Source organism: Pseudomonas sp. Irchel 3A5 (genome assembly GCF_900187575.1).
Classification (GTDB): Bacteria; Pseudomonadota; Gammaproteobacteria; order Pseudomonadales; family Pseudomonadaceae; genus Aquipseudomonas; species Aquipseudomonas folii.
On sequence record NZ_FYDU01000002.1, the window covers coordinates 346,030 to 400,895 of the forward strand.

At 57.4% G+C, this 54,866-nt stretch carries 57 protein-coding genes (2 of these 57 only partly in view); 26 read left to right on the forward strand and 31 right to left on the reverse strand.

All coding sequences use genetic code 11. The features are described 5' to 3' along the window. Positions 1-151 carry the 5' end (the start) of a choline-sulfatase gene (gene betC / locus CKW31_RS04130; protein WP_095093150.1) on the reverse strand. 1,355 nt of this gene lie to the left of the window's left edge, so the window shows 151 of its 1,506 coding nt (coding positions 1-151); it begins with the start codon at positions 149-151; the stop codon falls past the left edge of the window. A 114-nt stretch (positions 152-265) separates the two neighbouring features. Here betC and CKW31_RS04135 point away from each other — a divergent pair, with 114 nt between their 5' ends. The 3 genes from CKW31_RS04135 (at position 266) to CKW31_RS04145 (ending at position 3,023) form a co-directional block, all read left to right on the forward strand. Beyond that, positions 266-1,216: a LysR family transcriptional regulator gene (locus tag CKW31_RS04135; protein WP_095093151.1), complete on the forward strand. Its 951-nt coding sequence runs from the start codon at positions 266-268 to the stop codon at positions 1,214-1,216. Between the two features lie 389 nt (positions 1,217-1,605). After that, positions 1,606-2,553, forward strand: coding sequence for a hypothetical protein (locus CKW31_RS29455; RefSeq protein ID WP_141230111.1), 948 nt, complete (start codon positions 1,606-1,608; stop codon positions 2,551-2,553). A gap of 137 nt (positions 2,554-2,690) precedes the next feature. Next, positions 2,691-3,023, forward strand: a complete 333-nt coding sequence (locus tag CKW31_RS04145) for a DOPA 4,5-dioxygenase family protein (RefSeq protein ID WP_095093153.1) — start codon at positions 2,691-2,693, stop codon at positions 3,021-3,023. Positions 3,024-3,184: 161 nt separating this feature from the next. On the opposite strand, the gene CKW31_RS04150 is transcribed toward CKW31_RS04145, so the two are convergent. The 3 genes from CKW31_RS04150 to trpB all read right to left on the reverse strand — a co-directional run bounded on the left by CKW31_RS04150 (position 3,185) and on the right by trpB (position 5,856). Next, a complete protein-coding gene (locus CKW31_RS04150) occupies positions 3,185-3,694 on the reverse strand; it encodes an anti-virulence regulator CigR family protein (protein WP_095093154.1) in 510 nt (169 codons plus the stop codon). 123 nt (positions 3,695-3,817) lie between these two features. Further along, positions 3,818-4,630: a tryptophan synthase subunit alpha gene (gene trpA, locus CKW31_RS04155; protein WP_027901552.1), complete on the reverse strand. Its 813-nt coding sequence runs from the start codon at positions 4,628-4,630 to the stop codon at positions 3,818-3,820. Next, positions 4,627-5,856, reverse strand: coding sequence for a tryptophan synthase subunit beta (trpB, locus tag CKW31_RS04160; RefSeq protein ID WP_095093155.1), 1,230 nt, complete (start codon positions 5,854-5,856; stop codon positions 4,627-4,629). The genes trpA and trpB overlap by 4 nt, the downstream gene beginning before the upstream one ends. Before the next feature lie 124 nt (positions 5,857-5,980). Between trpB and CKW31_RS04165 the strand changes: the two genes are divergently transcribed. Then, on the forward strand, positions 5,981-6,880 hold the full coding sequence (locus tag CKW31_RS04165) for a LysR family transcriptional regulator (protein ID WP_095093156.1): 900 nt from the start codon (positions 5,981-5,983) through the stop codon (positions 6,878-6,880). 8 nt (positions 6,881-6,888) lie between these two features. On the opposite strand, the gene CKW31_RS04170 is transcribed toward CKW31_RS04165, so the two are convergent. Continuing rightward, the gene (locus CKW31_RS04170; protein WP_095093157.1) at positions 6,889-7,215 is read right to left on the reverse strand and encodes a YqjD family protein; all 327 of its coding nucleotides are present in this window, start codon (positions 7,213-7,215) and stop codon (positions 6,889-6,891) included. A 166-nt stretch (positions 7,216-7,381) separates the two neighbouring features. Here CKW31_RS04170 and CKW31_RS04175 point away from each other — a divergent pair, with 166 nt between their 5' ends. Next, positions 7,382-7,597, forward strand: a complete 216-nt coding sequence (locus CKW31_RS04175; protein WP_027901548.1) for a dodecin — start codon at positions 7,382-7,384, stop codon at positions 7,595-7,597. 149 nt (positions 7,598-7,746) lie between these two features. Continuing rightward, positions 7,747-7,971, forward strand: coding sequence for a DUF1161 domain-containing protein (locus CKW31_RS04180; protein ID WP_027901547.1), 225 nt, complete (start codon positions 7,747-7,749; stop codon positions 7,969-7,971). Positions 7,972-8,126: 155 nt separating this feature from the next. Here CKW31_RS04180 and CKW31_RS04185 read toward each other — a convergent pair whose 3' ends face one another. Next, positions 8,127-9,131 (reverse strand): LLM class flavin-dependent oxidoreductase, encoded by a 1,005-nt coding sequence (locus CKW31_RS04185; RefSeq protein WP_095093158.1) that lies wholly within the window; start codon positions 9,129-9,131, stop codon positions 8,127-8,129. Positions 9,132-9,377: 246 nt separating this feature from the next. On the opposite strand from CKW31_RS04185, the gene CKW31_RS04190 reads away from it, so the two are divergent. Then, complete coding sequence (locus CKW31_RS04190; protein WP_095093159.1) at positions 9,378-9,809, forward strand: OsmC family protein; 432 nt, start codon at positions 9,378-9,380, stop codon at positions 9,807-9,809. Between the two features lie 120 nt (positions 9,810-9,929). Here the strand turns inward: CKW31_RS04190 and CKW31_RS04195 are convergent, their stop codons facing one another. Continuing rightward, positions 9,930-10,589 (reverse strand): hypothetical protein, encoded by a 660-nt coding sequence (locus CKW31_RS04195; RefSeq protein WP_176469773.1) that lies wholly within the window; start codon positions 10,587-10,589, stop codon positions 9,930-9,932. Positions 10,590-10,760: 171 nt separating this feature from the next. On the opposite strand from CKW31_RS04195, the gene CKW31_RS04200 reads away from it, so the two are divergent. After that, on the forward strand, positions 10,761-10,994 hold the full coding sequence (locus tag CKW31_RS04200; protein WP_027901543.1) for a DUF1161 domain-containing protein: 234 nt from the start codon (positions 10,761-10,763) through the stop codon (positions 10,992-10,994). Positions 10,995-10,997: 3 nt separating this feature from the next. Here the strand turns inward: CKW31_RS04200 and CKW31_RS04205 are convergent, their stop codons facing one another. Next, positions 10,998-11,354, reverse strand: coding sequence for a hypothetical protein (locus CKW31_RS04205; RefSeq protein WP_176469783.1), 357 nt, complete (start codon positions 11,352-11,354; stop codon positions 10,998-11,000). Positions 11,355-11,504: 150 nt separating this feature from the next. Between CKW31_RS04205 and CKW31_RS04210 the strand changes: the two genes are divergently transcribed. Then, entirely contained in the window at positions 11,505-12,569 is a 1,065-nt protein-coding gene (locus tag CKW31_RS04210; protein ID WP_095093160.1) for an aminopeptidase, read from the forward strand. A gap of 131 nt (positions 12,570-12,700) precedes the next feature. On the opposite strand, the gene CKW31_RS04215 is transcribed toward CKW31_RS04210, so the two are convergent. From CKW31_RS04215 to dadA, 5 genes are all read right to left on the reverse strand, one after another. Beyond that, positions 12,701-13,123 (reverse strand): cytochrome c5 family protein, encoded by a 423-nt coding sequence (locus tag CKW31_RS04215; protein ID WP_095093161.1) that lies wholly within the window; start codon positions 13,121-13,123, stop codon positions 12,701-12,703. 171 nt (positions 13,124-13,294) lie between these two features. After that, a complete protein-coding gene (locus CKW31_RS04220; RefSeq protein WP_095093162.1) occupies positions 13,295-13,843 on the reverse strand; it encodes a cupin domain-containing protein in 549 nt (182 codons plus the stop codon). A gap of 271 nt (positions 13,844-14,114) precedes the next feature. Then, the gene (alr, locus tag CKW31_RS04225) at positions 14,115-15,185 is read right to left on the reverse strand and encodes an alanine racemase (protein WP_095093163.1); all 1,071 of its coding nucleotides are present in this window, start codon (positions 15,183-15,185) and stop codon (positions 14,115-14,117) included. A 124-nt stretch (positions 15,186-15,309) separates the two neighbouring features. After that, positions 15,310-15,663 carry a RidA family protein gene (locus tag CKW31_RS04230; protein WP_095093164.1) on the reverse strand — a complete coding sequence of 118 codons (354 nt, stop codon included), beginning with the start codon at positions 15,661-15,663 and terminating at the stop codon, positions 15,310-15,312. Next, on the reverse strand, positions 15,635-16,936 hold the full coding sequence (dadA, locus tag CKW31_RS04235) for a D-amino acid dehydrogenase (protein WP_095093165.1): 1,302 nt from the start codon (positions 16,934-16,936) through the stop codon (positions 15,635-15,637). The genes CKW31_RS04230 and dadA overlap by 29 nt, the downstream gene beginning before the upstream one ends. A 158-nt stretch (positions 16,937-17,094) precedes the next feature. Here dadA and CKW31_RS04240 point away from each other — a divergent pair, with 158 nt between their 5' ends. Next, a complete protein-coding gene (locus CKW31_RS04240; RefSeq protein WP_027901535.1) occupies positions 17,095-17,583 on the forward strand; it encodes an Lrp/AsnC ligand binding domain-containing protein in 489 nt (162 codons plus the stop codon). 176 nt (positions 17,584-17,759) lie between these two features. Here the strand turns inward: CKW31_RS04240 and CKW31_RS04245 are convergent, their stop codons facing one another. Then, positions 17,760-18,113: a YkgJ family cysteine cluster protein gene (locus tag CKW31_RS04245; RefSeq protein ID WP_095093166.1), complete on the reverse strand. Its 354-nt coding sequence runs from the start codon at positions 18,111-18,113 to the stop codon at positions 17,760-17,762. 144 nt (positions 18,114-18,257) lie between these two features. Between CKW31_RS04245 and CKW31_RS04250 the strand changes: the two genes are divergently transcribed. Further along, positions 18,258-19,571, forward strand: a complete 1,314-nt coding sequence (locus CKW31_RS04250; RefSeq protein ID WP_095093167.1) for an FAD-binding oxidoreductase — start codon at positions 18,258-18,260, stop codon at positions 19,569-19,571. 175 nt (positions 19,572-19,746) lie between these two features. Here CKW31_RS04250 and CKW31_RS04255 read toward each other — a convergent pair whose 3' ends face one another. Then, positions 19,747-19,980, reverse strand: a complete 234-nt coding sequence (locus CKW31_RS04255) for a DUF1127 domain-containing protein (RefSeq protein ID WP_095093168.1) — start codon at positions 19,978-19,980, stop codon at positions 19,747-19,749. A gap of 174 nt (positions 19,981-20,154) precedes the next feature. On the opposite strand from CKW31_RS04255, the gene CKW31_RS04260 reads away from it, so the two are divergent. Then, positions 20,155-21,573 carry a PLP-dependent aminotransferase family protein gene (locus CKW31_RS04260; RefSeq protein ID WP_095093169.1) on the forward strand — a complete coding sequence of 473 codons (1,419 nt, stop codon included), beginning with the start codon at positions 20,155-20,157 and terminating at the stop codon, positions 21,571-21,573. A gap of 95 nt (positions 21,574-21,668) precedes the next feature. Here the strand turns inward: CKW31_RS04260 and CKW31_RS04265 are convergent, their stop codons facing one another. Then, positions 21,669-21,902, reverse strand: coding sequence for a DUF1127 domain-containing protein (locus tag CKW31_RS04265; RefSeq protein WP_095093170.1), 234 nt, complete (start codon positions 21,900-21,902; stop codon positions 21,669-21,671). A gap of 272 nt (positions 21,903-22,174) precedes the next feature. Between CKW31_RS04265 and CKW31_RS04270 the strand changes: the two genes are divergently transcribed. Next, positions 22,175-23,761, forward strand: coding sequence for a phospholipase D family protein (locus CKW31_RS04270; protein ID WP_095093282.1), 1,587 nt, complete (start codon positions 22,175-22,177; stop codon positions 23,759-23,761). Here CKW31_RS04270 and CKW31_RS04275 read toward each other — a convergent pair. Both CKW31_RS04275 and CKW31_RS04280 read right to left on the reverse strand, forming a co-directional pair. Beyond that, entirely contained in the window at positions 23,758-24,906 is a 1,149-nt protein-coding gene (locus tag CKW31_RS04275; protein WP_095093171.1) for an MFS transporter, read from the reverse strand. The two genes, CKW31_RS04270 and CKW31_RS04275, sit on opposite strands and share 4 nt — an antisense overlap. Before the next feature lie 360 nt (positions 24,907-25,266). Continuing rightward, positions 25,267-26,760: an aldehyde dehydrogenase gene (locus tag CKW31_RS04280; RefSeq protein WP_095093172.1), complete on the reverse strand. Its 1,494-nt coding sequence runs from the start codon at positions 26,758-26,760 to the stop codon at positions 25,267-25,269. 261 nt (positions 26,761-27,021) lie between these two features. Here CKW31_RS04280 and CKW31_RS04285 point away from each other — a divergent pair, with 261 nt between their 5' ends. Continuing rightward, on the forward strand, positions 27,022-27,384 hold the full coding sequence (locus CKW31_RS04285) for a cupin domain-containing protein (protein WP_095093173.1): 363 nt from the start codon (positions 27,022-27,024) through the stop codon (positions 27,382-27,384). 64 nt (positions 27,385-27,448) lie between these two features. Here CKW31_RS04285 and rpmG read toward each other — a convergent pair whose 3' ends face one another. Both rpmG and rpmB read right to left on the reverse strand, forming a co-directional pair. Further along, positions 27,449-27,604, reverse strand: coding sequence for a 50S ribosomal protein L33 (gene rpmG, locus CKW31_RS04290; protein WP_007894709.1), 156 nt, complete (start codon positions 27,602-27,604; stop codon positions 27,449-27,451). Between the two features lie 11 nt (positions 27,605-27,615). Continuing rightward, positions 27,616-27,849 (reverse strand): 50S ribosomal protein L28, encoded by a 234-nt coding sequence (gene rpmB, locus CKW31_RS04295; RefSeq protein WP_007920377.1) that lies wholly within the window; start codon positions 27,847-27,849, stop codon positions 27,616-27,618. A gap of 363 nt (positions 27,850-28,212) precedes the next feature. Between rpmB and CKW31_RS04300 the strand changes: the two genes are divergently transcribed. Both CKW31_RS04300 and CKW31_RS04305 read left to right on the forward strand, forming a co-directional pair. Next, positions 28,213-29,802, forward strand: coding sequence for an ABC transporter substrate-binding protein (locus tag CKW31_RS04300; protein WP_095093174.1), 1,590 nt, complete (start codon positions 28,213-28,215; stop codon positions 29,800-29,802). A gap of 172 nt (positions 29,803-29,974) precedes the next feature. Next, positions 29,975-30,859 (forward strand): MBL fold metallo-hydrolase, encoded by an 885-nt coding sequence (locus CKW31_RS04305; RefSeq protein WP_095093175.1) that lies wholly within the window; start codon positions 29,975-29,977, stop codon positions 30,857-30,859. A gap of 599 nt (positions 30,860-31,458) precedes the next feature. Here the strand turns inward: CKW31_RS04305 and CKW31_RS04310 are convergent. From CKW31_RS04310 to CKW31_RS04320, 3 genes are all read right to left on the reverse strand, one after another. Beyond that, entirely contained in the window at positions 31,459-33,402 is a 1,944-nt protein-coding gene (locus CKW31_RS04310; protein WP_095093176.1) for an acetyl-CoA hydrolase/transferase C-terminal domain-containing protein, read from the reverse strand. A gap of 178 nt (positions 33,403-33,580) precedes the next feature. Beyond that, on the reverse strand, positions 33,581-34,231 hold the full coding sequence (locus CKW31_RS04315; RefSeq protein ID WP_095093177.1) for an HAD family hydrolase: 651 nt from the start codon (positions 34,229-34,231) through the stop codon (positions 33,581-33,583). 59 nt (positions 34,232-34,290) lie between these two features. Next, positions 34,291-34,839 (reverse strand): gamma carbonic anhydrase family protein, encoded by a 549-nt coding sequence (locus CKW31_RS04320; RefSeq protein WP_095093178.1) that lies wholly within the window; start codon positions 34,837-34,839, stop codon positions 34,291-34,293. A 54-nt stretch (positions 34,840-34,893) separates the two neighbouring features. Between CKW31_RS04320 and prlC the strand changes: the two genes are divergently transcribed. The 3 genes from prlC to CKW31_RS04335 all read left to right on the forward strand — a co-directional run bounded on the left by prlC (position 34,894) and on the right by CKW31_RS04335 (position 38,568). Continuing rightward, on the forward strand, positions 34,894-36,981 hold the full coding sequence (prlC, locus tag CKW31_RS04325) for an oligopeptidase A (protein ID WP_176469774.1): 2,088 nt from the start codon (positions 34,894-34,896) through the stop codon (positions 36,979-36,981). Then, positions 36,978-37,265: a YheV family putative zinc ribbon protein gene (locus CKW31_RS04330; RefSeq protein ID WP_095093180.1), complete on the forward strand. Its 288-nt coding sequence runs from the start codon at positions 36,978-36,980 to the stop codon at positions 37,263-37,265. Before prlC ends, CKW31_RS04330 begins: the two co-directional genes overlap by 4 nt. Before the next feature lie 244 nt (positions 37,266-37,509). Continuing rightward, the gene (locus CKW31_RS04335) at positions 37,510-38,568 is read left to right on the forward strand and encodes a PA0069 family radical SAM protein (RefSeq protein WP_095093181.1); all 1,059 of its coding nucleotides are present in this window, start codon (positions 37,510-37,512) and stop codon (positions 38,566-38,568) included. Positions 38,569-38,826: 258 nt separating this feature from the next. On the opposite strand, the gene CKW31_RS04340 is transcribed toward CKW31_RS04335, so the two are convergent. Beyond that, positions 38,827-40,200, reverse strand: a complete 1,374-nt coding sequence (locus CKW31_RS04340) for an amino acid permease (protein WP_095093182.1) — start codon at positions 40,198-40,200, stop codon at positions 38,827-38,829. Positions 40,201-40,414: 214 nt separating this feature from the next. Between CKW31_RS04340 and CKW31_RS04345 the strand changes: the two genes are divergently transcribed. The 4 genes from CKW31_RS04345 (at position 40,415) to CKW31_RS04360 (ending at position 44,891) form a co-directional block, all read left to right on the forward strand. Then, entirely contained in the window at positions 40,415-40,879 is a 465-nt protein-coding gene (locus CKW31_RS04345; protein WP_095093183.1) for an Lrp/AsnC family transcriptional regulator, read from the forward strand. A 233-nt stretch (positions 40,880-41,112) separates the two neighbouring features. Next, the gene (locus tag CKW31_RS04350; RefSeq protein WP_095093184.1) at positions 41,113-42,312 is read left to right on the forward strand and encodes an amino acid aminotransferase; all 1,200 of its coding nucleotides are present in this window, start codon (positions 41,113-41,115) and stop codon (positions 42,310-42,312) included. Positions 42,313-42,537: 225 nt separating this feature from the next. Beyond that, entirely contained in the window at positions 42,538-43,260 is a 723-nt protein-coding gene (locus CKW31_RS04355; RefSeq protein ID WP_371856684.1) for a carbonic anhydrase, read from the forward strand. Between the two features lie 92 nt (positions 43,261-43,352). Next, positions 43,353-44,891: a SulP family inorganic anion transporter gene (locus CKW31_RS04360; protein WP_095093186.1), complete on the forward strand. Its 1,539-nt coding sequence runs from the start codon at positions 43,353-43,355 to the stop codon at positions 44,889-44,891. A 135-nt stretch (positions 44,892-45,026) separates the two neighbouring features. Here CKW31_RS04360 and CKW31_RS04365 read toward each other — a convergent pair whose 3' ends face one another. Beyond that, on the reverse strand, positions 45,027-45,671 hold the full coding sequence (locus tag CKW31_RS04365) for a hypothetical protein (protein ID WP_027897974.1): 645 nt from the start codon (positions 45,669-45,671) through the stop codon (positions 45,027-45,029). A 358-nt stretch (positions 45,672-46,029) separates the two neighbouring features. On the opposite strand from CKW31_RS04365, the gene CKW31_RS04370 reads away from it, so the two are divergent. After that, a complete protein-coding gene (locus CKW31_RS04370; protein ID WP_371856685.1) occupies positions 46,030-46,578 on the forward strand; it encodes a cytochrome c oxidase assembly protein in 549 nt (182 codons plus the stop codon). Between the two features lie 129 nt (positions 46,579-46,707). Further along, on the forward strand, positions 46,708-47,340 hold the full coding sequence (locus CKW31_RS04375; RefSeq protein WP_095093188.1) for an SCO family protein: 633 nt from the start codon (positions 46,708-46,710) through the stop codon (positions 47,338-47,340). 174 nt (positions 47,341-47,514) lie between these two features. Here the strand turns inward: CKW31_RS04375 and CKW31_RS04380 are convergent, their stop codons facing one another. The 3 genes from CKW31_RS04380 to CKW31_RS04390 form a co-directional block, all read right to left on the reverse strand. Continuing rightward, complete coding sequence (locus CKW31_RS04380; RefSeq protein ID WP_095093189.1) at positions 47,515-48,288, reverse strand: MetQ/NlpA family ABC transporter substrate-binding protein; 774 nt, start codon at positions 48,286-48,288, stop codon at positions 47,515-47,517. 63 nt (positions 48,289-48,351) lie between these two features. Continuing rightward, positions 48,352-49,026 carry a methionine ABC transporter permease gene (locus CKW31_RS04385; protein ID WP_095093190.1) on the reverse strand — a complete coding sequence of 225 codons (675 nt, stop codon included), beginning with the start codon at positions 49,024-49,026 and terminating at the stop codon, positions 48,352-48,354. After that, positions 49,026-50,033: a methionine ABC transporter ATP-binding protein gene (locus CKW31_RS04390; protein ID WP_095093191.1), complete on the reverse strand. Its 1,008-nt coding sequence runs from the start codon at positions 50,031-50,033 to the stop codon at positions 49,026-49,028. Before CKW31_RS04390 ends, CKW31_RS04385 begins: the two co-directional genes overlap by 1 nt. A gap of 444 nt (positions 50,034-50,477) precedes the next feature. Between CKW31_RS04390 and katE the strand changes: the two genes are divergently transcribed. Next, positions 50,478-52,628, forward strand: coding sequence for a catalase HPII (gene katE / locus CKW31_RS04395; protein WP_095093192.1), 2,151 nt, complete (start codon positions 50,478-50,480; stop codon positions 52,626-52,628). A gap of 322 nt (positions 52,629-52,950) precedes the next feature. Here katE and CKW31_RS04400 read toward each other — a convergent pair whose 3' ends face one another. The 3 genes in view from CKW31_RS04400 to znuC are tightly spaced (at most 37 nt apart) and all read right to left on the reverse strand, a layout consistent with a single transcriptional unit that may run on beyond the window. Then, positions 52,951-53,667, reverse strand: coding sequence for a PA5502 family lipoprotein (locus CKW31_RS04400; protein ID WP_095093193.1), 717 nt, complete (start codon positions 53,665-53,667; stop codon positions 52,951-52,953). A 37-nt stretch (positions 53,668-53,704) separates the two neighbouring features. Continuing rightward, complete coding sequence (znuB, locus tag CKW31_RS04405) at positions 53,705-54,493, reverse strand: zinc ABC transporter permease subunit ZnuB (RefSeq protein ID WP_095093194.1); 789 nt, start codon at positions 54,491-54,493, stop codon at positions 53,705-53,707. Then, positions 54,486-54,866 carry the 3' portion of a zinc ABC transporter ATP-binding protein ZnuC gene (znuC, locus tag CKW31_RS04410; RefSeq protein ID WP_095093195.1) on the reverse strand. It continues 417 nt past the right edge of the window, so only the last 381 of its 798 coding nucleotides appear in the window; its start codon lies off the right edge, out of view; the stop codon is at positions 54,486-54,488. The genes znuB and znuC overlap by 8 nt, the downstream gene beginning before the upstream one ends.

Sequence of the window (54,866 nt, forward strand, 5' to 3'; positions counted from 1 at the left end):
GCGGGCTGTTGCAGTAAGCAGCATCGAACACCACGCCTTCAGCAGCGAGGCGACTCAGATTAGGCATCTTGATAGGAGACGAAGCGTAGAACGGCAACATCGGCGCGGCCATTTGATCGGCCATGATGAAAAGAATATTTTTGCGCTTCATGTATTCGCGGCATCCCATAGTGAATATTTATGCGAAAGTGCTGCGATTGAGGATGGGACCCATGGGATTTATGGTAAAGCCCATGCAAGGCAATGCCTAGGATAAGTGCAGCTTATGTTTGAATCGCTTGGTGAAATGTCGCTGGATCTGCTGCGGGCGTTCGAGGCCGCTGCGCGCCTGCGCAGTTTTACAGCAGCGGCTGTCGAGCTGGGCACCACTCAGCCCGCCGTGAGCCAGCAGATCAAACGCCTTGAAGAACAACTGGCCACCCGCTTGTTTGATCGGATCTACCGTGGCATCGAGCTGACGGATGCGGGCGACATTCTTTTCAGCCACGTGCAGACCGGCTTGCAGTCGATGGACACAGGCTTGATCGCGATCACCCATCAGCATCAACACGAAGTGCTGCAGGTCGCCACCGACTTTGCTTTCGCGGCTTACTGGCTGATGCCTCGTCTGCATCGTTTTCACGAAGCTCATCCGGACGTGGACGTCAGCCTCGTCACCAGTGAGCGCAGCCACAGCATGCTGCGCGCCGATATCGACGTCGCCGTGCTGTTTGGCGACGGGCGTTTCAAACAAGGCGAGAGCCGCTGGTTGTTCAGTGAAGAAGTATTCCCGGTGTGCAGCCCGCAGTTACTGGCCGGGCGTGAGCCGCCGTTGCCCACTGATGTACTGCGAGAGTTTCCGCTGCTGCATTTACGTGGCGAAGGCAGCGCCAACTGGTTCGACTGGGGCGGCGTGTTCCGCGCCTTGAACATCCCCCAGGCCCCTGCTCCCGGGCAATTGCGGTTCGACAACTACACCTTGCTCATCCAGGCCGCGATAGCGGGCCAGGGCGTCGCCATCGGCTGGCGTCATCTGGTGGACGCCCTGCTTGATCAAGGATTGTTGTGTCGCCCTATCGACGGGACAGCGGTCTCCGCTTATGGCTATTACGTAGTACTGCCACAACGCAAACGGCGGGTGCAGATTGTTCAGCAGTTTGTGGATTGGCTGGAAAGTGAGCAGGCGCAGAGCGGGACTTCGTTGACAGGCAGGCCGTTGCCGTCGATTGCTGTTTAGCAGAGTTGTCTCTTGTGCGACTCGATAGTTCGTCCATGTTTTAGCTATATATTTTTTGTGGTCCGAACTTTCCTACGTTACTTTAGGACTTGACCTGTATTTACTTTTTGGCCCGCGTCGAGTTACTTGTGTTCCAAGGTTTTCAGATCTTGTATCTGAATTTTCTGGCTAAGGTAATTATATATGGCACACATAAAAGTAAAGTTGTTTATGTTGAGTGCATACGTTGTCCTTATCACCGCTATGCGCTGGACTTGGTACAGGGTGAAGATACGGGCTTGGTATTGGGTGTATAACCTAATAAGGGTAATCCTGATTTATTATATTTTAATTGGCTTGATTGGAATGCGAATGGGTTTTTTCGCTTAATTATATTTGTGAGATAAGAGATGGCTGAAAAATTAAACCCTAACGATATAAAAACACTAGAAATACTCCTTCAGTATGATTCTGCATCTAGTATGTATGCTTTTCTACAGATCAAAGGGTACAAATATGCAACATTAGCTGAGAGTGTCGTGACGGGAGGATCTGTATCAGGCAACGCCTCTATGAATTTCTTGCGGCTGACCGCGCGTGACGCTGGCAAGACGATTAACGAGTCGCGGATCTACAACGCAATGGCGCGGCAGTATCTCAGTACATTGTCCGCTCAGCTGGCGAGTCAAGGCTATGTTGATCGTGATATCAATCATCAGGAGGCATGGGCGTTTCACAACAAAGTGTTCTCTGCTGCTGGGCTCGGTCCAGATGCCTGGACTTTGAATTCGGTTTTTAAAGTCATGCCATCCGAATCGACGAGAGAAGCTTATTGGAACGAGGTACTTGCTAATACGGGTAATCCTATGGGCGAGGTACAGATGGCATTCCGTACAGAAACTTTTATGGGAACAGCATCTGTCATCGGATCGCCTGAAATGAAAGCCATTGCCGACGGGTGGCGGGCTCGGGTCGACACGTTGTCTACCTACAAGGCGGCTGCATCTGGATTTGGTGGCGCTGTGCAAAAACGCGTTGATGCTTTTTTCAATAATCTATCGCAAGAGGTCTTCGGTATTCCGTCGTCTGAGCTTCCAGTTATTGATCTTGGCGCGTTGCCGCCCCCTACTCCAACGCCAAGCCCAGCAGTGACTACCACGCCTACCCCGCCGGCTAGTCTGCCCCCTGCTCCTGTTGTTCCAAAGCCACCAGCCAAACCGCGTCAACGACCACGAGGTAAACGCAGACCGCAACACGGTCCTACCACGGGCCGTGGACATCCTGATAGTGGACATCATGGTGGCGGTTCAGGTGGCGGTGGCGGCGGCGGCGGTGGAGTTCTTACTATCAGAAACTGATAGCTCGCCCGTCACGGCTATTCCGTCACAAGCATTTTTGCATTCTGCTTGGAAATCGATTCTGGTCTGTGGATAACTCACTTAGCGAGTCAGAATAGCCCCGATAAACAGTATCCAGCCAACCGCAGGGAGCACATATGCCAGAGATTCAGGGCTATCACGCGCATGTCTATTTCGACGCTGACACCATCGAGCAGGCTCGGGCTTTGTGTGAGGCGGCGGTCGAGAAGTTTGGTTTGGCGATGGGCAGGGTTCACGAGCGGCCGGTCGGCCCGCATACCGACTGGAGTTGTCAGTTGGCGTTTGATCATCAGCAGTTTGCCGATGTCATGCTATGGCTGGCGCTGAGTCGCAATGGTCTGGTGGTGTTCACTCACCCGTTGACCGGTAATGAACTGGCGGATCACACCGAGCATGCTATCTGGATGGGGGCGGTAAGGCCTTTGAATCTGGGGATGTTCAGGCGCTAATGCGAAATAAATCGGAACCTGTGGCTCTGACACCGCGCTGTCGTGCAGTAGACATTGGATCTGGAGTGAGCTTGCTCGCGATGGCGTCAGTTCAGGCGATCAATTCGCCGGCCAAGAGACCCAATCGCGAGCAAGCTCACTCCTACAGGTACAGGTTTTTGTTAATTCAAAACACCATCCAGAATCGCGTAAACAATCCCGGTGCCCACGGCGATCAGCACTACGTCGGTGCCCATACGACGCCATTCGTAGCCATCGTAATGAGGCAGGTGTTGCAGCGAGCGCGAGTCCAGGCGTTTGCCGTAGCCGGGTGGCAGCGGACGACCTTTGACCACATGAATGTTCGGCGGCAGCGGCTGACCACGGCCGATCACGTCGCGGTGCTGCTGGATGGTATTGCGCACGCTATCAAAATTTTCCGGTGGACGATTGCCGCCGCGGTTGTCCTGATGGGCTTGCTGTTGCGGACGGTTGTCCTTGCCTGGGCCCGGGTTTTGACCCTGTCTGCCCTGCTCATGACCACCTTTGCTCTGCGGACCTGGACCTTGTTGCTGACCTTGACGGTTATCGTCAGGGCCGCCGCGCTGATCTTGCGGTGCTGCTTGCAACAGCGGACTGGCGCTGATCATCAAGATACCCAGCCCGGCAATCAAACGGTTCGGCAATTTCATGTGTTGCTCCTGAAAAATTCAATGCAGCAAAAAGGGGTTCAAGGCATGAACCCTGAACCCCTTTGCCTGACTACTTAGTACAGGCGTTTGCGCTTTGATTCCTCTGTATCAGGAACTTTACCTTCAGCTCACACGAGCTTTACGTACGCCTTCGGCCAAGGCCGCACACAGGCTCAATACGTCATCGACGCCCTGCTCTGGCGACGCAGCATTGGCGATCTTGTCCACCAGTGCCGAACCCACGACTACGCCGTCGGCGAGGCGAGCGATGGCCGCAGCCTGCTCCGGAGTGCGAATGCCAAAACCGACACAGATCGGCAGACTGGTATGACGATGCAAACGCTCGATTGCGCCTTCAACGTGCTCCATCGTCGCCGAACCCGCACCAGTCACGCCCGCCACCGACACGTAGTAGACGAAGCCGGAACTGCGCTCAAGAACACGCGGCAGACGCGCATCGTCAGTGGTTGGCGTGGTCAGGCGGATGAAATCGATGCCGGAAGCCTGGGCAGGCGTCGCCAGTTCGGCGTCATGCTCGGGTGGCAAGTCGACGATGATCAGACCGTCAACACCCGCTTCGCTGGCAGCGGCGACGAATTTTTCCACGCCATAACGATGGATCGGGTTGTAGTAACCCATCAGCACGATCGGCGTGGTTTGATCGTCGACGCGGAATTCGCTGACCATTTGCAGGGTTTTCAGCAACGTCTGACCGGCGTCCAGAGCACGCAAGGTCGCGAGTTGAATCGCCACCCCGTCAGCCATCGGGTCGGTGAACGGCATGCCCAGTTCGATGACATCGGCACCGGCTGCAGGCAAACCCTTGAGCACTTTCAGCGACGTGTCATAACCCGGATCGCCTGCGGTGACAAAGGTCACCAATGCCGCACGGCCTTCGGTTTTCAGCTGGGCGAAACGTTGTTCGAGGCGGCTCATACCAGCTTCTCCTGATTCTGTTCGGCAGCGGCCATGTGGTTCATGACGGTTTGCATGTCTTTGTCACCGCGACCCGACAGGCACACCACCATCAAGTGGTCGTCGCGCAGGTTGGTGGCGCGCTTCATGGCTTCGGCCAGGGCGTGAGCAGTTTCCAGGGCCGGGATGATGCCTTCCAGCAGGCAGCAATGGTGGAAGGCCTCGAGCGCTTCTTCGTCGGTGATGCTGACGTATTCGACGCGCTTCACTTCGTGCAGGTAAGCGTGCTCCGGGCCGATGCCTGGGTAGTCCAGACCGGCAGAGATCGAATGCGCGTCAGTGATCTGGCCGTCGTTGTCCTGCAGCAAGTAAGTGCGGTTGCCGTGCAGTACGCCTGGCACACCACCGTTGAGGCTGGCGGCGTGCTTGTCGGTATCAACACCGTGACCACCGGCTTCGACGCCGATGATGTCCACGCTGCTGTCATCCAGGAACGGGTGGAACAGGCCCATGGCGTTGGAGCCGCCCCCGACGCAAGCGATCAGGCTGTCTGGCAGACGGCCTTCCTTCTCCTGCATCTGGACCTTGGTTTCCTTGCCGATGATCGACTGGAAATCACGAACCATCGCCGGGTACGGGTGTGGACCTGCCACGGTGCCGATCAGGTAGAAGGTGTCGTCAACGTTGGTTACCCAGTCACGCAATGCTTCGTTCATCGCGTCTTTCAGGGTGCCGGTGCCGGAGGTGACAGGGACGATTTCAGCGCCCAGCAACTTCATGCGGAATACGTTGGCTTGCTGACGCTCGATGTCGGTGGCGCCCATGTAGATCACACATGGCAGGCCAAAGCGTGCAGCGACAGTAGCCGTTGCCACGCCGTGCATGCCTGCGCCGGTTTCGGCGATCAGACGCTTTTTGCCCATGCGCTGGGCCAGCAGGACCTGGCCGATACAGTTATTGATCTTGTGCGCGCCTGTGTGATTCAACTCTTCGCGCTTGAAGTAGATTTTGGCGCCGCCGCAGAACTCGGTCAGACGCTCAGCGAAATACAGAGGGTTTGGACGACCAATGTAATCACGCTGGAAATAGGCGAGTTGCTCGACGAATTCCGGGTCGGCTTTGGCAGCTTCGTACTCGCGATTCAGGTCAAGCACCAGTGGCATCAGGGTTTCGGCAACGTAGCGGCCGCCGAATGAACCGAACAAGCCGTTGGCGTCTGGGCCGCTGCTGAAGTTGGTCTGGGTCATGTGACCTCCAGGGTCGATAAGCGAATGAGTGAGCCGGATCGGCAATGAACATACTTTAACCAGCGCCAACCCATCTGAAAACCGATAAGATCTCTGCAACCTGTCAGGAAAACTCACAGATACCATGAGCCACGACCTTCCTCCGCTAAATGCATTGCGAGCCTTTGAGGCCACTGCACGTTTGAACAGCGTCAGTCAGGCGGCCGAACAGCTGCACGTGACTCACGGTGCAGTAAGCCGGCAACTTAAAGTCCTTGAAGAACACTTGGGCATCGCCCTGTTCGTCAAGGATGGACGTGGCCTTAAACTCACAGATTCAGGCATTCGCCTACGAGATGCCAGCGGCGACGCGTTCGACCGCCTGCGCGCCGTGTGTGCCGAGCTCAGCCAGGGCAATGCGGATGCCCCGTTTGTGCTGGGCTGTTCTGGAAGCTTGCTGGCACGCTGGTTTATTCCGCGTCTGGGGCGGCTGAATGCGGACTTGCCGGATCTGCGCCTGCACTTGTCAGCGGGTGAAGGTGACCTGGATCCGCGTCGTCCCGGACTGGACGCGCTACTGGTGTTCGCCGAGCCGCCGTGGCCGACGGACATGCAGGTCTTCGAGCTGGCGAGTGAGCGAATCGGTCCGGTGTTAAGCCCGCACTTCGTCCGTTACGCACAATTGCGGCAGGCACCGGTAGAAGACTTACTCGACGAAACCCTTCTGCAAACCACGTCGCGGCCGCAAGCCTGGCCCAGTTGGGCACAACAAAACGGCATCGACCCGAAAGCGCTGCAATATGGGCAGGGTTTTGAGCATTTGTATTATTTGCTGGAAGCGGCCGTGGCTGGCCTGGGAGTTGCGATTGCACCTGAGCCGCTGGTGGCGGATGACCTGCGGGCTGGTCGCCTGGTTGCGCCATGGGGTTTCAGCGAAACCCCGGCGCAACTGGCGTTGTGGGTTCCCAAACGTGCCGCTGATGGGCGCGCTCAATCATTAGCCAACTGGTTAAAAAATGAGCTGAAACGTTCGGGAAGGCCCTGAGCGTCTAATCAGTTGCCGCGTTTGAACAGCAGGTAGGCAGCCAGCAGGCCAACCGCGCCCACTGCAACACCGGCAGTAGTCCAAGGGTGCTCTTGCGCGTAGTCGCGGGTAGCAACGCTGGTTTCGCGGGTTTTGACTTTCACGTCTTCATACACATCGCTCAGCAGGCTGCGCGAGTGGCTCAGCGCGCTTTCAGCGTTGGCTTTCAAATTCTTGAGGGTCTTGCGCGATTCGTCCGACGCGTCGGATTTCAAGCCTTCAAGTGCTTTCAACAGACTTTCGATTTCCGCTTCCATGCTTTGAAGCGAGGCTTTACGAAGTGAAGTGCTAGCCATGATGTTTCTCCTGCGATGGTGAGTGGCATGTGTTGTTTCCGACTACGGGCTTTTCAGAAAGTGCGTTTGTGTTTTCGCAAAATGCTGAACTTTTATGCCGCTTTTCCCCACAGAGGTAGGGAGCGTGCCCACTGCTGCGCTCGTAATGACCCTTAGGAGAACTGCCATGACTGATCATCACACCTACAAGAAGGTCGAGCTGGTTGGCTCGTCTACCACCACCATCGAAGACGCGATCAACAACGCGTTGGCCGAGGCGAGCAAGAGCATCAATCATCTGGAATGGTTCGAAGTGACTGAGACTCGCGGTCATATTGAAGATGGCAAGGTTGCGCACTTCCAGGTCACCCTGAAAGTAGGCTTTCGGATTGCCAACAGCTGATCATCGCTGAACTTTCGCACTGGCTGATTGCCATATCCTCCGCTACACAGATAGAGCCCGCTGTTGCGAACAATCGTCGGCGTGGTTAATTCTTTCAGGTCGTTTGCCATGTAGATGACCTGATTTGGCCTGACGAAGGAGTTTGACCAATGAAGAAGTTTCTATTGGCGGTAGGTTTGCTGAGCATCGCCGGTACCACCCTGGCGGCTGGCAAACCGTGCGAAGAGTTGAAAGCGGAAATTGACGCAAAGCTTCAGGCTAAAGGCGCTTCGTCCTACACGCTTGAAGTCGTCGACAAAGGCAGCGTGACCGACAAGAAAGTTGTCGGCAGCTGTGAAGGCGGCGCCAAGGAAATCGTGTATCAGCGCGGCTGATCTGATTGCGGACACAAAAAAACCGACTCGTTGAAGTCGGTTTTTTTGTGGTCGGAATTCAGCAAATTCGTAGGACCGGCTTCAGCCGGGAGAGGGCCAGTACATGCGCTGTAAATTCTTCGTTAGAAACAATGCCCTCCCGGCTAAAGTCGGTCCTACGAGTTTAAAGCGGCTTCAGCCAGGATTTCATACGAACGCAAGCGATCCTCATGCTCATACATGTCGCAGGTGAAGATCAGTTCATCAGCGTCGGTCTGCTCCAGCAACACGTCCAGCCGGGCCCGAATTTTTTCCTTGCTGCCAACCATCGCGAGGCCGAGGAAGTCGCTTACCGCTTCACGCTCATGAGGCAACCACAACCCTTCCATGCTCTTCACGGGCGGCTTTTGCATCAAAGTCTGGCCGCGCATCAGCGATAGAATCCGCTGATACAGCGACGTCGCCAGATACTCTGCATGCTCGTCCGTATCGGCAGCTACCAGCGGCACACCGAGCATGACGTAGGGCTTGTCGAGCACTGCGGAAGGTTCGAAGTGATTGCGATAAACCCGAATGGCTTCGTGCATGTAGCGCGGCGCGAAGTGTGACGCAAATGCATAAGGCAGACCGCGTTGCCCGGCCAGTTGCGCACTGAACAGGCTTGAACCCAGTAACCAGATCGGCACATTGGTGCCAGTGCCCGGGACGGCGATGACTCGCTGATCGGGTGTGCGTGGGCCAAGGTAGGCCATCAGCTCAGTCACATCTTCAGGGAAGTCATCGGCGCTGCCAGAGCGCTCCCGGCGCAGTGCGCGAGCGGTCATTTGATCGGAACCCGGCGCTCGGCCCAGACCCAGATCGATACGCCCCGGATACAGGCTTGCCAGCGTGCCGAACTGTTCAGCGATCACCAGTGGCGCGTGGTTGGGGAGCATGATGCCACCGGCACCGACGCGAATGGTCGATGTGCCGCCCGCCAGATAGCCCAGCAGGACCGAAGTCGCCGAACTGGCGATGCCATCCATATTGTGGTGTTCGGCCACCCAGAAGCGGTTGTAGCCCAATTTTTCGACGTGTTGCGCCAGGTCAAGAGAGTTGCGCAGCGACTGAGCAGGACCTGAGTCGTGGCGTACCGGCACCAGATCGAGCGTGGAAATCTTCACATCAGCTAAACGTTTCATAGGTCGTCAACGATCCTCGAAAGTGTTTTTGCAGGCTTGGCGCATGACCCGTCTGATGGAGAAAACGCTGATGACCGAAACCCGCGGTTGTTAAAGAGGATAAGGGCATATGCCTCAGATTCAATCCCTAAAGTAGAAAAATGCTACTTTATTTTCGGATCCTTCCCGCAGTTGAACTTTCCAGACCGAGCTATCCTCAGAAACCTTAACCCCGTGCGAAACCGCACTTATCCATGAGGAGACACCATGAGCATTGTCAAAAAAGCATCGGCCCATTGGGAAGGCGACCTGAAGACTGGCATCGGCAGCATTTCCACTGAAACCGGCGTATTGCGTGAAGCGCCATACGGCTTCAAGGCTCGTTTCGAAGGCGGCAAAGGCACCAACCCTGAAGAATTGATCGGCGCAGCGCATGCTGGCTGCTTCTCCATGGCGCTGTCGATGATCCTGGGTGGCGAGAACCTCACCGCTGAAAGCATCGACACGACTGCAGACGTCACGCTCGACCAGGTTGATGGCGGCTTCGCGATCACCGCAGTTCACTTGACGCTGAAGGCCAAAGTGCCGGGCGCGACTCAAGAGCAGTTCGAAAAACTGACCACTGCGGCCAAAGAAGGCTGCCCGGTGTCGAAAGTCCTGAATGCAAAAATCACTCTGGACGCTACGCTGCTTAGCTGATCGGACCAGGATAGATGATTGACCTGTAGGAGCTGCCGAAGGCTGCGATAGCGGTGTCTCAGGACGATCGCTACCGCAGCCTTCGGCAGCGCCTACAGTGTCAGGCTAAGGTCAGTTCGTTTAACCTTCCACATCCAGCATCCAGTGCCGACGTATCTTGCGACGATGCCAAGCCGAGTTGTACTGCATGCTTTCCCGTGACTGCGCGATCAACTGGCAGCCATCCTCCTCAGCATTACTAAGCTCAAATCCCCGGCTTGCTCCAATGGCGTGTTTGTCAGAGCCGTAGAACGCGATTACACGTACTTCCAGGCTGGAAAACTTCCACTCTTGCGCTGGTTTTTGGCCCTGCATGGGAATCGCGTGCAGCAGCGCCAAACGTTGGATGAGAGAAGCGAAGGAACCGATATGGGTGAAATCGCCGGTGCCCAATGGCCCCTGACGAGTTGCGTTGTGCAGGATCAGGTCCTGTTCGATTTCGCCTTTGCTTTCTTCGCGTATATCAGTGACATCGCAGCACAGTTCGCCCTGGTTGGTGTTGAGCACCAGCACGATCTGATTGATGAAGATGGGCTCTGCGCTCATGTTGCTGATCAGGCACAGGGAGCCGATGCCTTTACCTGCGCCCCGATTGATAATGATCCGCGGTCGACGCTGGCGGCGGTAATTGTTCAACAGCAGTTGTGCGTAGAGCACCCAGACAATCAGCGTACCGATGCTGATCAGGACCGTCAGGGCGTCCTTGTACTGGATGACCCATTGGATGAAAGGTGCGTTCATACATCACTCAGTCAGTTAATCGTCAGGATGTGATGGGTCACTCACAAAGAAGTTCGACCCGACTGACGAGTGCCGAACTTGCTGAGACCGGGTAATGTCTATGGAAAGGAGCGGCGCAGGCGCGAGAATCATTCTGGCGCGTGCTGCTCTAGTGGTATCGAGGAGTCGAGCATGAAACGTTTTGCATTAGCCGTATTGGGTCTGTCGCTGGCCACCAGCGCCCTCGCCGCGCCTAAAGATTGTGAAGAGTTGAAAGCCGAGATCGAGGCCAAGATTCAGGCCAACAACGTCAGTTCCTACACTCTGGAAATCGTCACCAATGACGAGGCCCAAGACCAGAACATGGTAGTGGGCACCTGCGATAACGGCACACGTAAAATCATTTACCAGAAGAACGATCGCTGATCGTCAGATACAGGTGACGTGGTCCTGCTCTGCCAGAACGTTACGCTTGGCATCCAGCAGTTCGGCGGTCACATCGTTGGCCAGTGAGCGGACTTCGATCATGTAGCGCTGCCCGGCGGCGAAGTTCGCGTAGCGCAGTTCGACATAGCAGGTCAGCTCGGTGTACTCGTCGCCCATGGCTGTGAAGCCACCGTAGTGGATTTCATAGTCATAGCGAACCTGAAGCCGGTGGCTGCCCGGCGATATCTGGAAGTAGCGCCCGTCGTAGGTAGTCTCGCCATCTACCTTGTCAGCCATGACCAGCTTGCCGGTCATGGTCCGCATATCGACCCAGGCTTGAGCAGGGTCAACAGCTGGCATGGGGCCTGCGCAGCCAGCCAGAATGGTCAGGGCTAAGAGCATCAGTAAAGGGCGCATGGTCGGCTCGGCTTCAATGGATCTCGATAGTAGTTGCGAAATGCCTTCGCTGTCCGGCATAACGCGCCATGTGTGCAACTTTAAAGGCTGTCCATGCCGAGTCTCAACGTTTTACGCCCAGGAGCCGGTTGGCTATTATTGGCGGTCTTGCTGCTCAGTGGTTGTTCCAGTCTTGATTACTACGACCAGTTAGTCAGCGGCCAGTTGCAGTTGCTGCGGGCTCGTGAGCCCGTCGAAGATGTGATCGCTGATCAGAGCCGCGATCCGAAACTTCGCCAGCGCCTGGCTTTGTCCCAGCAAGCCCGCGACTTTGCCAGCAACCAGTTGCACCTTCCAGAAAATAAAAGCTACCGGCTCTATGCTGATCTCGGACGTCCCTACGTGGTCTGGAATGTGTTCGCCACGGACGAATTCTCTCTTGAACCGATCACCCATTGCTTCCCCATCGCCGGGTGCGTGGCCTATCGCGGGTATTACAGTATCGGCGGTGCCAGAGGCGCTGCGGCGTTACAGCGCCAAGAGGGAAAGGACGTTTATGTCGGCGGCGTGGAAGCCTACTCCACTCTGGGCTGGTTCAATGACCCAATCCTCAGCTCCATGCTGGGTTGGGGCGATGAACGTCTGGCGACGTTGATCTTTCATGAGCTGGCGCACCAGCGTTACTACGTGAAGGACGATACCGAATTCAATGAATCCTACGCGCGTTTCGTCGAACAGGAAGGCACGTTGCAGTGGCGCGCTGCGCGGGGTCTTGCGCCTGAGCATGAAGTCCAGTCAAAACGGCGAGACGACCTTACCCGATTGATACTGGCTACCCGCGAGCGGCTGAAGCAGCTTTACCGCCAACCCCTGAGCGCTGAACTGATGCGCCAGCGCAAGGCGGCGGAGTTCGACAGGCTGCGCAGCGAGTACCGGCTATTGCGTGATCAGCAATGGTCGGGTGACAAGCGTTATGACGCCTGGATCAACGCGCCAATGAACAACGCCAGGTTGCTGCCCTTCGGGCTTTACGATCAGTGGGTGCCAGCCTTTGAAGTGCTGTTCAAAAAGGTGAACGGAGACTGGCAGGCGTTTTATGCGCAAGTGGAGCGTCTGGGCGCATTGCCGATTGCGCAGCGCCGGGCTGAGTTGCAGAGGTTGGCGGGTGGGTCCGAATGAGGTATTTGGCAGCATTGAACCTGTAGGAGCTCACCGAGGTTACGAGGCCAGCGATAGCGGCGTGTCAGACATACCGCCATCGCTGCCTCGCATTGCTCGTGAGCTCCTACAGGAAATGATAGATGCGTTTTTTACTTCAACCCCGACATCTTCTGAATGGCGCTCTTGAGCTCTTCATCAGTGCAGTCGCCGCAGGTGCCTTTGGCGGGCATGGCGTTAAGCCCTGTGATCGCCTTGGCCAGCAGGCCATCCAGGCCGCCCTGTTGATCGGCGCGCTCTTTCCAGGCGGCGGTATCACCGATTTTTGGTGCGTTCAGCAAGCCGATGCTGTGGCAGGCAGTACAGTGCTTGGCGATGATGTCGTCGGGGTTTTTGGCAGCATCACCGCCCGCGGATGCGACCACTCCCATTCCTGCGCATTCCTTGCCCTGAATGCAGACCTGGCCGACTGGCTCCAACCGTTTGGCAATCTCTTCATTGGTCGCTGCCTGAGCGTTGAATGCCCAAAAAGTCAGTGCTGCGGCAATGGCCAGAATCTTGTTGATCAGGTTCACGCTTCCACCCTCATGGAGACTATTCACGCACGCCTGCCACGGTTTAGCAGGCGGCGAGAGTATATCTCCTGCCCTGACCGTCCGAAACAACCCTGCAATCAGAAAGGTTATTGCGCTGTAGTTCTACGCTGAGAGGGTTGCGCTGCAGCCCTTGATTATCGGGCCTTTGGCTTAGAAGTTGGCCGGAGTGGCTGCGCTGATTAGTCGCGCCGGCACGTCAAACGGGTTACGAAAGCGGTGCGGCTTGGTGCTCTCGAAGTAATAGCTGTCGCCCTCTTCGAGAATGTAGGTGTCGAGCCCCACGACCAGCTCCAGACGACCTTCAACCAGGATGCCTGTCTCCTCTCCCTCGTGAACCAGCATCTCGATACCGGTATCGGCACCGGGCGGATAGACCTCGTTGAGGAATGCGATTGCGCGGCTCGGATGCGCCTTGCCCACCAGCTTCATGGTCACCGCGCCATCGGAGATATCAATCAGCTCGCTGGCCTTGTAAACCACTTGGGTCGGGTTCTGCTGCTCAAGTTCTTCAGAGAAGAACTCCACCATGGACATGGGAATCCCGCCGAGCACTTTCCGGAGTGAACTGATCGATGGGCTGACGCTGTTTTTCTCGATCATGGAAATGGTGCTGTTGGTCACGCCTGCTCGTTTGGCAAGTTCGCGTTGGGACAGACCCTTGAGTTTACGAATGGATTGCAGTCGTTCACCGACGTCCAATGCGGCAGTCCTCCTAGAGATAGGTCAGGCAAGGTCGAGTTGAGCGCCATCATGGCAATAGCGTTCAGTATTTACAACACTTGGACCGGCAATGGAATATCCAGGGAACTGGCTGGCAAGCGCCGCGCTGTCGAGCGGCTAACCATTACCCCTGTAGGAGCGCACGAGCACCGCGAGGCCGCGATGGCGGAGTATCAGGCAGCCCGCTATCGCTGCCTCGCGGTGCTCGTGAGCTCCTACAGAAAAAAGCAGCTCGATTCAGAGAGTTATCTTACGTTTGATAAACCCTTGGCACCCGGCGCAGATTGCAAAAGATTCGATACGGAATGGTGCCTGCGCGAGTTGCCAGGTCGCTGGCGAGGACATGTTTGCCCCACAGCTCGACCCGGCTGCCCAGGCCCGCATTCGGCAAGTGGCTGAGGTCGACACACAGCATGTCCATCGACACACGGCCCAGAAGCTGGCTCGGCTGGCCGTCGATCAACACCGGGGTACCGGTGGGCGCTTCTCGAGGATAACCGTCGGCATAACCCATGGCGACTACGCCAACGCGGCTGGCACGCTCGGTGATGAACGTTGCGCCGTAGCCGACCGCTTCGCCCGCAGGCAAATCGCGGACGCAGATGATTTTCGATTCCAGGGTCATGACCGGTTGCAGCTGATCAGCCACGGTTTGCGGCCGATCGAATGGCGTGGCGCCGTAGAGCATGATGCCCGGTCGTACCCAATCACTGGGAACATCCGGCCAGCCCATCACTGCGGGGGAATTGCGCAGACTGATTTCGGCGTTCATGCCCTGGCGGGCGCCTTCGAATACCGCGACTTGCTCGGCGCTGGACGGGCAGTCCAGTTCGTCGGCGCGGGCGAAGTGGCTCATGAGGACGATTTTCGCCACTTTGCCGCTGGACTGAAGGCGTTGGTAAGCCGCTTGAAAATCCTGGGGATGCAAACCAACGCGATGCATGCCTGAGTCGAGCTTGAGCCAGACAGTCAGCGGTTTGTGCAGGCGGGCCTGTTCAATGGCTTCCAGTTGCCACAGCGAATGCACCACGCACCAGAAATCGTGCTCGACGATCAGGTCCAGCTCATCAGCTTCGAAGAAGCCTTCCAGCAGCAGAACCGGTGCACGAATACCGGCAGCGCGTAATTCCAGCGCCTCTTCAATGCAGGCCACCGCGAAACCATTGGCATCGGCTTCAAGCGCCTGAGCGACTTGCACAGCGCCATGGCCATAGGCGTCGGCCTTGATCACCGCCAGTGCTTTCGCGCCGGAGGTTTCCCGAGCGAGGCGGTAGTTATGACGCAGGGCTTGAAGATCGATAATCGCGCGAGCTGGACGCATGGTGGGATTCTGATGGCAAAGGAATAGAACTGTAGGAGCTGCCGAAGGCTGCGAAGGGTCTTGGTCGCTGAGGTGACTTCAAGAATGTTCGCAGCCTTCGGCAGCTCCTACAGGGGATACGTTGTTAAGGAAGTGCTGCCACAACCGACAGCTCAACCAGTATTTCCGGTTCGCACAGCTTTGCTTCGACAGTTGCACGTGCGGGCGCGACGCCTTTTGGCAGCCATTTATCCCAGACGCTGTTCATTCCGGCAAAGTGGGCGTCGATGTCTTTCAGGTAAATCGTCACTGACAGGATGCGACTTTTGTCAGTACCGGCCAGATCCAGCAAGCGCTCGATGCTGTTGAGGGTCTCGCGGGTTTGTTGTTCGATCCCGGCGGCCATGTCGTCACCGACCTGGCCTGCAAGGTACACGGTGCCGTTATGGACGACGACCTGGCTCATGCGCTCATTGGTGAGCTGGCGCTGGATGGACATTTTTTGCGATCTCCCTGGTGCTGCCGTAACGAGAAATATCAAGGCCTTCGGCGCTGATCTGAGGTTTCTGGCGAGCAATCAGGTCCGCCAGCAAACGACCCGAACCGCAGGCCATGGTCCAGCCCAATGTACCGTGGCCGGTATTGAGGAACAGGTTACGGTACGGCGTAGCACCGACAATCGGTGTGCCGTCCGGCGTCGTGGGGCGCAGACCGGTCCAGAAACTGGCCTGGCTCAAGTCACCGCCGCGAGGATAAAGATCGTTGACGATCATCTCCAGTGTTTCACGTCGACGCGGGTTCAGCGACAGGTCAAAACCGGCAATCTCTGCCATCCCGCCGACCCGGATACGGTTATCAAAGCGGGTAATCGCCACCTTGAAAGTCTCATCGAGAATGGTCGATGTCGGGGCCATCGCCGGATCGGTGATCGGCACCGTCAGCGAATACCCCTTGAGCGGATACACCGGAGCCTTGATTCCCAGTGGCTTGAGTAACTGCGGCGAGTAGCTGCCGAGTGCCAGGACGTAACGGTCGGCTGTCTCCAGCTTGCCGTCGATCCACACGCCATTGATGCGGTCGCCAGCGAAATCAATGCGCTCGATGGACTGGTTGTAGCGGAACTCAACGCCCAACTGCACAGCCATCTCGGCCAGGCGAGTGGTAAACATCTGGCAATCGCCGGTCTGGTCGTTGGGCAGACGCAGAGCACCCGCGAGAATATTGGTCACACCCGCCAAAGCCGGTTCAACCCGGGCAATATCGTCGCGGTTCAAAAGCTCGAATGGCACGCCGGACTGTTCAAGAACAGAGATGTCTTTGGCGGCGTTATCCAGTTGCTCCTGAGTGCGGAACAGCTGAGTTGTACCCAGTGTGCGGCCTTCGTAAGCGATGCCGGTTTCAGCACGCAATTCGTCCAGACAATCGCGGCTGTATTCGGACAGGCGAACCATGCGTTCTTTGTTTACGGCATAGCGGTTGGCCGTGCAGTTGCGCAACATTTGCGCCATCCACAGGTATTGGTCGATATCGGCAGTGGCTTTGATCGCCAGCGGTGCATGGCGCTGAAGCAGCCATTTGATCGCTTTGAGGGGCACGCCGGGCGCTGCCCAAGGCGATGCATAACCCGGCGAAACCTGCCCCGCATTGGCAAAGCTGGTTTCCATGGCTACTGCTGGCTGGCGATCCACGACCGTAACCTGCATGCCTGCCCGTGCCAGATAATAAGCACTCGTCGTGCCGATCACACCACTACCAAGGACCAGAACGCGCATGTTGATTTACCTCATCGCGGATATCCGCTGACGTTTTGAAGTTTTAAGCAAGGATGTGAGCAGTATATGCAGCCAAGGGCAGTGCTTTTCACTGTATAAGTGCCTATATTTGGCGGGATTTCCCGGCAAAGAAGCCTTTGGTAGAGGGGGTTTTACCCATGCGTACCCAAACCCAGTCAAAACGTGAACTGGACAAGATCGACCGCAACATCCTGCGCATCCTTCAGGCCGACGGCCGAATCTCCTTCACCGAGCTGGGCGAGCGTGTCGGTTTGTCGACTACGCCCTGCACAGAGCGGGTCCGTCGGCTGGAGCGCGAAGGCATCATCATGGGTTACAACGCCCGCCTCAATCCGCAAAGTCTCAAGGCTAGCCTATTGGTGTTCGTCGAGATCAGCCTGGACTACAAGTCTGGCGACACCTTCGAAGAATTCCGCCGCGCCGTGCTGAAACTGCCCCATGTGCTGGAGTGCCACCTGGTCTCGGGCGACTTCGATTACCTGGTCAAAGCGCGCATTTCGGAAATGGCCTCGTACCGCAAATTGCTGGGCGATATCCTGCTCAAACTGCCCCACGTGCGGGAGTCCAAGAGCTATATCGTGATGGAAGAGGTGAAAGAGAGCCTGAATCTGCCGATTGCGGATTGAGTCGGGTATCTGTGGATTTCTTGTCGGTGATTCTATGTTTGCCCGCAATCTGACGTGGGACCGGCTTTAGCCGGGAGGAGGCCAGTACATTCAACAAATATAGGGAGTCTGTAATACTGCTTTCCCGGCTAAAGCCGGTCCCACGTCATCAGTACAGTTTGAGTCTCGTCCAGCGTCTAGACCAACACCTGCCGCGTCGACGCCATGTACTCATGAATCTGCTTTTCGACCCGCGGATGAATCATCTCCACCGGTCTGCGACCATTGGGGCAAGGTAAGGTGGGCGTGGTGCCGAACAGGCGGCAGATCAGTGGGCGTTCGTCATACACCGTGCAGCCATTGGGGCCAAGGTGCACACAATTGAGTTCGTCCATGGCCGCATCCTGCTCGGCTGTCGTCTTGCGCGGCAGACGGGACATTTCTTCTGGCGAGGTCGTCACCGGACCACAGCAGTCGTGACAGCCTGGGACGCATTCGAAAGAAGGAATCTGCTGACGTAACGCACGAATTTTCTGACTGTTGCAGCTCATTGAAACTTACCCGCTGTGAATGGGCGTGATTTTGCCTCAGTCCGGCTGTTCAAGACAGCACCGTCTGGATCGCGCCTTGCCCGTCGCCGAACCTGCGGCTTATCCTCGGGAATGTTTTTCAGACGCCAGCAACGGGATCCCGCCATGAACGCCCGCGTTCAACCATCGACCGCCAACGACCAGCACACCGCCTCTTATTACGCCGCCAGCAGCCATCCACGCCCGGATTATCCGTCGCTGCAAGGTCAGGTTCAGGCGGACGTCTGTGTGGTAGGCGGCGGCTTTTCCGGCCTGAATACCGCTATTGAGCTGGCCGAGCGTGGCTTGAGCGTGGTGCTGCTGGAAGCGCGAAAAATTGGCTGGGGCGCCAGCGGGCGTAATGGCGGGCAGTTGATTCGCGGCGTTGGCCACGGTCTGGAGCAGTTCACGGGCCTGGTCGGTGCTGAGGGCGTTCGGCAGTTGAGGCTTATGGGCATTGAGGCGGTCGAAATCGTGCGCCAGCGTGTTGAGCGCTATGGCATCAATTGCGATCTGACCTGGGGTTATTGCGACCTGGCCAACAAGCCTCGGGATCTAGTCGGGCTGGCCGAAGATGCTGATGAGTTGCGCGATTTGGGTTATCGCCATTCGTTAAAACTGCTGCAGGCCAGCGAGATGCGCAGCGTAGTCGGTTCTGACCGCTATGTGGGTGGTCTTATCGATATGGGGTCTGGGCATTTGCACCCGCTGAACCTTGCCTTGGGCGAAGCCGCTGTGGCGCAGTCGTTGGGCGTGCAAGTGTTCGAGCACTCGGCGGTGAGCCGCATCGAATATGGTCCGCAGGTCAAAGTGCATACCCCTCAAGGCACTGTTTTGGCCAATACGCTGGTGCTGGGCTGCAACGCTTACCTGAATGATCTCAACCCGCAGCTCAGCGGCAAGGTTCTACCCGCAGGCAGCTACATCATCGCGACCGAGCCGTTGAGTGAAGAGTTGGCCACGCAGTTGCTGCCACAAAACATGGCCGTGTGTGATCAGCGCGTGACGGTGGACTACTTCCGGCTCTCGGCGGATCGACGCTTATTGTTTGGTGGGGCCTGTCACTACTCGGGTCGTGACCCTCAGGACATCGCGGCCTATATGCAGCCCAAGATGCTCAAGGTGTTCCCACAGTTGGCTGGCGTAAAGATCGATTATCAGTGGGGCGGCATGATCGGCATCGGTGCCAACCGCTTGCCGCAGATCGGCCGATTGAAGGACCAGCCCAATGTGTTCTACGCCCAGGCCTATTCCGGACACGGCCTTAACGCGACTCATCTGGCTGGCAAACTGCTTGGTGAAGCCATTGCCGGGCAACACAGCAATGGCTTCGAGCTGTTCGCCAAAGTCCCGCACATTACCTTCCCGGGCGGCAAGCATTTGCGTTCGCCGCTGCTGGCGCTGGGGATGCTTTGGCATCGGTTGAAGGAATTGCGTTAAGCCTGACGTTGATTGATGGACGACTTCGGTCCAACAAGGGAATGCGGTTTCCTGTGGGAGCTAGGCTTGCCCGCGATAAGGCTGGACGCGATCTAAAGTGAACCGCGTCCAGCCTTATCGCGGGCAAGCACCGCTCCCACAGGACCGCGATCGATCGTTGTGCTCGCGGCGAGCATCACTCCCGCCAGAACGGCTTCAATCCTTCGCGCATCGCCTGACCGGAGCTAAGGCCAATATCGCGCAGTTGTTCTTCTGTCAGACTCAACAGCGCCCGGCGTGACATCCAGCGATGGCGATACAGCGCCCAGCGGCCTAGCTTTGGTGCGTTGGCTGTCTTGGTGACAACTGCTCGCCCGCTGCTCAGTTCCTGGCTGTAAAGCGCCAACCGCACATCACTTAACCCGTTCATGTTCCCAACCCTCGTTACGTTGTGGTGTAGGTACATGATGAATCGGCGTGACAAACCATTACAGATTCAAATAAATCTATTTATATGCATACAGGCGTTTTCATATGGGCGCTGAATGCTGTATTTTTCTCCCATCTGTATGGTTAGCCCATTGAAAAAATCGAGAGTATGCTCATGACGCTCTACGTCAACCTCGCCGAATTGCTCGGTACGCGTATCGAAAACGGGTTTTATCGGCCTGGCGACAGGCTGCCTTCGGTGCGCGCTTTGAGTGTTGAACACGGCGTCAGCCTGAGTACGGTGCAGCAGGCGTATCGTGTGCTGGAAGACAGCGGCCTTGCCCTGCCCAAACCCAAGTCCGGGTATTTTGTGCCGGTCAGCCGCGCTGTTCCGGCGCTGCCGGTCATTGGCCGTCCTGCGCAGCGTCCGGTGGATATCTCCCAGTGGGATCAGGTGCTCGACCTGATGCGGGTCAAGGCGTTGCCTAATCTCGTGCAATTGGGGCGCGGTATGCCCGATGTCAGCAGCCCGACACTGCGGCCGTTGATGCGCGCCCTTGGGCGGATCAGCCGTGATGAGCAGATGCCTGGTCTGTATTACGACAGCATCCAGGGCAACCAGACACTTCGCGAGCAAGTTGCCCGACTGTTACTGGATTCGGGCTGCAACCTGACCGCCAACGATTTGCTGATCACCACTGGCTGCCACGAGGCGCTTTCGGCCAGCGTCCGTGCTATTTGCGATCCGGGAGATATCGTCGCCGTCGACTCGCCAAGCTTTTTCGGCGCGATGCAGACGCTGAAAGGTCTAGGCATGAAAGCGCTGGAAATTCCTACTGACCCCGTGACCGGTATCAGCCTTGAAGCACTGGAGCTGGCGCTAGAGCAATGGCCGATCAAGGTCATACAGCTGACGCCCAACTGCAACAACCCGCTGGGTTACGTCATGCCGGAAAACCGCAAGCGCGCCTTGCTGACGCTGGCTCAACGGTTTGATGTGGCGATCATCGAAGACGATGTGTATGGCGATCTTGCCTTCAGTTATCCGCGGCCGCGCACGATCAAATCCTTCGACGAAGACGGTCGGGTTCTGCTGTGCAGCTCTTTCTCCAAGACGCTTGCGCCAGGGTTGCGCATTGGTTGGGTTGCGCCGGGCCGCTATCTGGAACGCGTGCTGCACATGAAGTACATCGGCACCGGTTCCACAGCGCCTCAGCCGCAACTGGCGATTGCCGAGTTTCTCGAGGGCGGACATTACGAGCCGCACCTGCGGCGCATGCGCAGTCAGTATCAGCGTGGTCGCGAACAGATGATCGACTGGGTGATGCGTTACTTTCCGGCGGGTACGCGGGTCAGTCGCCCACAAGGTGGTTTCATGTTGTGGGTCGAGCTTGCCGAGGATTTCGATACTCTGCGTCTGAATCGTGCGCTGTTGACCAAGGGCGTACAGATTGCCGTGGGCAGTATTTTTTCTGCCTCTGGCAAATACCGTAATTGCCTGCGAATGAATTTCGCTGCCAAGCCGTCTCCAGAGGTCGAGAACGCGGTGCGCACGGTCGGGAGTACGATTAAAGAGTTAATTGAAACAATTTAAATGGGTTTATGTACGGCTGTATTCAGGGTGGGCAAGCCTTCCACTTTAAAGTTGCTCAAAAGGAAGGCTCGGGTCCGATTTATGACGGCCAGTGTTTACTCTCTCCAGAACGGCTTGAGTCCTTCCTCGCGAGCATATTGTGGATCGATCCCTGCATCTCTTAGTTGTGCCATCGTTAATTTCAGAAGTTGTTCACTATTGGTCCAGCGCCGTAGGTACAAGGCCAGCAGGCCCTCACCGGTTTTTTGTGGCATCGTTACCGCGTGCTTGTATTCTGCGTTCAACTCTTGGCTTTTCAGTGTTAAACGCACATCGCTAATACCGCTCATTCCCGACTTCCTGTCGAATTAATTGGGCCGCGATAATGTTGGTTTTTTATTCGATTTTAAACACTCAGAGGGTGTTGGGTTTTTTCAAGATGTTATGCCGTTCAACAAAGCTTACAGTCCAATGATGGCTCAAGCCCCTATTTGAGCGGTTCCATGCCTATGGACGGCTCTTTGTAGGCCAATACAAGAGAGTCGGTGCTTACATTCTGTGCGACTTTATCTAAAAGCTGCGGTCATACACGCCATGTCGTAACGCGGTTGGGGTAGTGAATTTGAAGAACACATGGGCGATGCCCTTTTGCCTGTTGGCGGCGCTGTGCTTCAGTGGTTGTGCTCATATCAATGTCCCTAACGAACCGAGTCAGGCGTTGCCGCCGACGGATTCGGCGTTTGGCCGTTCTGTGCAGGCGATGGCTCAGCCTCATGAGGGTCGTTCGGGGTTTCGCCTGCTGTCCAACAGCACCGAAGCCTTCATGGCGCGTGCTGAACTGATCCGCAATGCCCGCACCAGCCTGGACTTGCAGTACTACATCGTCCATGACGGGCTAAGCACCCGCGCCTTGATTGATGAGCTGCTCAAGGCTGCTGATCGCGGCGTTCGCGTGCGCATCCTGCTGGACGATACCACTAGCGACGGACTGGATCATTCCATCGCTACCCTGGCGGCGCATCCCAACATTCAGATTCGATTGTTCAACCCCCAGAGCCTCGGGCGTGAGACCGGCGTAACCCGCAGTGTGGGGCGGCTTTTAAATCTGTCGCGGCAGCACCGGCGCATGCACAACAAACTGTGGCTGGCCGATAGCAGCGTGGCCATCGTGGGTGGGCGCAATCTGGGTGATGAATACTTCGATGCCGAAGAAAACCTGAATTTCACCGACATCGACATGCTCAGTGTCGGTCCGGTAGCCGAGCAACTCGGGCACAGTTTTGATCAGTACTGGAACAGCACCCTGAGCAAGCCCATCGCCGAGTTCATGTATTTCCTGCCGACGACTCGCGATCTGGCCAAGGCGCGCAAACGTCTGGAGGCATCGCTTGTCGAGTCTCAGCATAAACACAAGGCGCTGTACGACCGCCTGATGGCGTATCAGAAAAACCCACGTCTCAAAATCTGGTTCAACGAGCTGATCTGGGCGCACAACCAGGCTCTGTGGGATGCGCCCACCAAAGTGCTGGCCCGTGGCGAACCTGACCCGCATCTGCTGCTAACCACGCAACTGGCGCCTGAGCTGCTCAATGCGAACAAGGAACTGATACTGGTTTCCGCCTACTTCGTACCGGGTGAAGAAGGTTTGCTCTACCTGACCGGGCGTGCTGATGCCGGGGTTTCGGTCAGTTTGCTGACCAACTCGCTAGAGGCGACTGACGTGCCTGCGGTGCACGGCGGTTATGCGCCGTATCGCAAGGCGCTGCTGGAGCATGGTGTGAAACTGTTCGAAATGCGCCGCCAGCCGGGTGATCCCGGCAGTGACAGCGGCGGCAGCGGGCCTCATCTGTTCAGCAAAGGCGGTACGTTTGGCGGTGGTTCGGATTCCAGTCTGCACAGCAAGGCGATGACATTTGATCGCCGTAAAGTGTTCGTGGGCTCCTTCAACTTCGACCCGCGCTCGGTGCTGTGGAACACCGAAGTCGGCGTATTGGTGGACAGCCCGGAACTGACCGAAGCGCTGCGTGAACTGGCGTTGCAAGGCATGCAGCCGACGCTGAGTTATGAGGCGAAGCTGGAAGACGGCAAGGTGGTGTGGGTCACCGAAGACAACGGCAAAATCCACACCTTGTACAAAGAGCCCGGCGACACCTGGCGACGTTTGAATGCGTGGTTCAGCCGGGTCGTGGGCCTGGAGAAAATGCTCTAGGCCGTTGCCGCCGGTTGAACCCCGAATGCCCCGCGCCGGGATGACAGGATCACCAGGCCAAACGCACCTGCCGCCATCAACAACGGCAGCGCCTGACCGCTGACCCACTGGCTGCCCGCTCCGGCCGCCAGTGGTCCCAATAGACAACCGATTCCCCATAGCTGGGCGACTTGCGCATTGGCGCGAACCAGTGCGTCATCGCGAAAGCGTTCCCCAATGAGAATCAGCGACAGGGTGAACAAGCCGCCGGCGCTAGCCCCGAACAGCACCCACAGCGGCCAGATAAGCACGGTATCTACCAGCAGCGGCACCAGCAGACTTGAAATCATCAAGGCCACGGCACAGCTTGAAAACAGCGTGCGCCGCGAAACCTTGTCTGCCAGTGCGCCAATCGGCAATTGCAGAAGCGCGTCGCCCACGACGACGGTGCTGATCATCGCCAGGGCGATTTCCGGCGTGAAGCCCTGACGCAGGCAATAGATCGGCAGCAGCGTCAGGATCAACGCCTCAAATGCTGCGAACAGCGCCACCGCCCAGGCGATCGCGGGCATGGAACGACAAAAGGCGAACAGGTCGATGAAGGTCACGCGGCATGCATCGGCGCTTGGCGCCCCGCTTCTGCCCAGCAGCAAAAACGGCGAAATGATCAGCAGCGCCACGCCGACCCAGAAGCCTGTGTCGTGCTCGGTGCCCAGTGCGCCAAGCAGCAGCGGCCCGGCCAGTTGGCACAAGGCGTAAGTGCTGCCGTATAGCGCCACCAGGCGGCCGCGCCATTTTTCAATGACGAGTTGGTTGATCCAGCTTTCACCGAGGATGAAGACGATGGTCAGGATTACGCCCAGCATCAGGCGCAGTAGCAGCCACACTGAGTAATACGGCAGCAGTGCCAACAGGCCTACTGAAACCGCGCCAGCCCACAGGCAGCGCCGCATCAACGCGGCAGTGCCGAAGCGTGCAGCGAGGCCGCTGGCCAGGCTCGCACCGAGCAGAACGCCGATAGCGGGCATCGCAGCCATTACGCCAATGGCGAACGAGCCGTAGCCCCAGCTTTCCAGTCGCAATGACACCAGCGGCATGCTGACGCCCAACGCCAGCCCGACAGACAGCACCGACGCCAGCACCGCGAAATAAGTACCCCAACGCATTCCCACGCTCCTGTGGATCAAAAGGCCAAGACGAAACAGCCGGGCTATCCCAAGGGAGGCCCGGCTGTCTTTACGCTAAACGATTATCCGTTGGAACGAGTGGGCGGCAATCCGACTTGCCCGCGAATCTGCTGACTCGGTATGCCAGACAGATCGAGTCATCGTTCTTCGCGGGCAAGCCTCGCTCTCATCAAAAAAACCACAACTGTCTGATTTGTAATACTTTTCCGTAGGAGCTCACGAGCAGCGCGAGGCATCGATGGCGTCCTGCCTGAGACACCGCCATCGCGGCCTCGCGGTGCTCGTGCGCTCCTACAGGTTCTAGGTTTTCCGCGAGACAGCGTGTTGTCAGGGCGGTGGTTACAACTTAATCCACGTCGATTTCAGTTCGGTGTATTTGTCGAACGCATGCAGCGACTTGTCGCGGCCGTTGCCGGATTGCTTGAAGCCACCGAATGGCGCAGTCATGTCGCCGCCATCGTACTGATTAACCCATACGCTACCGGCACGCAACGCTTTGGCAGTCAGGTGGGCCTTGGACAGGTTTGCGGTCCAGACGGCAGCAGCGAGGCCGTAAGGCGTGTCGTTGGCGATCTGGATAGCGTCTTCGGCGGTATCGAACGTCAATACGGACAGAACCGGGCCGAAAATCTCTTCCTGAGCGATCTTCATGGCATTGGTCACGCCGTCGAAAATCGTCGGCTCGACGTAGGTGCCACCGGTCTCCTGCAGGATTCGCTTGCCGCCCACCACCAGTTTGGCGCCATCGGTGTGGCCTGCTTCGATGTACGACAGGACAGTGTTCATCTGCTGAGTATCCACCAGCGCACCGACCGTCGTGGCCGGGTCCAGCGGGTTACCCGGCTTCCAGCTCTTCAGCGCTTCAATAACCATGGGCAGGAATTTGTCCTTGATCGAACGCTCCACCAGCAGGCGCGAACCCGCGGTGCAGACTTCGCCCTGGTTGAACGCGATAGCGCTGGCCGCGGATTCAGCGGCAGCCTGTAAGTCAGGCGCATCAGCAAAGACAATGTTCGGGCTTTTGCCGCCTGCTTCCAGCCAGATGCGCTTCATGTTCGATTCGCCGGAGTACACCAGCAACTGCTTGGCGATTTTCGTCGAGCCGGTGAACACCGCCGTGTCGACATCCATGTGCAGGGCCAGCGCCTTGCCCACGGTGTGACCATATCCTGGCAGCACGTTGAGCACGCCAGCCGGAATGCCCGCCTCGATCGCCAACTGGGCAATGCGAATGGCAGTCAGCGGAGATTTTTCCGAAGGCTTCAGGATGACCGAGTTACCGCTGGACAGCGCCGGGCCGAGTTTCCAGCTCGCCATCAGCAGCGGGAAGTTCCACGGCACGATAGCGGCGACAACGCCCACAGGCTCGCGGGTCACCAGACCGAGCTGGTCATGAGGCGTGGCAGCCACTTCGTCATACAGCTTGTCGATGGCCTCGCCACTCCAGCTCAACGCATTCGCAGCGCCAGGGATGTCGATGCTGTACGAATCGCTGATCGGTTTACCCATGTCCAGGGTTTCCAGCAGGGCCAGCTCTTCAACGTTTTTGTTGATCAGCGCGGCAAAGCGCAACATGGCGGCCTTGCGTTTGACCGGCGCCATTCGCGACCAGACGCCGGAGTTGAATGTCTTGCGAGCGCTTTCAACGGCGCGTTGGGCGTCGGCGGCGTCACAGCTGGCGACTTTGGCCAGCAGACGGCCATCGACCGGGCTGACGCATTCGAATGTCTCACCGGAAGCGGCGTCGGAGTACTCGCCATTGATAAACGCGCGGCCCTCGATTTTCAGGTCCTTGGCGCGTTGTTCCCAGTCAGCATGGGTCAGGGTGGTCATGCGTATGTCCTCCGCTTGTATCGATTAGGGTGTGCGTGGTGGGTAGATCTGTGCAAAAAACAAACAATCTGCAATCCACCGCCACCAGGCAACGGCACTCACCACCCTAAACCAGTGACCTGGCGATTTCCAATATCTTTGACATAAAGGGCCTGAATCGGGTCGTCCTGTTCGATTTATGCAACATCGTGACGCTGGCCGTTGGCACTATTGGTGAAGCTCTTCGTCAAACCAGCAACGCATCTACCGCGAGGGTAAGAAATGACTATCGACAGCATCGTGGATTTCAGCGAAGCGGGCACCGAAGCTGAACGCTATCGTCCGGCGCCGGAAAAAATCTTCAAGGGCAACCCGGAGCAGACAATCTACAACCACTACAACAGCCCCTGCGGACAAATGAACGCGGGTGTCTGGGAGGGCGAAGTGGGTCAGTGGTCGGTCAACTACACCGAGCATGAGTATTGCGAAATCGTCCAGGGCGTTTCGGTGTTGCGCGACGACGCAGGCGGGTCGAAAACCCTGCGTGCGGGAGATCGCTTTGTGATTCCTGCTGGCTTCAAAGGCACATGGGAGGTGCTGGAGCACTGCCGCAAAATCTATGTAGTGTTTGAAGCGAAAGCCTGACTTTTCCATCAGGCACAAAAAAGCCCGCATCGCTGCGGGCTTTTTCGTAAAGAAGAAAAATCAATTACTTGATTTTGCCTTCTTTGTAGATCACGTGCTTGCGAACAACCGGATCGAATTTTTTGATTTCGATTTTGTCCGGAGTGGTGCGCTTGTTCTTGTCGGTCGTGTAGAAATGACCGGTGCCAGCACTAGAAATCAATCGGATCAATTCACGCATGATCTTCTCCCTTAAATTTTGCCGTCGCGACGGAGTTCAGCGAGCACAACAGTGATGCCACGCTTGTCGATGATACGCATGCCTTTAGCAGATACGCGCAGACGAACAAAACGTTTCTCTTCTTCAACCCAAAAGCGGTGATGCTGCAGGTTTGGCAGGAAACGACGACGGGTTTTGTTGTTTGCGTGGGAAATGTTATTCCCAGTCACCGGACCCTTACCGGTAACTTGACATACTCTCGACATGCCTCAGCCCTCTAAAACCTCATGCCCAACCCGGCATGGGTTGGCCGCTTAATCTCTCAGTCATTTGGCGCCAGGCGCCGCGTTTCTTTAAGGGTCTTACCGGCTACACCTACAGTGAAGGAACCGGGCCCCTAGAAAAGAGCGCTGCTTTATACCAGAAAGGGTTTGGTGTCACAACAGGCAAAGCACTTTACCCCAACATCAGGCAACGCGTTCAGCCCAATGGTCGGGCCATTGCGGGGGTACTGGCAAAACTACCGCCGGTCGGGTTGTAACCATTGTTCTGCGTCCAAGCATGGTCTAGGGTAACTCCCTTACCAGACTGCGCCAGCAGATGGGGCCCTTTCTGACAGGAATATAGCCATGCGTCTTGCTGCGATACCGTTTTTGTTAGCACCCCTATTGTTCCCGGCAATGGCCAGCGCCGCGACCGCCTTGAGCGTCTGCACCGAAGCCAGCCCGGAAGGCTTCGACGTGATTCAGTACAACTCGCTGACCACCACCAATGCTTCCGCCGATGTGCTGATGAACCGGCTGGTGGATTTCGACGCCCAGAGCGGCAAGCTGGTGCCGAGCCTGGCGCAAAGCTGGACAGTGTCGCCTGATGGTCTGACCTACGATTTCAAGCTGCGCAAGGGCGTGAAGTTTCACCACACTGACTATTTCACGCCGAGCCGCGAGTTGAATGCGGATGACGTGGTGTTCAGCTTCCAGCGCATGCTTGACCCGCAAAACCCTTGGCACAAAGTCGCTCAGAGCGGCTTCCCACATGCTCAATCGATGCAGTTGCCTGCGCTGATCAAGAAGATCGACGCACCCGACCCGCTCACGGTGCGCTTTACCCTTGATCACCCGGATTCCACTTTCCTGGCGACGCTGAGCATGGGGTTTGCCTCGATCTACTCGGCCGAATACACCACGCAGTTGCTCAAGGCGGGCACTCCGGAAAAGCTTAACAGCCAGCCAATCGGCACAGGACCGTTCGTGTTCGAACGCTTCCAGAAAGACGCCGTGGTGCGTTACGAAGCCAACGCGGATTATTTCGCGGGCAAGCCGGGCGTCGACAAATTGATCTACGCCATCACCCCGGACGCCAACGTGCGTTTGCAGCGTATTCGTCGCGACGAATGCCAGATCACCCTTTCACCCAAGCCGCTGGATATTCAGGAAGCCGCCAAAGATCCGAATCTGAAAGTCGAGAAAACCGAAGCGTTCATGACCGCGTTTCTGGCGATCAACAGTCAGCACCCGCCGTTCGACAAGGCTGAAGTGCGGCAAGCGGTCAATCTGGCATTCGACAAGGACAGTTACTTGAAAGCGGTATTCGAAGGCACCGCCGAAGCCGCCAACGGCCCGTACCCGCCAAACACCTGGAGCTATGCGAAAGATCTGCCCGGTTACAAGCAGGACGTCGCCAAAGCCAAAGCGCTACTGACCAAGGCCGGCGTGAAGGATGGTTTCAAAACGACTATCTGGACGCGCCCGACCGGCAGCCTGCTCAACCCGAATCCGAACCTGGGCGCGCAGTTGCTGCAAGCGGACCTGGCTAAAGTCGGCATCACCGCTGAAATCAAAGTCATCGAGTGGGGTGAGTTGATCCGTCGCGCCAAGGCTGGCGAGCATGACCTGTTGTTTATGGGCTGGGCGGGTGACAACGGTGATCCGGATAACTTCCTGACGCCGCAGTTCTCCTGCGCGGCGGTGAAGTCCGGTACCAACTTCGCCCGTTACTGCGATGCCACGCTGGACAAGCTGATCAGCGACGGCAAAACCACCAGTGATCAGGCTGCGCGCAGCAAGCTGTATCACCAGGCCCAGCAGCAGATTCAGCAACAGGCACTCTGGTTGCCACTGGCGCACCCAACCGCTGCCGCCCTCACCCGCAAGGATGTGAGCGGTTATCAGGTCAGCCCGTTTGGCCGTCAGGACTTCTTCAAGGTGCAGGTTAAATAACCGCAACACGTGATTTAAATTGGAATACGCCCCCTTGTGGGAGCGGTGCTTGCCCGCGATAAGAACACCGCGATCTATCCTGAATCGCATCCAGCCTTATCGCGGGCAAGCACCGCTCCCACAGGAAGCAACAGCCCAAGATCGCGACCATCACACAACCGTCGGAGAATCCATGATCATCGCCGACCGCCTACACATTGAAGGCCTGTTCGACACCCACACCTCCACGCTCAGTTATCTGGTCATGGATGTCCAGACCAGACACTGCGCGCTGATCGATAGCGTGCTCGACTTCGATCCCAAATCGGGACGCACGCGCACCGAATCCGCTGATCAGTTGATTACCCGGGTTCGTGAACTGGGCGCTTCGGTGCAGTGGATCCTTGAAACCCACGTGCATGCCGATCATGTTTCGGCAGCGGCGTACCTCAAAGACAAGCTAAACGCGAAAATAGCCATTGGCAGCCACATCACAGCGGTGCAAAGCGTGTTCGGCGAGCTGTTCAATGCGCCGACTGGTTTTGCCCGTGACGGCAGCCAGTTCGACGTGCTGCTGGATGACGGCGCGACCTTCAACGTCGGCACCCTTGAGGCGCGAGCCATGCATACACCAGGGCATACTCCGGCCTGCATGACCTACGTGTTCGAGGTGGGCGGCGAAAGCGTGGCGTTTGTTGGCGATACGCTGTTCATGCCGGATTACGGCACGGCGCGCTGTGACTTCCCCGGCGCAGATGCGCGCACGTTGTATCAGTCGATCCAGAAAATCCTCACCCTGCCCGACTCCACGCGGCTGTTCATGTGTCACGACTACCAGCCTGATGGTCGCGAGTTGCAGTACATGACCACGGTTGCCGAACAGCGCGCCAACAACATCCACATTCGTCAGGGCATCGATGAAAACGAATTCGTGCAGATGCGCGAAGCCCGGGATGCCACGCTGGATATGCCCGTGCTGATCCTGCCGTCCGTACAGATCAATATGCGTGCGGGTCATCTTCCCGAGCCGGAAGACAATGGCGTGCGCTACCTGAAGATTCCGCTGAATACGCTGTGAGCCAGACCTGTTGCGATGCTTCTGTGGGAGATTCTATGTTTGCCCGCCAGCTGATGTGCCGACGTGGGACCGGCTTTAGCCGGGAAAGCTGCCTTTCAGGCGTTACAAATCAAGCGCTGTCCCGGCCTCTTCCCGGCTAAAGCCGGTCCCACGTCATCGGTGATTTCTGTGGGAGCCGGGCTTGCCCGCGATGCAGGAACCGCGATTCGACAGATGGACCGAGTTGCTTTTATCGCGGGCAAGCCTCGCTCCCACGGGATCTATGCGATTCGTAGGACCGGCTTTAGCCGGGAAAGCTGCCTTTCAGACGTTACAAATTAAGCGGCTGTCCCGGACTCTTCCCGGCTAAAGCCGGTCCCACGTCATCGGTGATTTTTGTGGGAGCCGGGCTTGCCCGCGATGCAGGAACCGCGATTCGAAAGATGGACCGAGTTGCTTTTATCGCGGGCAAGCCTCGCTCCCACAGGACCTATGCGATCCGTAGGACCGGCTTTAGCCGGGAGGACGTCGGCACGTTCGCTAAATCTTCTTCGACAGAAGCACCGCTCTCCCGGCTAAAGCCGGTCCTGCGAGGGGATCAGACAAGCCACAGCGCTGTGTCAGACGCTCGGTGTCGCATCATCCCGAGCTGTATTCTGCAGCCCCGCTAACAGCAGGCGCTGATACAACTCTTCTTTCAATCCCTGTGGCCGGTCGAGTTGCATGCGTTCCAGATGCACCGGGAACGCCTCAGGTTCAGGCGCATCCAGTGTCGCCTTGCCCAGCTCGATGATTTCTGTGAGCTTGAACTTGCTCTCCAGCCAGTGCAACGCCCGCAGCAGATCGCGCTCTTCGGTGTTGAAGTCGCAACCCAATGGGTATTCGGGAAACAGCTGCGAATACTGCTCAGCGATGGCTTGAAGGCGCTCGGCGGTGTTGTGGGCGAAGCGCGGATCCAGTTTGAAATCCTTGGGCAGTTTGCCTGCTCTTTGCGCCTGTTCGATCAAACCCGGCTGAAAGCGCGAGTCACTGATATTGAGCATGGCTTCAATGACCGCTGAATCATTCTTGCCACGCAGGTCGGCAATGCCGTATTCGGTGACCACGATATCCCGCAGGTGACGCGGGATGGTGGTGTGACCGTATTCCCAGACGATATTGGAGCTGGTCTCGCCGCCGGACTCACGCCAACTGCGCAGGATCAGAATCGAGCGGGCGTCTTCGAGTGCATGAGCCTGGGCCACAAAGTTGTATTGGCCGCCGACACCACTCACTACCCTGCCGTCTGCCAGTTGATCAGACACCGCGGCACCCATGAGGGTGACGGTGAATGCGCTGTTGATGAAACGCGCATCGCGACGCTGCAGACGCTTGAGCTGCTCATCACCGTACAGTTCGTTGATGTAGCTGATGGCGGTCATGTTGAAATCGCCGAGACGCTCCAGGGAAAATTCGCGCAGGCGCTGATAAAAACTCTGCGGCCCGAGGAAGAACCCGCCATGGACCATGATGCCGTCTGTATAAGCCGACTCGTCGAGGGTGCCATTATTGGCTTCGCGCTGGCGCATCGCATCGGGATACACCTTGCGGCGAATGATTCCGGCGTCGACCAGCACCAGCAAACCGTTGACGAACATCTCGCTGCAGCCGTAAAGCCCCGACACGAAAGGCTCCACGCCGCCCTCGCGGTCAATCAGGGTTTGCCAGTCGCTGAGGTTCAGCTCGGCAAGTAATGCTCGATAGGTGTCGTTATCGGCCTGACGAGCCAGCAACGCAGCGGTCAGCGCGTCGCCCATGGAGCCGATGCCGATCTGCAAGGTGCCGCCGTCGCGTACCAGTGTGCTGGCATGCAGGCCGATGAAATGATCCTGAAAGCCCACCGGCATATTCGGCGTGGAAAACAATGTGCTGCGCTCTTCTTCATCGATCAGGAAGTCGAAGTCCTCGACATCCAGCTCTGAATCGCCCGGCATGTAAGGCAGATCCGCATGAACCTGGCCCAGCATCAAAACGGTTTCTCCGGCTGCGCGTCGCTTGGCGATCATGGGCAGCAAGTCGAGGGTGACGTCGGGGTTGCAGCTCAGGCTCAGCTTGCCGGGCCGTTGTTCATCACGGGCAACCAGTTGCGCGACCAGATTCAGGCCACCGGCGTTGATGTCCCGAGCGGCGTGGCTGTAATTGCTGCTGATGTAATCGTGCTGAGCAGGCGCGCTGTTGAGCAGACTGCCCGGCTGCATGAAAAACTGCTGCACGCGGATATTGGCAGGCAGGCTGTCGCGGTGCAGGTCAGAAAGAAATTCCAGCTCTGGATAATCATCAAATACCCGGTCCAGAAACGGCTGCAGGAATCGTCCTTGCAGACCGTCGCCGGTTGGCGGACGACCCAGGCTCAGCGCCGTATAGATCGTCAGCTGCCGCTCGGGCATTTGCTTGATCCGCTCATACAGCGCGTTGACGAACCGGTTCGGTTTGCCCAGACCCAATGGGATGCCCATGTGGATGTGAGTCGGCAACCGGGCGATGACATGAGCGACCGCTTGATCAATGGAGCTGTACTGCGGCATCGGGTCCTCCAAGGCTTGTTATTAGATGGAGCTTGGACCGGGGGTGTGCGGGTTTTGCTGCATTGGCGCGCTGGAATGTGGCCCTATGTGGGAGCGGTGCTTGCCCGCGATAAGGGCGCTACGGTTTTTATCTGGAATCGAGTGCAGCCTTATCGCGGGCAAGCCTCGCTCCAACACGTCATTTCTTCAGGAATGCCTTATGCAGCTCCGCCAGCGTTGCAAAGTGATACGTCGGCGACTCAGCCTGCAATTCCTCATGGCTACCAAAACCATAGCCTACTGCCGCAACATCCAGGCCGTTGCGCAGGCCGCCGATCAGGTCGTGTTTGCGGTCGCCGATCATCAGCGTCTGTTTCGGGTCGAGTTTTTCTGTCGCCATCAAATGCGCAATCAGTTCGACTTTATCGGTGCGGGTGCCGTCCAGTTCGCTACCGTAGATCATCTTGAAATGCCGGGCGAAGTCGAAGTGCCGGGCGATTTCATGGGCGAATACCCACGGCTTGGACGTTGCGATGTACAGGTTGCGACCCTGATCCACCAGCTCATCCAGCAGTTCAAATATCCCATCGAACACCAGATTCTCGTAAAGCCCGGTGACCTTGAAACGCTGGCGATAAAAGCCTACCGCTTCCCAGGCCTTGGCTTCATCGAAATGGTATTGCTGCATGAACTGCTGCAACAGCGGCGGACCGATGAAGTGCTCCAGTTGCGCCAGGTCCGGCTCATCGATGCCCATCTGCTTCAGGGCGAACTGGATTGACTTGGTTATCCCTTGGCGCGGATCGGTCAGGGTGCCGTCCAGGTCGAACAGGATGTTTTGGTAATGCATGCAAACTCCCATGGGGTTTTCGCGATTGGCTGTCTTGCGGCGTTAACGGTAGGAGCGATTCAGCAAGGCTTATCGAAACCTTCAGCCAGATGCAGGTCCTTGAGCTTCACGTAATTGGCAGCGCTGTACGGAAAGAAGGCGATCTCCTTTTCGGTCAGCGCACGGACCTGTTTCACCGGGCGCCCGACGTAGAGAAAGCCACTTTCCAATACTTTGCCCGGCGGCACCAGACTCCCTGCGCCAATGATCACCTCATTTTCAACCACGGCGCCGTCCATGATCGTGCTGCCCATGCCGATCAGGATGCGATTGCCAATGACGCAGCCGTGCAGCATGACTTTGTGGCCGATGGTGACTTCATCGCCAATCAGCAGCGGAAAGCCGTCCGGGTTGAACGGCCCGGCATGGGTAATGTGCAATACACTGCCGTCCTGCACGCTGGTACGGGCGCCGATACGGATGCGGTGCATGTCACCGCGAATCACCGTCAGCGGCCAGACAGAGCTGTCAGCTCCGATTTCGACATCGCCGAGGACAACGGCCGAATGATCGACAAAAGCCCGGTCGCCAAGCGCTGGCGTGTGGTTCTGGAACGTGCGAATCGCCACGATAGGCTCCTTCTTTGGCGCTGATAGCTGCGGACCGCGCCGATTGTAATTAAGATGCGTGGGTGTTTCTTCCAGCCAAGGTGCAAAACCGTGAGCGCGAACAACCCTCTTCTGCAATCCTACGACCTGCCACCTTTTTCGGCGATTCGTGCCGAGCATGTCAAACCTGCCATTGAACAGATTCTTGCCGACAACCGCGCCGCGATTGCCGAGATCCTCGTCAAACAAGGCTCGCAGCCTACATGGGCCGGGCTTGTATTGGCCATGGACGAACTCAATGACCGCCTCGGCGCCGCCTGGAGCCCGGTCAGCCACCTGAACGCCGTGTGCAACAGCGCCGAACTGCGCGAAGCCTATGAGTCATGCCTGCCGGCGTTGAGTGCCTATTCCACTGAAATGGGCCAGAACCGCGAGCTGTTCCAGGCGTTTGAAGCGCTGGCCAACAGCCCTGAAGCGGCTGGCTTTGATGTGGCGCAGAAAACCATTCTTGAGCAATCGCTGCGTGATTTTCGTCTGTCGGGCATCGACTTGCCGCCAGAACAGCAAAAGCGCTACGCCGAAGTGCAGAGCAAGCTCTCGGAACTGGGTAGCCAGTTTTCCAACCAGTTGCTCGATGCCACCCAGGCCTGGACCAAACTGGTCACCGACGAAGCGTCCCTGGCCGGTTTGACCGAGTCCGCCAAACAACAAATGGCGGCGGCCGCCAAAGCCAAGGATCTGGACGGTTTCCTGATCACCCTGGAATTCCCGAGCTACTACGCGGTAATGACCTACGCCGAAGATCGCGCCCTGCGTGAAGAAGTTTATGCGGCGTACTGCACCCGTGCCTCTGACCAGGGCCCGAATGCAGGCAAGAACGACAATGGCCCGGTGATGGAGCAGATCCTCGATTTGCGTCAGGAACTGGCTCAGCTGTTGGGTTTTGCCAGCTTCTCCGAGTTGAGTCTGGCTACCAAGATGGCCGAATCCAGCGATCAGGTGCTGACGTTCCTGCGGGATCTGGCCAAGCGCAGCAAGCCGTTTGCTGCTCAGGATCTGGAACAGCTCAAAGCTTATGCGGCTGAACAAGGCTGCCCTGACCTGCAAAGCTGGGACAGCGGCTTTTATGGCGAGAAACTCCGTGAGCAGCGCTACAGCGTTTCTCAGGAAGCGTTGCGTGCCTACTTTCCGATCGACAAAGTGCTGGGCGGGCTGTTCGCCATTGTTCAGCGTCTTTACGGCATCGAAATCGCCGAACAGAAAGGCTTCGATACCTGGCATCCAGACGTGCGTCTGTTTGAGATCAAGGAAAACGGTCAGCACGTTGGACGTTTCTTCTTCGACCTGTATGCCCGTGCCAACAAGCGCGGCGGTGCGTGGATGGACGGCGCTCGCGACCGTCGCCGTACTGCTGAAGGTCAATTGCAGAGCCCGGTGGCGAATCTGGTTTGCAACTTCACCCCGGCGTCGCCTGGCCAGCCTGCGTTGCTGACCCACGATGAAGTCACCACCCTGTTCCACGAGTTCGGCCACGGTCTGCATCACTTGCTGACCCGCGTTGAGCACGCCGGTGTGTCCGGCATCAACGGCGTGGCATGGGATGCTGTCGAGCTGCCGAGCCAGTTCATGGAGAACTGGTGCTGGGAGCCGGAAGGTCTGGCACTGATTTCCGGTCATTACCAGACCGGTGAGGCCCTGCCACAGGACCTGCTGGAAAAAATGCTCGCTGCGAAGAACTTCCAGTCCGGGCTGATGATGGTTCGTCAGCTGGAATTCTCGCTGTTCGACTTCGAGCTGCATGCGACTCACGGCGATGGCCGTAGCGTGGCCCAAGTCCTGAATGGCGTTCGCGACGAGGTGTCAGTGATGCGTCCGCCTGCTTACAACCGCTTCCCGAACAGCTTTGCGCATATTTTCGCTGGCGGTTACGCGGCGGGTTACTACAGCTACAAATGGGCTGAAGTGCTGTCTGCCGACGCGTTCTCGAAGTTCGAAGAAGACGGTGTGCTCAATGCCGAGACTGGTCGCGCCTTCCGTGAAGCTATCCTGGCTCGCGGTGGTTCCCAGGCACCGATGGTGCTGTTCGTCGACTTCCGCGGACGTGAGCCGTCGATTGACGCACTCTTGCGTCACAGTGGCCTGAGTGAGGATGCGGCAGCATGACCGAAACACCGGTAATGATTACCAAGAAGCGCTTCATCGCCGGGGCTGTCTGCCCGGCGTGCAGCGAGCCCGACAAGCTCATGATGTGGAGCGAAAACGACGTTCCCCATCGTGAGTGCGTGGGCTGCGGCTATAGCGACACGCTTAACGACCAAGGCAATTCAGTGCCCAAGGAGCTGGGCACACGCGTCAACAAGATTGCGGTCAAGGCTATCGATCCAAAGGTGCAGGGGGTGCAGTTCTTCCCGAATCCGAAGCTGAAAAAGCCGGTTGATCCGAGCTAAGTTGAAGCCGGTTCCTGTAGGAGCGCGCTTGCCCGCGATTGCGTTTGACCAGTCGATGAAGGTGTTGCCTGCAAAAACGAATCGCGGGCAAGCGCGCTCCTACAGGGCACCGTTTGCTGCGCGACAGCGCTGTGTCAGGGACACCGGACGATCTCTTACAGATGTGCGCCTTTTATCGGGCAAGCTAGGGATGTAAGGGGTTTATCTTGTACTGTATGTGCATACAGCTATAGGGGAAGTCCCCATGTCCCTGATTTTCCCGCCTCGCGGCCGGGGCACGGCCAGCAACCCGCACAACCGCTTCGCGCCTAGCCGTTCATTGGCTGAGGACGACGGCTGGTATCAGGAAGTGCCGCTGACTCAAGGCACGCAGGTCACCAGCGAGACGGCCAAAAGCATCATCACCCGCAACAGCTCGCCTGACATTCCCTTCGATCGCTCGATCAACCCCTATCGTGGTTGTGAACACGGCTGCATTTACTGCTATGCACGGCCCAGCCATGCCTATTGGGATATGTCACCGGGATTGGATTTTGAAACGAAACTGATCGCCAAGACCAACGCCGCTGCAGTGCTTGAACAGCAACTGTCGAAGCCGGGCTATCGTTGTGCGCCGATCACTTTAGGAGCCAATACCGATCCGTATCAGCCTATCGAGCGCGAGTACAAAATCACTCGGGCTGTTCTCGAAGTACTGCTGCGTTATCGCCACCCGGTGACGATCATCACCAAAGGATCGTTGATTTTGCGGGATCTGGATCTGCTCGCCGAACTGGCGAAACAGAACCTGATCTCCGTGTTCATCAGCCTGACCACGCTGGACGACGAGCTCAAACGCATACTTGAGCCACGCGCCGCCGCGCCCAAAGCGAGGTTGCGAGCGATTCGTGTGCTGCGCGATGCAGGTGTTCCGGTGGGGGTGTTGTGTGCGCCGATCATCCCGATGATCAACGACATGGAACTGGAAGCGATGCTCTCGGAGGCAAAGGCTGCCGGGGCATTGAGTGCAAGCTACGTGATGTTGCGGCTGCCGCTGGAAGTTGCGCCGCTGTTTGAAGAGTGGCTACACGCGCATTACCCGCAACGGGCCGAGCATGTGATGAGCCTGGTCAGGCAAGTACGTGGCGGTGAGGTTTACGACAGCCGTTTTGGCGTGCGTATGCGTGGCGAAGGCCCGTTCGCCGACCTCTTGGCGCAACGCTATCGGATGGCGATCAAACGGCTGGGGCTGAACAATCGGGAAAGTTTCAATCTGGATTGCGAGGCATTCTGCCCACCGGGTGGGCAGATGTCGTTGTTGTAGCGAGAGTTGGCGCAATAGCGGAATGGAATGCCATCTCCTGTGGGAGCAGAGCTTGCTCGCGATAAGAGCTGGACGCGGTTCACTTTAGACACGCGGTGTTCTTATCGCGAGCAAGCTCTGCTCCCACGGATCTACAGGAATCCGGAAGGCGGCACTTCTGCAGAAGAAAATTCAGCGTCTGTACCGGCCTCTTCCCGGCTGAAGCCGGTCCCAACTCATCACTGCTTCCACAGGATCTGATTCCAGTCCAGATTCAGCTCAGGCCCGCGCCGCCAGCGCCTTCGCCTTACGCATCTTGATCCGGTAAGCCACCCCCAGAACAATCAACCACGCTGGAAGCAGGAACACCGATAGCGAGATGCCCGGCGTGAAGTACATGATTACCAGAATGCCCAGCAGGAATACCAGGCACACATAGTTGGTCAGCGGGTAGCCCCAGCTTTGGTATTCAGTGATTTCACCCGCTTCGCGCTTGGCCTTGCGGAATTTCAGGTGGGTGATGCTGATGATGACCCAGTTCAGCACCAGCGCGGACACCACCAGCGCCATCAGCAGTTCAAAAGCTTTGCCAGGCATCAGGTAGTTGATGAGCACACACAGGCCGGTGGCAGTGGCTGATACGCCCAGCGCCAGTAATGGCACGCCGCGACGGTTCACCTTGAGCAAAGCCTTGGGCGCATTGCCCTGCATGGCCAGACCGAAGAGCATGCGGCTGTTGCTGTAAACGCAGCTGTTATAGACAGACAGCGCTGCGGTCAGGACCACGACGTTGAGAATCGTAGCGACCAGATTGCTGTCCAGGGCGTGGAAGATCAGCACGAACGGGCTGCCGCCAGTCACGACTTTCTGCCAAGGGTACAGAGAGAGCAGGATTGCCAGCGCGCCGACGTAGAAAATCAGGATGCGATAGATCACCTGATTGGTTGCCTTCGGGATGCTGGTTTTAGGGTTTTCTGCCTCGGCAGCTGTGATGCCGACCAGTTCCAGGCCACCGAACGAGAACATGATGAAGGCCATCGCCATCACCAGCCCGCTGATGCCGTTCGGGAAGAAACCGCCGTATTGCCAGAGGTTGGCGACGCTCGCGTCAGGTCCGCCAGTGCCGCTGGCCAGCAGCCAGGCACCGAATACGATCATGCTGATGATCGCGACGATCTTGATCATGGAGAACCAGAACTCCATCTCGCCGAAGATCTTCACGCTGGTCAGGTTGATCAGGTTGATGGCCACGAAGAAGATCGCTGCGGACAGCCAGGTCGGCGTCTCGGGCCACCAGTACTGCACGTATTGGCCCACGGCAGTCAGTTCGGCCATGCCCACCAGCACGTAAAGTACCCAGTAGTTCCAGCCCGACATGAACCCCGCGAAGCGACCCCAGTAACGGTTGGCGAAGTGACTGAAAGTGCCCGCGACAGGCTCTTCCACAACCATCTCGCCCAGTTGGCGCATGATGAAAAACGCGATCATGCCCGCGATGGCGTAACCGAGGATCACCGACGGGCCGGCCATGTTGATGGTGTGTGCAATGCCCAGGAACAGTCCCGTGCCGATGGCACCGCCCAGGGCGATCAGCTGGATATGCCGATTCTTGAGCCCGCGATGCAGGTGAGCGGCAGTTTTTTGTTCGTTCATAAAAGGTCCTGGCCCAGGTGAAGATACCGAATGGATACAAGCCGCCGATTGCAGGCTGCGGGGGCATTTTGCAAAACAGGTGCCACACCTTGGCCTTTGGTTTTCTCATACGTTGCAAAAGGATGACGCAGGCTACCCGCCATTGGCCAAGCGTCAAGCATAAACTGTTAGGCTTTGCGTCCGAAGCCTTTGAATTCCGACGGATTACTCGACCATGAAAGTCAACGAGATCGACGATTTTGATTTGAAGATCCTGACCCTGTTGCAGGCCAACGGGCGCCTGACCAATCAGGAGCTCAGTGACCTGATCGGGTTATCCGCGTCCCAGTGTTCGCGGCGTCGGATCGGTCTGGAGCAAGCGCAGCTGATCCTTGGCTATCACGCGCGGCTTGCCCCGCAGGCCATGAATCTGGAAGTGGTGGCGATGGTCGAGGTCAAGTTGATCAGCCATCGACCGGAGCATTCAGAAGGCTTCCAGGCATTCATTGGCACCGAGGCTGCAATCATCGATGCGTACAAGACGACCGGCGATGCCGATTACAACCTGAAAACCGCCGTGGCCGACCTTGCCAGCCTCAATCAGCTGATGGCCAGAATTTCTGCGACGAATTGTGTTTCGCATCTCAAGACGTCGGTGGTTCTGGAGCGCTTGAAGGAAAACAATATAGCCACCGCATGAGGTGAGCCGCACTGTGTTGATTCATTTTCCCTGCTTTATGTACACGGTTGGTGCGTTTTTGGTTTGCTGATTGCGTGATTCGTGCGTTTTAAAAGCTTTATATGCGCAATCATCATGCTTTGTGTACGATGCGCGCTTGTTGTGTGAGCTTTGGCATTTCCCCCATAGCCTCGCTTTCCCCGTTATGTTGCGTCCAAGTCATGCCCGCGTTTTTTCATCAGGAGTTGTCTGCCATGTTTGCCCACGTTGAGTCCTATGCCGGTGATCCGATCCTGTCGTTGATGGATACTTATCAAAAGGATCCAAACGCCGAAAAGGTCAATCTCAGTATCGGTCTGTATTACGACGAGCAAGGGCAAATCCCGCGTCTGGCCTCTGCTGTAGAAGCCGAGCGTCAACTGCTCGAAGGCAAGCAGCAGCCATGCGTTTACCTGCCGATGGAAGGCCTTGCTCCTTATCGTCAGGGCGTGCAGGCATTGTTGTTCGGCGAGCAGCACCCCGCTCTGCTGGCCGGGCGCATCGCAACGATCCAGACCGTCGGCGGCTCGGGTGCATTGAAGGTTGGCGCAGACTTCCTGAAGTCGGCTTACCCGGACTCCCAGGTCTGGGTCAGCGATCCGACCTGGGAGAACCACCACGCGTTGTTCGGCGGCGCAGGCTTCAAGGTCAACACCTACCCGTATTTCGATGCCGCGACCGGTGGCGTGAATTTCGACGCCATGTTGGCTGCGCTGCAGGATTTGCCTGCGCACAGCATCGTCTTGCTGCACCCGTGCTGCCACAACCCCACAGGCGCGGACCTGACCACTGCCCAGTGGGATCAGCTCATTGAACTGATCGGAGCCCGCAAGCTGATTCCTTTCCTGGACACCGCTTATCAAGGTTTCGGCGCGGGGATGAGTGCAGATGCGTATGCGATCCGGGCCATGACAGATGCCGGTCTGACGGTGCTGGTCAGCAACTCGTTCTCGAAAATCTTCTCGCTGTACGGCGAGCGGGTCGGTGGTTTGTCGATCGTCTGCCCTGATGCGGCCATGGCCGACAAAGTGCTGGGCCAACTCAAGGCAACCGTCCGCCGTAACTATTCCAGCCCGCCGAAACACGGCGCACTGGTCGTGTCCGCCGTACTTAACGACCCGACGCTGCGTGCTCAGTGGCTGGCCGAAGTGGAAGCCATGCGTGTGCGTATCATCGACATGCGCGTGAAACTGGTGGCAGCCCTCAAGGAAAAAATGCCACAACGCGACTTCAGCTATATCCTCACGCAGAGTGGCATGTTCAGTTACACAGGTTTCAGCAGTGCGCAGGTTGACCGGCTGAGAAACGAGCACGCCGTTTATCTGATCAGCAGTGGCCGGGTTTGCATGGCTGGGCTGAACGAGCAGAATCTGCCGAAGGTCGTCGAGGCTTTCAGTAGCGTTTGCGAGGGATAACGACAAATCAGGGTTGCAGTGCTGGTTAAACGCCACTATTGCCGTTGGGCTGTAACCCTTGATCCAGAGCGCTACATTCAGTTTCAGTTAAGTTTTGACGGTTAGCCTGTAAATCTGCATGACCCCGTTGGGCGCGGACAAAAAGGATTTGAACGCGAGGCCTGTAGTTAGGGTTGCAGCAAGAAAATCCACATCAATCCGTCAAGAGGATTAGACATGAGTGACATGGATAAGCAGGTTTCAGCTACGTCGGCAGACGTTAAGCCAAAGGCAGAAACTTCCGACGTAGCGCTGGCTCACATTGTTGAAGGCTTCAAACGTTTTCGCTCCGAGGTCTTCCCCGAACAGGAAGAACTGTTCAAGAAACTCGCAACGGCCCAGCAGCCGCGTGCCATGTTCATTACCTGTGCCGACTCCCGGATCGTGCCGGAGCTCATCACCAACAGCTCGCCTGGCGACCTGTTCGTGACGCGTAACGTCGGTAACGTAGTCCCGCCATACGGTCCCATGAACGGCGGCGTCTCCACCGCCATCGAATACGCCGTCATGGCGTTGGGCGTGCACCACATCATCGTCTGCGGCCACTCCGATTGCGGCGCCATGCGCGCTGTACTCAACCCGCATACGCTGGAAAAAATGCCGACGGTCAAAGCCTGGCTGCGACACGCCGAGGTCGCCCGTACTGTGGTTGAAGACAACTGCAGCTGCACCGGCGAAAAAGAAACGATGCACGTGCTTACCGAAGAGAACGTCATCGCGCAACTTCAACACTTGCGTACTCACCCATCAGTAGCGTCGAAGCTGGCCAGTGGCGAGTTGTTCATCCATGGTTGGGTGTACGACATCGAAACCTGTGGCATCAAAGCCTACGATGCCGAAAAAGGTCGTTTCCTGGCGTTGGATGGCGACCATCCGACACCGGTGGCCACGCCGAAGTCTCGCTACTAAAAACGCGACTTTCACCTCGTTCAGACACCTGACGGTGCGCTCATCGCGCGCCGTGAGGCGTCGTCACGTCTGAAGAATCCCGGAGAGTCATCATGGGCCTCGCTCAATTGAAATCCGTTTTGCCCAGAGAGCTTCTCGCTTCTGTAGTCGTTTTTCTGGTTGCATTGCCCCTGTGTATGGGGATCGCCATCGCTTCCGGTATGCCACCGGCCAAAGGACTGATCACCGGCATCATCGGCGGCCTGGTGGTGGGTTGGTTGGCAGGCTCACCGCTGCAAGTCAGCGGTCCGGCTGCAGGCCTCGCGGTATTGGTCTTCGAGGTGGTCCGCGAACATGGCATGGCCATGCTCGGCCCGATCCTGCTGCTGGCGGGTGTGCTGCAGATCCTTGCGGGGCGCTTCAAACTTGGTTGCTGGTTCCGCGTGACAGCCCCGGCGGTGGTCTACGGCATGCTTGCCGGTATCGGTGTGCTGATCGTGCTCTCTCAGGCGCACGTCATGTTTGATGGCGGGCCTAAACCGTCCGGTCTGGATAACCTAATTGGCTTCCCTTCTACCCTGATTCAGGCCATCGGCCCGGGCAGCGGCATGCAGGCAGGTGCCCTTGGTCTGGGTACGATTCTGGTGATGTGGGTCTGGGACAAATTTCGCCCTCAAACGCTGCGCTTCGTACCGGGCGCGCTGTTGGGTGTCGGCCTGGCGACCTTTGCCAGTATCGCTCTGGCGATGCAGGTCAAGCGTGTGGAAGTGCCGGATAACCTGGCTGAAGCCATCGACTGGCTGCGTCCGGCTGACCTGATGAACCTCGCTGATCCAGCGATTCTGATTGCTGCCTTCGCTGTCGCCTTTATCGCCAGCGCCGAAACCTTGCTCTCGGCAGCCGCGGTAGACCGCATGCATGACGGCCAGCGCTCGGACTTCGATAAAGAGCTGAGTGCTCAGGGCGTCGGCAACGTGCTCTGCGGTCTGGTGGGCGCATTGCCAATGACGGGCGTTATCGTGCGCAGTTCCGCCAACGTTCAGGCGGGTGCCAAGACACGTATGTCGGCGATGTTCCACGGCTTGTGGCTGCTGGCCTTCGTATTGTTGCTGTCCAGCGTGCTGCAAAGCATTCCGGTGGCGAGTCTGGCGGGTGTGTTGGTGTACACCGGTTGCAAGCTGGTGGACCTCAAGGCGTTTCGTGGTCTGGGCCGTTATGGCCGGATGCCGATGTTCACCTACGCGGCTACCGCTGCGGCGATCATCTTCACGGATCTGCTGACGGGTGTACTGGTCGGTTTCGGTCTGACTCTGGTCAAACTGGCGCTGCAAGCTGCACGGTTGAAGATCAACCTGGTACCGATGGAAACGGAAGGCGAGTTTGAGCTGCGCATGGTGGGTTCCGCTACCTTCCTGAAAGTCCCTGCGCTGACCAAGGTGTTGGAGACTATTCCGGCGGGCAGCAAGGTCTACGTGCCGATGAGTAACCTGAGCTACATCGACCACTCCTGCCTTGAGCTGCTGGAAGAATGGGGTCGCGCCAATGCTGCGCAAGGCTCGCGCCTGATCATCGAATCGCGTGGGTTGAAGCGCAGGCTGGAAGGTCGGTTGACGACGACTACCGGGATCGGGTCAGCGGCTTCGCAGGCTTGAGGTCGTAAACATCAACTGAACTCGACCCTGTAGGAGCGCACGAGCAACGCGAGGCCGCGATGGCGGTTTGTCAGACAGAACGCTATCGCTGCCTCGCGTTGCTCGTGAGCTCCTACAGGATTTATGGGGTCTTTCTTACCCTCGATCCAGGGCCAGCCCAAGCCCCAGCTGGCGCGACAGGCACGGCCAGCGTTTCCACGCGGCTTCGGTGTCCGGGCTGCTCAGGCGGTCGCGGTAGGCTTCCACGGATTCCAGCTCGAAACTTTCTTCATCCAGCAATTGATCGACCGCGTGATGCACCGCTTCGTCCAACTGGTTGGCGAACGACTCACCAATCAACTGGTGGGCGATAACGCTGGCGACCACGGTATTGGACGGGATCAGCGGGCGGGCGAAATGCTTGATGTACAGATCATTTACTTCCTCAACCAGCCGATGCGCCAGATAGGCTTCGTCCAGCAGACTGTCGAGTCCTTCGTGGCCATCCATGATAGCGGGTGGTGCCGTGAAGAAGTGCTCGGCGATTTTCAGCACCGGTTTGATCTGCCCTTCGATACCCGCTTCGACGGCAACCTCATGAGCGGCGTCCAGCAAGTCTGGCACCAGATCGATATAGGCAGTAACGAAGCGCGTCAGTACACCTCGCGCATCGACTTCCGGCAGATGAATGGCCGGGTGCAGGTGAGGCAACTGAGTTTCAAGTTGTCGCAATAGCTGGCCTGTCTCGGCCTCGTGCTGATGGGCACGCTGTATCTGCTCGCGCAAAGCGGCGGTGTTCATGAACGCTCCTGAAGGCGTAAAACCAGGGTATGGAAAGGGGAGACCATACGTTAGCCTGCTTGAACGAAAGGCTAAGACGTATTTGTCATAACAACTTCACATATATGTGTATTGGCTATTAAAAACGCCATTTGCGCCATTATTGCCTCTTAAATTTTCGAGGCAGCGCATGAGTCGCGACATTTTCCGGATTTTTCCAGCGCGTTGCACGCCTCCAGTGCCTGTCTATACTCGGTTTTTTGGAAGGCGCTGGTAGTGATCTGGCTCCTTTGAGGATTGTAGAGTTTCTACCGCGCCGCCCACTCGGTACGCCACGACATGGCGCGCATTACACCTTCATCAGGTCAACTGTATGGGTATGAATACCCCCCGGTTTTTAAAGTCTCCAATCATCCGCCTGCTGCTGGTGGTTATCGTCATGTTTGCCTTTGGTTTTGCCGTGGTTCCGCTGTTCAATGTGATGTCCCAGGCATTTGGTATTCATGGCCGAGTTGGCGACGATCATCAGGGTTCTCAACGGATCGATGAAAGCCGTCAGGTGCGGGTCAAGTTCCTGTCGTCCAATGCCGTGGACATGGCGTGGGGCTTTTACCCTAAAGCTGGTCAACTGGAAGTACATCCTGGCGCCGTTAACGACATGTGGTTCGTCGCCCAGAATCCGACCGACCAGCCCATGACCGCTCAGGCAGTGCCAAGCATCTCGCCAGGTTCCGCAGCAGGGTATTTTCACAAGACCGAATGCTTTTGTTTCACGCAGCAAGTGCTGCAGCCGGGCGAACGCGTCGAAATGCTGGTGCGCTTCATTGTCGACTACGACTTGCCCAGGGACATCGAGCAACTGACGCTGGGTTACACCTTGTTCAACGTCACCTCCAGCAAAACACCTGCTTCGAAAAGCGGCGGCTAGCTGCTGCGGGAAGCATGAATACGTCTCGTCGCCCTGGCGATCTCTTCCTGATTCGGGCGTGCGTGCTGTACCGTGGCACGCACTTGCAACCTGCACTCCGCTACCACAAGAACACTCACTGCTGATCTCATGACTCGAACCCAGAAAATCGTCTTCATCCTGGTCGCCCTCGTCGCTTTGATGCTGGGCTTTGCCGTCAATCGTGCGTTGTCGGGCAAAAGCTCTGGCGACCAGACGGCGTTGATTGATGCAGGGATCATTCTGCTGCCACAGAGCCGCAAGCTGCCGGACCTGACCATGACCAATCAGGATGGTCAGCCAGTGCAGCTCAACGGTTTCAAGGACAAGTGGACACTGCTGTTTTTCGGCTACACCTATTGCCCGGACATTTGCCCGACCACCCTCGCCCAGCTGCGTCAGATCAAAAGCGAACTGCCCAAAGAGACGTTGAGCAAATTGCGAGTGGTACTGATCAGCGTCGATCCCAATCGTGATACACCGCAGCAGCTCAAGCAGTATCTGGGCTATTTCGATAAGGACTTCGTGGGGGTGACGGGCAGCGTGCCAGACATCCAGAAGCTGGCCAACGGAGTGAGCATTCCATTCATCCCGGCTGATACCAGTAAACCGGGCTATACCGTGGACCACAGCGGCAACCTTGCGTTGCTCGGGCCAGACGGCAATCAGCGCGGGTTCATTCGCGCGCCGTTCAACAACCAGAAGCTGCTGGCGCAGTTGCCGGGGTTGCTGGAGCGAGAGTGAATAGCTGAGTTTCTGACACCGCGCAATCTTATGTGGGAGCGGTGCTTGCCCGCGATACATGAGACGCAGATAAAAGATACACCGCGTTATCGTTTATCGTCGCAATGCCGCCCAGACCAAGCACACTCCCACAGGAATGCATTCCAAGCTAAGTTACAGGAAAGCGGGTTCAGTTTAAAAAGCCGGAACCACTGCGCCTTTGTACTTCTCGGCGATGAACGCTTTCACTTCCGGGCTTTGCAGCGCAGCAACCAGCTTCTTGATGGCGTCCGCATCCTTGTTGGCTTGAGTCGTCACGAGAATGTTGGCGTAAGGCGATTCGGCACCTTCGATGATCAGCGCGTCTTTAGTTGGATCAAGTTTGGCCGACAGCGCGTAGTTGGTGTTGATCAGCGCCAGATCTACCTGAGTCACTACGCGAGGCAGGGTTGCAGCTTCCAGCTCGCGGAACTGCAGGTTTTTCGGGTTTTGCAGCACATCGCTTGGTTTGGCGAGAATGCTGGTTGGGTCTTTCAGCGTGATCAAACCGGCTTTGGCCAGCAGCAGGAAGGCGCGGCCTTCGTTGGTGGCATCGTTAGGCAGCGCAACGTTGGCGCCATCCGGCAGATCTGCAAGGCTCTTGATCTTGTCCGAGTAAGCGCCGAACGGTTCTATGTGAACCTTGGCGACGCTGACCAGATCGGTGCCTTTGCCCTTGTTGAATTCATCCAGGTACGGCTGGTGCTGGAAGAAGTTGGCGTCCAGACGGTTCTGTGCGACTTGCACGTTAGGCTGTACGTAGTCATTGAAGACTTTGATCTGCAGGTCCACGCCTTCTTTGGCCAGCGTCGGCTTCACGAATTCGAGAATCTCGGCATGCGGTACGGCACTGGCCGCCACGGTCAGGGTTTCATCAGCGTGCGCGGACAACGCAGCAACGGCGGCAAATACGGCCAACAGCTTCTTCATACATCAACTCCTTTGAGAGCCCGCCATCCCGGCGGGCTATTGCCGATTGGAATCGGCCAAAAACTAGCGGTGGGAAAAGTGCGCGACCAGTTTGTCGCCAATGGTTTGCAGGATTTGCACCAGTACCAGCAGCAATACGACCGTCACAAACATCACATCGTTCTGGAAACGCTGGTAACCGTAACGAATCGCCAGATCACCCAGCCCGCCCGCGCCGACAGCGCCCGCCATGGCGGTGAACGACACCAGCGCAATGGCCGTAACGGTGATTGCTGCGAGGATGCCGGGGCGTGCTTCAGGCAGCAGCGCCTTGACGATGATCTGCCGCGTGGTGGCGCCCATGGCTTGGGTCGCTTCGATGATGCCGCGATCCACTTCACGCAGCGCGGTTTCCACCAGTCGAGCGAAGAACGGAGTCGCGCCCGCGATCAGCGGTGGCAAGGTGCCGAGGATGCCCAGTGTGGTGCCGGTAATGATCTCGGTCACGGGCATCATCACGATCAGCAGGATGATGAACGGCAGAGCCCGCAGCAAGTTGACGATCACCGCCAGCACTGAGTACAGGCCTTTGTTTTCGAGCAACTGGCGTGGCGAAGTGAGGAACAGGATCACACCCAGCGGCAAACCGAGCAGCACGGTAAAGCCCAAAGACACGACGAGCATGTTCAGGGTGTCGAGGGTGGCGACCCAGATCTCGGCCCAATCGACGTTGGGGAATAAAGTCAGTAGAGCGTCCATCAGCGCAGCACCTCCATATGAACATCCGCGGCGGTGAAGCGAGCGAAGGCGGCGTCTATGTCGCCGCCGGTGATGGCAAGGGTCAGTTGCCCGTAAGGCGTGTCCTTGATGCGATCAATGCGCCCGGCCAGGATGCTGTAATCCACGCCGGTTTCTCTCGCGACAGTGCCGAGTAACGGCGCGTAGGTCGCCTCGCCCTGGAAGGTCAGACGCACAATGCGGCCTTCGACGTGGGCGAAGTCATCGCGCTGTTCGTTTTCATCGATCTGCTCGTGTTCCTGAACAAAGCGCTTGGTAGTCGGATGCTGCGGGTGCAGAAACACATCGGCGACCTTGCCCTGCTCGACGATAACCCCAGCGTCCATCACCGCAACGTGATCGCACACGCGACGGATCACATCCATTTCGTGGGTGATCAGGACAATGGTCAGCTTCAGCTCGCGGTTGATCTCGGCCAGCAATTGCAGGACAGACGCAGTCGTTTGCGGGTCCAGGGCGCTGGTCGCTTCATCGCACAGCAGGATTTTCGGTTTGGTCGCCAGAGCGCGGGCGATGCCGACGCGCTGCTTCTGCCCACCGGAGAGCTGCGAAGGGTACTTCTTCGCGTGGTCGGACAGGCCAACCCGGGCCAACAGCTCAGCGACCCGCTGATCGATCTCGGCGCGGGACATATCACCGGCCAGGGTCAGCGGCATGGCGACGTTATCGGCCACGGTTTTGGAGGACAGCAGATTGAAGTGCTGGAAGATCATCCCGACCTGCTGGCGGAAACGCCGCAAGCCGTTGGCATCAAGAGCGGTGATGTCTTCGGCGTCAACGATGATCTGTCCGCCGCTCGGGGTTTCCAGGCGGTTGATAAGGCGCAGCAGGGTGCTTTTGCCAGCCCCCGAATGGCCGATCAGGCCGAACACCTGACCGTCTTCAACGCGCAGGCTGGTAGGGTGCAGGGCCGGAATTTCCTTGCCTGCCACCCGATAGGTTTTATGGACGTTATGAAACTCGATCACTTAGCGAACCTTGTGGGGGCGCGGTAAAAATTCAGCGCAGCGGGAGGAAATGCACTGGCTGATTGGCGTCGGCTGGATAGGCCGGGCGCGCATTTTAGCCTGTCCGCCGGAATCGATTTAGCATTTATTTCATAACAGACCTATGTAAATGGAATAAGGCGATGGGTGGTTTTGAAATGCAGGTTTTTGTAGGAACAGCCGAAGGCTGCGAAGCGTTTTACCCATCACATCGCCTTCGCAGCCTTCGGCAGCTCCTACAGCCCTCCGGCATCCCTTGACCACCACCCGCCAGATCTTCATAAAAAACACGGAACGCCTGTCTATCTCCTCAGTCACTTTCTTAGCGCCGTGAATTCCCCGAGCTCGATTTCCGGGGATTTCTGCTTATAAGCCCGATGCCTGTTATGGCTAAAGGGCAGCCTGTAATTGAGGAGTTTTTGTCCAATGGCTACGAAGAAACCAACGAACACGCCAGACCCATCAAAAAGCGAACTCGCAGGAACCGACACCCCGGACCGCAGCAACACCAACGCCAAACTGGAAAGTCTGGAGCAGTTCCGCTCTGACGCGACCCAGCAGGCGCTGCGCACCAACCATGGTGTGAAAGTCTCCGACAACCAGAACACCCTGAAAGCCGGTGACCGCGGTCCGTCGCTGCTTGAAGACTTCATCATGCGTGAAAAAATCACGCACTTTGACCATGAGCGTATTCCAGAGCGCATCGTCCATGCCCGTGGCACTGGCGCGCATGGTTACTTTCAGGCTTACGAAGATCACGCCGCGCTGACCAAAGCGGGCTTCCTGCGTGATCCTGCCAAGCAAACCCCAGTGTTTGTGCGCTTTTCCACCGTGCAAGGCCCGCGTGGTTCCGGCGATACCGTCCGTGACGTGCGTGGCTTCTCGGTAAAGTTCTACACCGATGAAGGCAACTACGACCTGGTTGGCAACAACATGCCAGTGTTCTTCATTCAGGACGCTATCAAGTTCCCGGACTTCGTTCACGCGGTCAAACCAGAACCGCATAACGAAATCCCGACTGGCGGTTCCGCTCACGACACCTTCTGGGACTTCGTCTCGCTGGTGCCTGAGTCCGCGCATATGGTGCTGTGGACCATGTCCGACCGCGCCATCCCGAAAAGCCTGCGTACCATGCAGGGTTTCGGCGTGCACACGTTCCGCATGATCAACACCGAAGGCAAATCGACCTTTGTGAAATTCCACTGGAAGCCTAAATTCGGCGTTTGCTCGCTGGTATGGGATGAAGCGCAGAAGCTGGCCGGTAAAGACACCGACTTCCACCGCCGCGACCTCTGGGAATCCATCGAAACCGGTGATTACCCTGAGTGGGAACTGGGCGTGCAGATCGTCGCAGAAGAAGACGAGCACAAGTTCGACTTCGATATTCTGGACCCGACCAAAATCATCCCTGAAGAGTTGGTACCCGTGACGCCGCTGGGCAAAATGGTGCTCAACCGCAACCCGGATAACTACTTCGCTGAAACCGAGCAGGTCGCGTTCTGCCCAGGTCACGTTGTGCCGGGTATCGACTTCTCCAATGATCCGCTGCTGCAAGGTCGTCTGTTTTCTTACACGGACACCCAGATCAGCCGTCTTGGCGGGCCGAACTTCCACGAAATCCCGATCAACCGCCCTATTGCGCCGAACCATAATGGCCAGCGTGACGCTCAGCACCGCACCACCATCGACAAAGGCCGTGCTTCCTACGAGCCGAACTCGATCGACGGCGGCTGGCCGAAAGAAACCCCGGCTGGTCCGGTGGATGGCGGCTTTGAAACCTATCCGGAGCGTATCGAGGCGCACAAGGTTCGTCAGCGTAGCGAATCGTTCTCCGATCACTTCTCGCAAGCCACGCTGTTCTTCAACAGCATGAGCCATGCCGAGAAAGAGCACATCATCGCGGCGTACAGCTTCGAGTTGGGCAAGGTCGAGCGCGAATACATTCGTGCACGTCAGGTGAACGAGATTCTGGCCAACATTGATCTGGAATTGGCGGGCCGTGTCGCTGCCAACCTCGGTCTGCCTGCGCCAAAGGCTCCAACCGTGCCGTCGAAGAAGCAATCGCTTGAAGAGTCGCCGCTGTTGAGTCAGGTCAACCTGCTCTCGGGCGATATCGTGTCGCGCAAAGTGGCGATTCTGGTGGCCAACGGTGTGGACGACAAGGCTGTAGCAGCCATGAAAGCCGCGCTGGAAGCTGAAGGTGCTCATGCCAAGGTGCTTGGTCCGACCTCTGCGCCGGTGAAAACCGCCAGCGGTGCGAGCCTGCCGGTTGATGCCTCCATGGAAGGCTTGCCGTCGGTAGCGTTCGACGCAGTGTTCATTCCAGGTGGCGCTGCTTCGGTGACTGCACTGAGTGGTGACGGCGTCGCGTTGCACTACGTGCTCGAGGCGTACAAACACCTCAAGGCGATTTCAGTGAGTGGTGAGGCCAAACAGATCATCGATCTGCTGCATCTGGACAAGGATGCGGGGCTGCTGGAAGTGTCTGACAGCAAGTCGTTCAAGCCTTTCTTCACCGCGATAGCCCAGCACCGGGTCTGGGATCGCGAGCCGAAGGCTAAAGCGATTCCTGCTTGATACGAAAAGGCGCCATGGATGGCGCCTGGCTGAGAAACCCCTGTAGGAGCGCGCTTGCCCGCGATAGCGTTAGATCAGTCGATACCTATTTTGACTGGTACACCGCCATCGCGGGCAAGCGCGCTCCTACACAGACTGTGTGAAAACTACTGCAGGCTGGGCACCTTCGGTGCTACGCGCACAATACTGCGTTAAAAACAGGCGAAAAATGCTCATTTAGAACACCTAGACTCCGCTTTTTCGCCTGTTTTTGCCTTGTCTTGCCGTCGCTCGCTACGTTTTGACACAGTCTGTACAGCAGTCGTCTTTATTTTCTATGCGCTTATTGCTGTGCTGGCTTAAGAACCACTGTCGCCGTCTCATTGCGCTCAATCTTGCGGCGCAATTCCAGTTCAAAATCCGGATTGATCTTGTTTACCCGTTTGGTCAGCAATGTGGCCAGCCAGGGGTAATCGTCTGTGCGTGGCACTTGCAGAACAACGATGCAGTTGAACGCGACTGTATCGGCAGCGATCGCATCCAGTTGGCGACGTAATTGCGCCATATCGCCGATCTTAAGCTTGATAGTCGTACTTTCTGCCGACGGATCAATTAGTTTGGCAACGCGCTTGGCTTCAGCGGCTTTCAACTCCGCTTCGGCCTGATCCAGTTCGGCCTTTCGGGCATGGGCGATTGCGCCGTTGACGCCACTGGTCAGTGCGGGGGCTTTGGGCATCAAAGCTCGTGCGCGGCTCAAGGCGGTGGCGGCAGCGTTGACATCACCCTTCTGCAAGCCGATCTGGCTGCGACTCAGATACGCTTCTGCCAGACGACGCTGAAACGGCTCAAGACGAATGTCAGTCGGCGCTGCAGCTTGCAGCTTGGCCAACTGGTCTTCGGCAGTGGCCAGCTCATTGCTGGTAATGCTCTGTTCGAGCTGCGCGAAGCCGTCTGCCTCAGTTGCGGGCACGGGCGCTTCGACTGTCGGCGCGCTTTGACAGGCTGCCAACAGGACAGAAAATGCGGCAAGCAACAGATAACGGGATGCGAACGGCTTCATTCCTGCGATTCTCTAATTGCGCAAAAAACGAGCAAGTCTACACCGCTCGTTTGGGTAGGACAAAACTCAGCAGAAACAATGCCGCTGCTGAAACCACGATTGAAGGCCCTGCCGGGGTGTCCTTGAACCAGGACATCGACAGCCCCAGACACACGGCCACTATGCCCAGCACGCTTGCACCGAATGCCATCTGCTCCGGCGAACGGGCGTGACGCTGTGCCGCAGCTGCTGGAATAATCAGCAGCGATGTAATCAGCAGAACGCCGACGATTTTCATCGCCACGGCGATCACTACCGCGATCAACAACATCAGCACCATGCGCAAGCCTGCGACGGGCAGGCCTTCGACCTTCGCCAGCTCTTCATGCACGGTAATCGCCAGCAGTGGGCGCCAAAGTGCTATCAGTAATACCAGCACTGCCAGTGATCCGCCAAGGATCCAGACGAGATCATCAGGGCTGATCGCCAACAAGTCGCCAAACAGATAAGCCATCAGGTCGATGCGCACATCGTGCATGAAGCTCAGCACCACCAGCCCAAGTGACAACGTGCTGGGTGCAAGAATCCCCAGTAGCGTGTCCGAGGCCAATGGCTGACGTTGCTGCAAGGTCACCAGCAGGATCGCTAGCAGCAGGCAGCCGACAGTCACTGCAAGCGTCGGGCTGACATCCAGCAAAAAGCCCAGCGCTACACCCAGTAACGCCGCGTGAGAAAGCGTGTCGCCGAAATAGGCCATGCGTCGCCAGACCACGAACGAACCCAGCGGTCCTGCCACCAGTGCCAATGCCAGGCCAGCAAGCAAGGCGTAAAGAAGAAAATCAGCCATGCTTGCAGCTGTCTCCGTGAACATGTGTATGAGCGTGGCCTGCCGGATTGGCGGCCTCTTCAACGACTTCGCCATGCAGGTCATGGGCGTGATCGTGATGGTGGTGATAAATCGCCAGGCTCTGCGCGTTCTTGCCAAACAGCTCGACGAACGCCGGGTCGTGGCTGACCTGTTCCGGATGTCCGGAGCAGCAGACGTGGCGGTTCAGACAGACCACTTGATCCGTGGTGCTCATCACCAGGTGCAGGTCATGGGAGACCATCAGCACCCCGCAGCCATGACGGTCGCGCAGGCGGGTAATCAAACTGTAAAGCTCGGCTTGCCCGGCAACGTCAACGCCTTGTACGGGCTCATCCAGCACCAGCAGTTCAGG

Excerpts from the sequence above, each read along its gene's own strand:
- CKW31_RS04135 (WP_095093151.1), top strand. The coding sequence starts at position 266 with ATGTTTGAATCGCTTGGTGAAATGTCGCTGGATCTGCTGCGGGCGTTC.
- CKW31_RS29455 (WP_141230111.1), top strand. The coding sequence starts at position 1,606 with ATGGCTGAAAAATTAAACCCTAACGATATAAAAACACTAGAAATACTC.
- CKW31_RS04145 (WP_095093153.1), top strand. The coding sequence starts at position 2,691 with ATGCCAGAGATTCAGGGCTATCACGCGCATGTCTATTTCGACGCTGAC.
- CKW31_RS04150 (WP_095093154.1), bottom strand. The coding sequence starts at position 3,694 with ATGAAATTGCCGAACCGTTTGATTGCCGGGCTGGGTATCTTGATGATC.
- trpA (WP_027901552.1), bottom strand. The coding sequence starts at position 4,630 with ATGAGCCGCCTCGAACAACGTTTCGCCCAGCTGAAAACCGAAGGCCGT.
- trpB (WP_095093155.1), bottom strand. The coding sequence starts at position 5,856 with ATGACCCAGACCAACTTCAGCAGCGGCCCAGACGCCAACGGCTTGTTC.
- CKW31_RS04165 (WP_095093156.1), top strand. The coding sequence starts at position 5,981 with ATGAGCCACGACCTTCCTCCGCTAAATGCATTGCGAGCCTTTGAGGCC.
- CKW31_RS04170 (WP_095093157.1), bottom strand. The coding sequence starts at position 7,215 with ATGGCTAGCACTTCACTTCGTAAAGCCTCGCTTCAAAGCATGGAAGCG.
- CKW31_RS04175 (WP_027901548.1), top strand. The coding sequence starts at position 7,382 with ATGACTGATCATCACACCTACAAGAAGGTCGAGCTGGTTGGCTCGTCT.
- CKW31_RS04180 (WP_027901547.1), top strand. The coding sequence starts at position 7,747 with ATGAAGAAGTTTCTATTGGCGGTAGGTTTGCTGAGCATCGCCGGTACC.
- CKW31_RS04185 (WP_095093158.1), bottom strand. The coding sequence starts at position 9,131 with ATGAAACGTTTAGCTGATGTGAAGATTTCCACGCTCGATCTGGTGCCG.
- CKW31_RS04190 (WP_095093159.1), top strand. The coding sequence starts at position 9,378 with ATGAGCATTGTCAAAAAAGCATCGGCCCATTGGGAAGGCGACCTGAAG.
- CKW31_RS04195 (WP_176469773.1), bottom strand. The coding sequence starts at position 10,589 with ATGAACGCACCTTTCATCCAATGGGTCATCCAGTACAAGGACGCCCTG.
- CKW31_RS04200 (WP_027901543.1), top strand. The coding sequence starts at position 10,761 with ATGAAACGTTTTGCATTAGCCGTATTGGGTCTGTCGCTGGCCACCAGC.
- CKW31_RS04205 (WP_176469783.1), bottom strand. The coding sequence starts at position 11,354 with ATGCCAGCTGTTGACCCTGCTCAAGCCTGGGTCGATATGCGGACCATG.
- CKW31_RS04210 (WP_095093160.1), top strand. The coding sequence starts at position 11,505 with ATGCCGAGTCTCAACGTTTTACGCCCAGGAGCCGGTTGGCTATTATTG.
- alr (WP_095093163.1), bottom strand. The coding sequence starts at position 15,185 with ATGCGTCCAGCTCGCGCGATTATCGATCTTCAAGCCCTGCGTCATAAC.
- CKW31_RS04230 (WP_095093164.1), bottom strand. The coding sequence starts at position 15,663 with ATGTCCATCCAGCGCCAGCTCACCAATGAGCGCATGAGCCAGGTCGTC.
- dadA (WP_095093165.1), bottom strand. The coding sequence starts at position 16,936 with ATGCGCGTTCTGGTCCTTGGTAGTGGTGTGATCGGCACGACGAGTGCT.
- CKW31_RS04240 (WP_027901535.1), top strand. The coding sequence starts at position 17,095 with ATGCGTACCCAAACCCAGTCAAAACGTGAACTGGACAAGATCGACCGC.
- CKW31_RS04245 (WP_095093166.1), bottom strand. The coding sequence starts at position 18,113 with ATGAGCTGCAACAGTCAGAAAATTCGTGCGTTACGTCAGCAGATTCCT.
- CKW31_RS04250 (WP_095093167.1), top strand. The coding sequence starts at position 18,258 with ATGAACGCCCGCGTTCAACCATCGACCGCCAACGACCAGCACACCGCC.
- CKW31_RS04255 (WP_095093168.1), bottom strand. The coding sequence starts at position 19,980 with ATGAACGGGTTAAGTGATGTGCGGTTGGCGCTTTACAGCCAGGAACTG.
- CKW31_RS04260 (WP_095093169.1), top strand. The coding sequence starts at position 20,155 with ATGACGCTCTACGTCAACCTCGCCGAATTGCTCGGTACGCGTATCGAA.
- CKW31_RS04265 (WP_095093170.1), bottom strand. The coding sequence starts at position 21,902 with ATGAGCGGTATTAGCGATGTGCGTTTAACACTGAAAAGCCAAGAGTTG.
- CKW31_RS04275 (WP_095093171.1), bottom strand. The coding sequence starts at position 24,906 with ATGCGTTGGGGTACTTATTTCGCGGTGCTGGCGTCGGTGCTGTCTGTC.
- CKW31_RS04280 (WP_095093172.1), bottom strand. The coding sequence starts at position 26,760 with ATGACCACCCTGACCCATGCTGACTGGGAACAACGCGCCAAGGACCTG.
- CKW31_RS04285 (WP_095093173.1), top strand. The coding sequence starts at position 27,022 with ATGACTATCGACAGCATCGTGGATTTCAGCGAAGCGGGCACCGAAGCT.
- rpmG (WP_007894709.1), bottom strand. The coding sequence starts at position 27,604 with ATGCGTGAATTGATCCGATTGATTTCTAGTGCTGGCACCGGTCATTTC.
- rpmB (WP_007920377.1), bottom strand. The coding sequence starts at position 27,849 with ATGTCGAGAGTATGTCAAGTTACCGGTAAGGGTCCGGTGACTGGGAAT.
- CKW31_RS04300 (WP_095093174.1), top strand. The coding sequence starts at position 28,213 with ATGCGTCTTGCTGCGATACCGTTTTTGTTAGCACCCCTATTGTTCCCG.
- CKW31_RS04305 (WP_095093175.1), top strand. The coding sequence starts at position 29,975 with ATGATCATCGCCGACCGCCTACACATTGAAGGCCTGTTCGACACCCAC.
- CKW31_RS04310 (WP_095093176.1), bottom strand. The coding sequence starts at position 33,402 with ATGCCGCAGTACAGCTCCATTGATCAAGCGGTCGCTCATGTCATCGCC.
- CKW31_RS04315 (WP_095093177.1), bottom strand. The coding sequence starts at position 34,231 with ATGCATTACCAAAACATCCTGTTCGACCTGGACGGCACCCTGACCGAT.
- prlC (WP_176469774.1), top strand. The coding sequence starts at position 34,894 with ATGCGTGGGTGTTTCTTCCAGCCAAGGTGCAAAACCGTGAGCGCGAAC.
- CKW31_RS04330 (WP_095093180.1), top strand. The coding sequence starts at position 36,978 with ATGACCGAAACACCGGTAATGATTACCAAGAAGCGCTTCATCGCCGGG.
- CKW31_RS04335 (WP_095093181.1), top strand. The coding sequence starts at position 37,510 with ATGTCCCTGATTTTCCCGCCTCGCGGCCGGGGCACGGCCAGCAACCCG.
- CKW31_RS04340 (WP_095093182.1), bottom strand. The coding sequence starts at position 40,200 with ATGAACGAACAAAAAACTGCCGCTCACCTGCATCGCGGGCTCAAGAAT.
- CKW31_RS04345 (WP_095093183.1), top strand. The coding sequence starts at position 40,415 with ATGAAAGTCAACGAGATCGACGATTTTGATTTGAAGATCCTGACCCTG.
- CKW31_RS04350 (WP_095093184.1), top strand. The coding sequence starts at position 41,113 with ATGTTTGCCCACGTTGAGTCCTATGCCGGTGATCCGATCCTGTCGTTG.
- CKW31_RS04355 (WP_371856684.1), top strand. The coding sequence starts at position 42,538 with ATGGATAAGCAGGTTTCAGCTACGTCGGCAGACGTTAAGCCAAAGGCA.
- CKW31_RS04360 (WP_095093186.1), top strand. The coding sequence starts at position 43,353 with ATGGGCCTCGCTCAATTGAAATCCGTTTTGCCCAGAGAGCTTCTCGCT.
- CKW31_RS04365 (WP_027897974.1), bottom strand. The coding sequence starts at position 45,671 with ATGAACACCGCCGCTTTGCGCGAGCAGATACAGCGTGCCCATCAGCAC.
- CKW31_RS04370 (WP_371856685.1), top strand. The coding sequence starts at position 46,030 with ATGAATACCCCCCGGTTTTTAAAGTCTCCAATCATCCGCCTGCTGCTG.
- CKW31_RS04375 (WP_095093188.1), top strand. The coding sequence starts at position 46,708 with ATGACTCGAACCCAGAAAATCGTCTTCATCCTGGTCGCCCTCGTCGCT.
- CKW31_RS04380 (WP_095093189.1), bottom strand. The coding sequence starts at position 48,288 with ATGAAGAAGCTGTTGGCCGTATTTGCCGCCGTTGCTGCGTTGTCCGCG.
- CKW31_RS04385 (WP_095093190.1), bottom strand. The coding sequence starts at position 49,026 with ATGGACGCTCTACTGACTTTATTCCCCAACGTCGATTGGGCCGAGATC.
- katE (WP_095093192.1), top strand. The coding sequence starts at position 50,478 with ATGGCTACGAAGAAACCAACGAACACGCCAGACCCATCAAAAAGCGAA.
- CKW31_RS04400 (WP_095093193.1), bottom strand. The coding sequence starts at position 53,667 with ATGAAGCCGTTCGCATCCCGTTATCTGTTGCTTGCCGCATTTTCTGTC.
- znuB (WP_095093194.1), bottom strand. The coding sequence starts at position 54,493 with ATGGCTGATTTTCTTCTTTACGCCTTGCTTGCTGGCCTGGCATTGGCA.